The sequence below is a fragment of the Cytobacillus citreus genome, assembly GCF_018343665.1.
GTDB classification, from domain to species: Bacteria; Bacillota; Bacilli; order Bacillales; family Cytobacillaceae; genus Cytobacillus; species Cytobacillus citreus.
The window spans coordinates 508,183-565,853 of the sequence record NZ_JAGYPM010000003.1; the positions used below are offsets into that span (position 1 = coordinate 508,183).

Below are 57,671 nucleotides of genomic sequence, written 5' to 3' on the forward strand. Positions count from 1 at the left end.
ACCAACTCCTGTTAATGCAGGTCCTACTCCGCCCTGATACTGGTCACCGTGGCATCCGATACAGCTTTTTTTATAAATCTCTTCAGGGCTTGCTGCAGCCGTTTCTTCTTGTTTCTCGCCCTTGCCTTCTTTTTCAGCAGCAAGTTGTTCCGCATCACCAAGTCCTTTGAAGGAAATCAGGAACATTGCAACAATACCAAATGCAAAAATTAAGATATACGGCATCACTGGATTTTTCATGTATTAACCTCCCTTATGTAAGAACATATCACTTTTATTAAGTATTTATACAAACAATCTCTATTCTACTTCAAAATAGGAAGAAGGAAAAGCCCTAAAGCAAATTTTGTCAAATCAATTTCGGAAATTAGACAAAAACTCCATCTACGAGGATGGAGTTTTGTTCGCTATTCTTATTAATCAACTCCAATAGGCTCGAGTTCGCAAGCCAATCCTCTCAGAAAGGTAAAAGAACACCTTTCAAAAAGGCTCGTCTTATGCTAGTCGTCCCTGAGCACAAAGGAAAGCTTCCTTGAATAAACTTCGCAGAAACAATTTGATCTGTAATTGTTTCGAAGGCGCTTCCGCTTTTCGATTTGTCTAGCTACAGCGCCTAGAGGCTCGAGGTCATAAGCCAGTCTGCCAAGAAGGTTAAAGAACAACATTCTCGTCAGCCCGTCTTATGCTTGTCGCCTCTGATCAAGGCGCTTCCGCTTTTCGATTTAACAGCCAATTTGACGTGCTATGACCATTCTTTGTATTTCAGATGTTCCTTCTCCGATTTCTGTTAATTTACCATCTCGCATATACCGCTCTACATGGTAATCCTTCATGTAGCCGTATCCTCCATGGACTTGCACTGCTTGATCCGTGATCTCCATGCAAATCTCTGATGCATACAATTTACACATTGATGCTTCCTTTGAAAAAGGTCTGCCTTGGTCTTTTAACCACGCTGCTTTGTACACCATATTTCTTGCAAGCTCTATTTTCATTGCCATATCTGCAAGCTTAAATTGAATAGCCTGAAACTGGGCCAGCGTCCGACCAAATTGCTGTCTTTCCTTTGCATATTGCAATGTTTTTTCATATGCTGCCTGAGCAATTCCAACAGCCATCGCGCCAATTCCAATTCTTCCGCCATCTAGAGTTATTAAAAACTGCTTAAAGCCTTCCCCTTTTTTGCCGAGCAAGTGCTCAGTCGAAACGCGAACGTCTTCCAGTACGAGTTCAGTTGTATTTGATGCATTCAACCCCATTTTTTCGTAATTATCTATTACCTTAAAGCCTTTTGTATCCGTTGGTACTATAATCGCACTTATTTCCTTCTTACCTTCCTTTTCTCCAGTAACGGCCGTTAAAGCTAGATTCTTGGCATAGCTAGCATTTGTAATAAAACACTTATTGCCATTAATAATATATTCTCCATCTTTTTCTACAGCAGTTGTTCTAGTTCCTCCTGCATCTGAACCAGCGCTCGGCTCTGTCAGCCCAAATGCTCCCAGGGATTCACCCCTACAAATAGGCACCAAATATTTTTGTTTTTGTTCTTCTGTTCCGAATAAATAAAGTGGCGCTCCTCCTAGTGAAATATGGGCAGAATAGGTTATTCCCGTTGAGCCACATGCACGGCTTAATTCCTCTGTTACAATAGCAAAGCTGATTGTATCTGCACCTGAACCGCCATATTCTTCAGGAAAAGGCAAACCCATTAATCCAAGATCAGCCATTTTCTTAAATATTTCTTCTGGAAATTTCTTTGTCCTATCTCTTTCAAGCGCTCCAGGAGCTACTTCTTCATCTGCAAATTCCCGTATCGTTTTCAAAATCATTTCCTGCTCATTTGTTAAATTAAAATTCATCTTCATCCCCCTCTTGAAGCTCATTTGTATACGCTTTCATATATATTATAAGAGAGAAGGGGTAATTTTCACAACATTTAAAAATTTTTAAAAATATATTATTATTTAAATATAAAAATAAGTAATAATATTAATCCTGAAATGCCAGAGATGCTAAAGGAAGGAAGTTTTAATTTCCATCCCACAATCATCCAAATAATGCAATTTATTACTAGGTTAGAATACAGTAATAATGGACTATCAGGGTAGACACTTGAAAAAAATTCAACAGAAGCTAATAATATTATTAATGCTGCTACAAAAAGAGGAATTTGCAGTAAGATTCCTTTTCTAGAAAAGTAAAATGTGAATAAAATGGCAGTAAAAACAAATAAAAGTGAAAAGGTCATTTGCAAAATAATAGATAATTCAGTAAAATGGATTAAAAACACGGATAATGGAACAAGAAGTAAAAAAAGGTAATGATTTTTCTGAAAATTTTTTTTAGTTATACCTAAACCTTCCGTTTCCTCCTGTTGGTTTCCTTCCGTGTATAAAGCTAATAAATAGTCACAATATTGTTCAGGAAGCATTCGATTTTTTTTCCAATTGACAATTTCGTTAATGATGATCTTTTTTCTTGTTTCATTCATTTTTGCTTCACGCCCATTCTGGAACTTAAAGATAATATGTAATTTCTAGAAAAAAAATAGTTTACCTCCATTTTAAGAAGTAAACTATTTTCTGACAATCATTTTCTATTCTAAAAAGTCTTTTAGACGCTTGCTTCTGCTTGGATGTCTTAATTTACGAAGTGCTTTCGCTTCAATTTGACGAATACGTTCGCGTGTTACACCAAAGACTTTACCGACTTCCTCCAACGTCCTTGTGCGGCCATCATCAAGTCCAAAACGAAGGCGAAGGACATTTTCTTCCCGATCGGTTAAAGTATCTAAAACATCCTCAAGCTGCTCTTTAAGAAGCTCATATGCGGCATGCTCTGATGGTGAAGTAGCATCTTGATCTTCAATAAAATCACCTAAATGGGAATCATCTTCTTCACCAATTGGTGTTTCTAATGAAACTGGCTCTTGTGCAATTTTTAGTATTTCTCTTACTTTATCTGGTGTTAAATCCATATCTTCCGCGATTTCCTCAGGAGTTGGTTCTCGGCCTAGATCCTGAAGTAATTGACGCTGAACTCGTATCAATTTATTAATTGTCTCTACCATATGAACCGGGATTCTTATCGTTCTTGCTTGGTCAGCTATTGCTCTTGTTATTGCCTGTCGGATCCACCATGTAGCATAGGTACTAAATTTAAAGCCTTTTCTATAATCAAATTTTTCAACTGCTTTTATTAATCCCATGTTCCCTTCCTGAATTAAATCTAGGAAGAGCATACCCCGGCCTACATATCTTTTGGCAATACTGACGACTAAACGAAGGTTTGCTTCGGCTAGGCGCCTTTTTGCTTCTTCGTCACCATCTTCAATACGTTCCGCAAGAGAAATCTCTTCTTCTGCTGAAAGAAGATCGACACGGCCTATTTCTTTTAAATACATACGTACAGGGTCATTTATTTTTACTCCCGGCGGTACACTTAAATCGTTTAAATCAAATTCTTCTTCACCTTTTGCTAATTCCTGTACATTAGGGTCAGCATCTTCATCATTGTCACCAACAAGCTCAACACCTTGATCCCCAAGGAATTCATAAAACTCATCCATTTGATGAGAATCTAGTTCAAAATGAGACAATTTTTCTGCAATATCATCATAGGCTAAGACACCTGTCTTTTTCCCAGTCTCAATTATTTGTTCTTTTACTTGATCTAGGGTCAATTCTGAATCAACTTCTTTTGATCGAGCTGATTTTTCAGCCATATAGCCCCCTCCTTCCAAAGTCACAACAAACCTAATATAATTAACTCTCTATAGAGACTTACGCAATTGAATTATTTCCGTTGCGATTAAGGCTGCCTTCGCATAATCACTTCGGCGCTCCGCTTCTTTCTGTTCAATCATTTTTTCTTTTATCTTTAGCATTTTTGGATAATTAAACACCTGTTTAAGATAATCACTTAATTCTTGCTCGCTAATTTCTTCATTTATACTCATCATTTCAATATCAGCAACAACCCGTTTAAGCCTTTCATCGTTAATATAATTGATAAAAGCACTTGGATCAGGTGAATGACCATTTTCATAATAACCTAATAAGTAAGTAATGATTGCTTGATGTTCATCAATATTAAATGTGTTACCATGTAGCAAATCTTGCACTTTAAAAGCAATATCGCTATTTCTCAGCATGCGTGCAATAAGCCTTTTCTCTGCGGTATAATAAGCAGGATTAAGCTGCTTTGATTGTTTCGTTAGAAGGAGCTTTTTATTTGCCGCATTTCCGCTTTTCCCTTTATTATTCTTCCGTTTTTCCGAAAAATTAATTTGTTTTTCTTGCTCTTTAAGAGCATCTAACGAAAGTGAAAACTCGTCTGCTAGCTGTCGCAAATAATAGTCTTTTTCAACAGCCTTATCCAGCTTGCTAATTTCCGTTACTACTTCTTCGATATAAGAAAGCCGATCTCCTTCATCTTGCAGTTTTTTTCCCCTGCGGTAGTATAAAAACTTAAAAGCCATTAGTGTGACACTTGCATCAATTACCTCATTGCGGAACCTTTCGGGGCCAAATTTTTTAATGTAATCATCGGGATCCAGTCCATCTGGCATTACTGCTATTCTTACAGAGCAATCAGCATTTGATAGCATACTTGCAGCTCTAAAAGCTGCTTCAATTCCAGCATTGTCTGAATCATAGCAAATGGTGATTGACTGCACATTTCGTTTTAATACGGAAATATGATCTTCTGTTAAAGAGGTTCCCATTGTGCCAACACCGTTTTCAACCCCTGCAAGATCTGCAGATATTACATCTGCAAAACCTTCAAAAAGTACTGCATGCTGTAATTTTTTTATTTGAGGTCTTGCTAAATGAAAATTGTATAATATTTTACTTTTATTAAAGATCGGCGTCTCAGGACTGTTTAAATATTTGGGCTGGTCGTCCCCTAGTGATCTTCCTGAAAAGGCAATCGTATTTCCACTTCGGTCAAAAATAGGAAACATAATTCGATTACGAAAGCGATCAAAATAACTGCCATCTTTTTCACGTCTAATGATCAAACCCGCTTTTTCAATAATCTCCGAAGGAAATTTCCTTTTTGTTAAAAATTTGTAAACAAAATCCCATGATTGTAGAGAATATCCGATTTGAAATTTTACAATGGACTCCATTGTAAATCCTCTTCCAAGCAAATATTCTAATGCATGTTCGCCATCTTTTGTATTTACAAGAAGATGATGATAAAATTTACGCAATACTTCATGAGCATCAAGCATGTGTTGAATATTTGGAGAAACTTGCTTTTGTGTTGCTATTGGGTTAAGGTTATCAAGCTCTATATTAGCTCTTTGAGCTAGTTTGACAGCAGCTTCTTGGAATGAATATCCTTCAAGATCCATTAAAAATGAGAAAGCATTTCCACCTGCACCACAACCGAAACAGTGATAGATCTGTTTATCTGGTGAAACAGAAAAAGAGGGTGTGTTCTCTCCATGAAAAGGGCATAGACCAAAATAATTTCGTCCTTGCTTTTTTAATTGTACATAGTCGCTAATAATATCAACAATATCGACAGCTTGCCGAATTTCATTCACTTTCTCTTCGGCGATGCGCTCTGCCATGGGAACAACTCCAGTATCGAAAGCTTTTCATAATAGTATTTCTATAAAAGTCAGCGTTTTCCTTCAAATTTCGACAAAATCTTTGTCAATTCTTTCACAAACCTTAAATGATCTTCCCGACTGTAAGGCTTTGGACCTTTTCCTTATATCCCCCTTCGCCGCGACTATGCAGATAAATATCTCATATCAAGTGCGGTGTGAATTTCCTTTTCCTCGTATAAAATTCCCCTCGGAGAAAGGACATAAACTCCTTTGAGTAAGAGTGTCGATGCTAATCCTATACCTTGTGTAACAACAATATCGGAAGGACTTGCATGATTCATAAAAAATCAACTTCCTCTTTACTTGAGTCATCAAATTTCCACTTAGCCCCAATTAAATCATTTTTCATATGGGCAAAGGAGGCAATAAATATTGCTTCTACAGAATTCTTATTGCCTATTTCGACAATATTCTCTTTTACAGGACATGAATCTGCATCAATCAAAATTAATGGATTGCCTAATGTTCTAATAATTCTACATCACTCCACATAATCCTTCTTTCTATAAACAACTTTTGACTTATGGTGTACAAACATTAAAAAGCTGCAATATGAAGAAGGGAGTTCATGTCGAATTTTTTTCAGGGCGTGCCCTTGACTTCTCACAATAAATAGTTTATTCGTTCATACTGAACTCTAAACCTAATCTATAACATTTTTATCACAATTTTTTATTATAGTATAAAATAATATGAATATCTATTGTTTTTATCATTTTTTATCGTTATACAACCATTTTTCTTAAATAAAAGGAAGGATTCAGAAACTTCTGATACTATCTCTTCAAAAAAGAAAAATGCACATAATTCAAATTATGTGCTAGCTTTTCGGAAAGCTTTTGTGATATTGATTTAATATTAAGTTGGCTGTTTCTTCCACTGCTTTATTTGTAACATCAATAACTGGACAATTAATTTTATTTACGATGCTTTCAAAATAACTGATTTCTTCTTTAATTCTCTCAATATTTGCGTAGCTGGCATTGTCGCTTAATCCTAAAGAAATTAGACGTTCTCTACGAATATTATTAAGCTTCTCTGGGCTTATTTTTAATCCAAAGCATTTTTCAGGACGAACAAGAAATAGTTCTTCTGGAGGATCTACCTCTGGTACTAAAGGAACGTTCGCAACTTTAAGCCTTTTATGTGCTAGATATTGTGAAAGCGGGGTTTTTGATGTTCTTGATACACCGACAAGTACGATATCCGCCTTCAGTATCCCTCTTGGGTCTCGTCCATCATCATATTTTACCGCAAATTCAATCGCTTCGATTTTTTTGAAATAATCCTCATCAAGCTTTCTAACCAGACCTGGTTCAAAAAGAGGGGTTTTTCCGTATAAATGCTGGATTTGATCCATTAACGGACCGATAATATCAAAGACATATATTCCTTCTTTTAAAGCCTTTTCATTGATATATTGACGTATTTCTGGCTTAACGAGTGTATAAGCAATCATACCTTGATCTAATTTCGCCAATGAAATAACTTCGTCAATATGCATTTTGTCTTCGACGTATGGAAATCGTTTTATCGTTACTCCATTGCCATTAAATTGACTAACTGCTGCTTTTGTAACAAGTTCAGCTGTCTCCCCTACAGAGTCAGATACAACATAGATGATTGGCTTATTTGTCATTCCTTAATACCATCTCCTCTGTTCATTTACTTAGTTACCTTCTGCAAGGGCAAGAAATGCCTTTGTTAGATTTGTTTTTGTAATCCTGCCAATAACTTCAAAACCTTTTTCAGTTTCTTTCACAATTGGCAAAGCATCAATTTGTTTCTCGATCAGCTTTTTCGCGACGTCAATTACTAAATCCTCTTTTATACACATCGCGATATTAGGCATCCTCGTCATAATAATATTTACTGGTATGTTCGTCAATTCTTGTTTACCAATGCTTGCACGCAATAGGTCTTTCCTTGACAGAACCCCAACAAGTAATGATGCTTGATCGACAACGAATAATGTCCCTACATCCTCTAAAAACATCGTACAAATCGCATCATAAACAGATACATTTTCATGCACAACGACGGGAATCGATTGATAATCTTTTACGTGCAGCTTATTTAGATTCTCTGTAAGGAGCTGTGTGCCTGATTTCCCCGTGTAAAAATACCCCACTCGAGGTCTAGCATCTAAAAATCCAGCCATTGTAAGAATGGCCAAATCTGGTCTTAGAGTTGCTCTCGTTAAATTCAATCTTTCCGCAATATTCTCACCAGTAATCGGACCGTTCTCTTTTACAATTTCTAGAATTGTTTCCTGCCTTTTATTTAATTCGATCGTCCTCACCACCTTAATAGAAAAGCGTAAGCGCCTTGGTCAGAGGCGACAAGCATAAGACAGGCTGACGAGAAGGTTGTTCTTTAACCTTCTTGGCAGACTGACTTATGACCTCAGACGGACAGGAAGTCCTAGTGCCGATTTTGCTACAGGACGTGGCGTCTTAATCGGCGAGCCTCTAGGCGCTGGAACTAGACAATAGAAAAGCGCAAACGAAAAATGACATACTATTATAGATTTATTATATACTATTTAAAATAAATGAAAAGATTTACTGTATATAAATGAGCCTGTCAATTTTAGGACAGGCTCATTACAATAATACTTTTTTTATATATTTTAAGCAAAAATTAAGCTCACTTCACAATAATCTCGTTAACATTCGCAAATTTCCTAATGATGCGTGCGAGCATAACCATCTGGTTTAACCTGTTTTCACGAACTTCTTTATTGTCAGCCATAACCATTGTATGATCAAAGTAATCATCAATTTCTAGTTTCAAAGAAATAAGCAGTTCATATGAATCGCTTTCTGAAATTTTCTCTTCCATCTTCTCGCTAATCTGCATGTATTTATTATAAAGATTTTTTTCGTATTCATTTTCAAATAAATCTCTATTTATTTCTCCTGCATTCTCTGCTTTTGATGAGATATTTAAAATACGGCTTAAGGCTTCCATATTTTCTTTAAAGCCTTCATCATTTTTCCTTGTTTCAAGAACTTCTGCTCTTTTTACTAGTGATGGTAAAGATCCAATTTCATTACCCAACACCGCTTCAATTAAATCATATCTCACTCGTCTTTCTTGAAGAATATGCTTTATTCTAAGCTTAAAGAATGCAGCAATTTCTTTAGCAATCTCATCTTTAGATTTTTTTGCGATACCCGCTTCTTCAATTTGTTTTAATGCAGATCCAATGAGCCATTCTAATTCAATTTCCCACTCTTTATTTAAGAGGGTTTGGACAATTCCTGTTGCTTGACGTCTTAGCGCATAAGGGTCTTGGGAACCGCTTGGTATGATGCCAATTGCGAAACAGGATGCAATTGTATCCATTTTCTCCGCAATTGATAGCGCCGCTCCTACATGACTGCCAGGAGTGTGATCATCCGCATTCCTTGGCATATAATGTTCGTTGATCGCCTTAGCTACTGCTTCCTTTTCACCTTTTTGCATAGCATATTTTTCTCCCATATAGCCTTGTAATTCAGGGAACTCATATACCATATTGGTAACAAGATCGAATTTAGAAATCTCAGCAGCTCTATCTGCAACAGTTTTATCTTCTTTGCTAAAATCAAGTTTTTCAGCCATTTCATTCGTTAGCTTCCGAACACGGTTAACTTTCTCAGCTAATGTCCCAATTTCTTCATGGTATACAATCGTTTTTAACTTGGCTAGTAAAGATTCTATTTCCGTTTTTTGATCTTCTTTATAAAAGAAATCAGCATCTGATAGTCTTGCTCTTAATACCTTTTCATTTCCTTTTGCTACTTTTTCTAAATGTTCATGTCCTCCATTTCTTACAGTAACAAAGAAGGGTAATAGCTTGCCATCGTAGGATTTTACAGGAAAATAGCGTTGATGCTCTTTCATTGATGTAATAAGAACCTCTTCAGGAAGTGCCAAGAATTCTTCTTCAAAACGGCCGTAGAGAGCAGTTGGATACTCTACAAGATTTGTAACCTCTTCTAGTAACTCCTCATCGATTGGAATAACCCATTTGTTTTCCACTTCGATTTTAACTAACTGGGATCGAATAGCATTCTTTCTTTCTTCTGGGTTAACAATAACATATTGTCCAAGAAGAGCTTTTTCATAGTCCTTTGGCTCTTTTATTTCAATTTTGTTTCCAAGGAAACGATGTCCGATTGTCCAATTGGAGGTTTCCACTGTTGTAATTGAAAATGGTATAACTTCACTGCCATATAAAGCTAGCAGCCATTTGATTGGACGTATAAAGCGAAGATCCTTATCAGCCCATTTCATATTTTTTGGGAATGTCAAACTTGTAATAATTTGTTGTAATTCAGGCAATAAGGATTTCGTTTCATGCCCTTTAATAAATTTTTTCACATGAACATATTCAACACCATTAATCTCTTTAAAAAAGATATCTTCAACGCTTGCTCCTTGACCACGGCAGAATCCAATAGCTGCCTTTGTCCATTCTCCGTTTTCATCGACAGCTATTTTTCTTGCAGGACCTTTTGATTCTTCATGAATGTCTTCTTGAGCTTCAACAACTCCCTCTACTTGTACCGTTAAACGACGAGGAGAGGAGAAAGCTTTAATATTCTCAAATGAAATTTTCTTTTCCATCAACCAAGCTTGGATTTTGTCTGAAAGCTGAATCATTGAATTCGTTACAAATCTTGCAGGCATTTCTTCTAAGCCAATTTCTAAAAGGAGATCTCTTTTAGTCACGGTCCATTTCCTCCTTTGTTTGTAAAATTGGGAATCCCAACTTTTCACGTTCTTCATAGAACGTTTTTGCTATCTTTCGCGCAAGGTTTCGGCAGCGGCCGATATATCCTGTTCTTTCTGTTACTGAAATAGCCCCTCTTGCATCTAAAAGGTTAAATACATGAGAGCATTTCAATACATAGTCATAAGCAGGATGGACTAGTCCTTCCTCCATTTGCCGATGTGCTTCTTTTTCGTAAATATTAAAGAGATTAAATAACATCTCTTGGTCAGACGTTTCAAATGTATATTTTGAATGCTCATATTCTGGCTGCAAGAATATATCTCTCACGGTAAAACCATTTGTCCATTCAAGATCAAAGACATTTTCCTTGTTCTGAATGTACGAAGCAAGTCGTTCAATTCCATAAGTAATTTCAACAGATACAGGCTTACACTCAATGCCGCCAACTTGTTGGAAATAAGTAAACTGAGTAATTTCCATTCCATCCAGCCATACTTCCCATCCTAGTCCTGCACAGCCGAGTGATGGATTTTCCCAGTTATCCTCAACGAAGCGTATATCATGCTCTAACGGATTTATACCAAGTGCACGTAAAGAGTCTAAATACATTTCTTGAATATTATCTGGTGATGGCTTCATAATTACTTGAAATTGATGATGCTGGTATAGACGGTTTGGGTTTTCACCATAACGGCCATCCGCGGGACGACGGGACGGTTCAACATATGCTACATTCCATGGCTCTGGCCCTATTGCCCGAAGAAACGTATAAGGGCTCATCGTTCCCGCTCCTTTTTCCACATCATAGGCCTGCATCAAAATACAACCGTAATCAGACCAATGCTTTTGTAAAGTTAATATCATGTTTTGAATATTCATACGGCACCTCTTTATAGATTTTTTTCTAAAAACAAAAAACTCTCGTCCCTATGCATGAAGCATAGGGACGAGAGTTAACCCGCGGTTCCACCCTATTTGCTGCAATTTGAAAAAGCAGCCACCTTATTTACATGTTGCTCAAGAGCGCCTTCCTTAACAATTAATTCCCTAGCTTACACCGTCCTAGGTTCGCTTTAATTAAGAGAGTTAAGTACTCTTCTCCATCCATGCAACTATTAGATTTAATAATTTGAATCTTAGACGAAACAAAATTAAATGTCAATAATAAAAGCTTTTCTTATTTCGGAATTTTTGATGAGAAAATTCTGTTTAATGAAAATTAGCGTATTTGAGGATTTTTTGTCCTATTAAAGCATATCCCCAAACTTAGCCATTTGATTAAGGAATTTTTTCGTTTTTAAATTCAGGCCTGAATATTCATCATAATAAGCAGTTATCACTCTTTTTAATTCAGCCTTTGTTTCTGCCTTAACAGAGATATTTCCAAGACGTGATAAATCAAAAAAGTAAAAAAGCCTTAAGAGCTTCACTGTAGCCGAAGAAATTTTGAAATGATAAGGATCTTTTTCAAAGCAACGATGGCAAAGGAGTCCTCCTTCACGAATAGAAAAAGAATAATGTCCGTCTGTACTGCCACATATGGCGCATTGATTCAATACGGGATAAAGGCCAAGTGAGTTTAACATTTTCATTTCAAAAATGTTCACAAGAATTTCGGCATCATACCCCTCATTAATTAAATTTAATGTTTGGTGAACTAATTCGAATAAAAAAGGATTGGGTTTCCTATCATCAGTACCTTTATCAGTTAGATCAACAATATAGCTTGCATAGGCTGTAAGAAAAATATCTTCTCGGATCGATCGCATGGATGAAATCATTTCTCCCTGCTGCAAAGTTCCTAAGCCGTTACCTTTCTGAATTAAAAAATAGCCGTATGTAAAAAGCTGGGTGACAGCAGCAAGCCGACTGTTCGGCTTTTTTGCACCGCGCGCCATCACACCAACCTTTCCCCATTCTCGGGTATAAAGAGTGACAATTTTATTAGTTTCACCATAATTTGTTGCTCTAATAATGATGCCTTCACATTTTTCAAGCACCATATCCACCATCCCTATATTAAGACAATCTATGAGATGGGAAAGTCAACTTCTGCTAGTTCTGCGTCCTGATTTCCGGGTATTTCTTGAGTTTCCTTTTCTAGCTCTTTAAAGAGAAGATATGTGTCTATACTACCTGTCTGCGAAAACACTTTCCAGGTAAAATCCATCATCGAAAACCCCACCTTTCAGTTATTCAACGCAATAATCTAATTCCCAAATCCTTACCATATATCATAGCCTGTCTTTCTGATTTCATAAGAGAAAAATATTGTTAATCTTCATTATGCATAATTCTTGAATTCTGGTAATAACTTAGTTAAGGCTGTACAATTTTTTTGGTGACCACTATGGAAAAATTCATCATATAAACATCGCAGGGACAATCAGATCTTAAATCGTTCCACAGGCGGTTATGCTTTTCTAATACTCATCTTCACGAAATCCGAAATCTCTTAGTTGTGACATCTTGTTACGCCAATCTTTTTGAACTTTTACCCATAGCTCTAAAAACACTTTAGATCCGAGTAGATTTTCAATATCGATTCGTGCTCTTTGGCCAATTTCCTTTAGCATTTTTCCTTGCTTACCTATAACGATCCCTTTTTGAGAATCTCGTTCGACAATAATGGTAGCCATTACATGAACTACATCTTTATCATCACGGCGCTCCATTTTATCAATCAACACGGCAAGGGAATGAGGAATTTCTTCCCTTGTTAAATGAAGAGCTTTTTCTCTTATTAATTCTGATACGATAAATCTTTCAGGATGATCTGTTACTTGATCAGCTGGATAGTATTGCGGCCCTTCTGGAATATATTTTTTGATCTGCTCTAATAATGTTTCAATATTATTTCCTTCGAGGGCAGAAATAGGTATGATTTCACTAAAATTATATTTTTCTTTGTAGGATTCAATAATTGTAAGCAGTTCATCTGGATGAACTTGGTCAATTTTATTAATTACAAGGAATATTGGTGTTCGAATGGACTGAAACTTTTCTAGAATAAATTCTTCCCCACGTCCATAGCCTTCTTCAGCATTAACCATAAACAAAATAACATCTACTTCTTTCAATGTATTCTGGGCGACCTTCATCATGAAATCACCTAGTTTGTGCTTTGGCTTGTGAATACCTGGGGTATCAATAAAGATAAATTGAGCATCATTTGTTGTTAAAACACCTTGAACCTTATTCCTTGTCGTTTGAGGTTTATCACTCATAATCGCAATTTTCTGCCCGATTACTCGATTTAAAAAAGTGGATTTTCCAACATTAGGTCTTCCAATGATTGAAATAAACCCAGATTTATGTTCTTGTGCTGTATTATTCATGCAAATCCTCCGGTGAAAAAGCTCCTGGCAGCAATTTTTCTATGGTGATTTCTTGAATATCACCTTTAAGGTTAGTAAGGATAACCTTCATGTCTTTCGGACATAATTCCGCAATAACCTGTCTGCAGGCGCCACAAGGAGAACATGGTCGCTCCGTATCAGCCACAACTGCCATTGCTGTGTATTTCTTATCTCCTTCAGAATATGCTTTAAAAATAGCCGTGCGTTCAGCACAATTACACATGCTATATGCCGCGTTTTCAATATTACATCCATGATACACTTTTCCATCTTCTGTTAAAAGAGCCGCGCCTACTTTGAATTTTGAATATGGGACGTAAGCTTTTTCTCTTGCAATTTTTGCTTCTTCAATTAGTTTTTCAATTTGCACAAATTGTCTTCCTTTCTTGTAAGAAGGGCTACTTCTTTTATTTTACCTCATATCGACTTCAAAATCATCGATTGTAGCAAAATCGTAATATAGAAAATTGAATTTTCTAAAAATATATTTTGTTTATAAATGATGCCAACCCATTTTACCAAAAATTATGGAGCAAATTCAAATGAGTAAAAAGACTGCCCTACTTAAGAGCAGTCCTAACTAATGAAAAAGAACAATTATTTTCGGCAAAAAAATGATTAACCCAATGATTACTGACATTATCGCAAAAATAAGTACGGCACCTGCAGCCATATCCTTTGCAGCTTTTGCTAAAGGGTGAAAATCCGTTGTGACAAGGTCAACAACTCTTTCTATAGCAGAATTGAGCATTTCAAGTGATAGCATTCCTGCAATAGCCAATACAATGATTAGCCACTCGTATACAGAAATAGATAACCAAATTCCCATACATATTACGATTACTGAAAAGAAAAGATGAATTCTAAGGTTCCTTTCACACCTGACAGCTTCTTTGATGCCGGTTAAGGCAAATCCGAAAGATTTGAGTAATCGATTTTTCTTAACGCTGGAGTCCGTATTCATTTAAAATATCCTTTTGGCGGGTAAACATTTCCTTTTCATCCTCAGCTGTTTCGTGATCATATCCAAGAAGATGAAGAAAACCGTGCACGGCTAAAAAACCTATTTCCCGCATATTAGAATGTCCGTATTCTTCAGCCTGCTCCCGTGCTCTTGCAACTGATATGATAATATCGCCAAGTACGCGCGGCATATCAACGCCTATAAGCTCGATCTCACCCTCACCCATTTCTTCCATCGCAAAAGAAATGACATCGGTAACACTGTCTTTATTTCGGTACTCTTTATTTATTTCACGAATTTTTTCATTACTTACAAAAGTTAGCGAAACTTCACTATCTGGTTCAATATTTTCATACTTTGCAGCAAAATTCAGTAGATCTCCTATATATGATATTTGCTCCTCAGTCAACTCATTCGTTTCATCTGAAAAATCAATACTTAAACTCATGCCTGCTTCACCTTCTGTTTTGACATTTCTGGATACTCTATTCGTGAATGGAAAATACCATTTAAAGTTTCACAAAAAGAGTTCTCTATTATAACTAATTCTTTTAAGGTTAAATCACATTCATTAAGCTGTCCGTCTTGAAGGCGATCAGCAATAATATTCCTTACGAGATTTTCTATTTGATCTGAAGTCGGGTGAGACATTGAACGGACAGCAGCCTCTACACTATCAGCAATACCAATTATGGCTGATTCTTTCGTTTGTGCTTTCGGTCCTGGATATCGATAGTCTTCTTCTCTAACTTCAAGCCCATTTTGCTTCGCCTTATGATAAAAATATTTAAGCAGTGTTGTTCCATGATGCTGCTCAGCAATATCAACAATCTCCTTAGGCATTTTATGTTTCCGAAGCATTTCAGCCCCGTCAGTAGCATGGGCAATGATTATATTTTTGCTAGTTTGAGGCGGAAGTTTATCATGCGGATTTTCAATATTCATTTGATTCTCAATAAAAAACTGTGGCCGTTTTATTTTTCCAATATCATGATAATAACAACCAACTCTTGCTAATAACCCATTCGCTCCAATTGCTTCACAGGCTGATTCAGATAAATTTGCTACCATGACACTATGATGATATGTTCCAGGTGCCTCTGTTAGAATTTTTCTTAGCAGCTGATGATTTGGGCTAGTCAATTCAATTAATCTCATCGTGGAAAGAATGCCAAATCCCGCTTCAAAAAACGGAAGCAAGCCTATTGCTAAGACAGCTGACAAAATACCTGAAATAATCCCAATGATAATATAAAATCCATATTCTATTCCATCATATTGTCCATTCCTTAAAAAGACGAGAGAAAAAATAACTATAACATTAACAACAGCTACAAACATACCTGCTTGTAATATTTTCGACCGATGATTTTGCTTTGTTAAAAAAATAATACCAGCAAGTCCGCTGCAGATTATGTATATGCTTGAAGAAACATTAAAAGTTCCAGTTACTCCTTCATTAAAGATAATACTTCCACAAATGGACATTATAATCGTAAAAATGACTGCCATTCGCTCGTTAATTAATATTCTGATTAAGATTGATCCCATTGCTGCTGGGAAAATATAGCTAATCTCTGAATATTTAAACTCAGGAAATAAGCTTATCCCTTTCATTATTAATATGGATAATGTAAAAATTAAACTAAACAGCAATAAATAGTTCTGCTTTAACTCTGACTGCAGCTTTATATCATTAAAATAAAAATAAAGAGCTGCTAGGATAACAAGGGTAATTAATGCAAGTCCCGCAAAAGGTTGTATCGAGTTGTTGCTATCCAACATTCCGATCAGCTTCAATTGCCTATATATATCCCTAGTGATTAATTGCTGTTCCTCAACAATGATTTGCCCTTGAAGAATCTTAACAGGCTCAACACTTTCAACAGCCTGCTGACGCGCCTCTTCAGTTGCGGTCGGATCATAAAATTCATTTTGATAAACGGCATACCTTCCCAGTTCAATAGCTGCCGACTTTAAGCTTGCATTCAGACTAGTATATTTCAATTCTTCCTCAAGACTCTTTTTTGCATTTTCTACACCATCTGCTGGGATTCTCTTGCTCATAACATTATTTATGGCGGTCACTGTCATATCTTTCGCAATTGTAAGTTCACCTTTGGAAGACTGTAATAACGCTAGCAAAGATTGATCTGATATTTCCTTCGTAATATCCTCAGTAAGTTTTTCTTTCATTCGTGCTAATTTATCTGCTGGTGACGGTTCTTGGATATTAAATGAACCTTTTTCAGCCGCTTCTGATTGTTCTGCAGCCTTTTGCTGTTCCTCTAAATCCGTTTTAATCTCATCCTTCACTTCTTTAGCAGAATCAAAAATAGAGGTTATTAAATCAACCCGATTTTGCGCAATTTCCTTTTTAACAACATATATATCTTGAACTTGATCTGCCGCTTCTTTCTTTCTTTTTTCTGTACTCGCCTTATCCTCAATGGTGATAGGGGATCTGATTGTTTGTTCAGCAACTACGAACAAATCTAAGTCCAATTTTTCAGGCTTTACATTACTGAACATAGAAAGAAACATAACGATTCCAAGTAAAATAAATAAAAGGATTCTAAAGAAAGTTAATTCCAATAAATTTTTCATTTTTGTCAAATATTGCTGAAGCTTGTCCAATGTTCTCCCTCCCATCTTAGTTAATGGTTCATTCACACTATAATTATGTAAAATGATAACAGTTTTTCTATCAAGATGCATCTTTTATAATGAAACTTCTATATATCAATAATTTTATAAAAGACAAAACCAAAAGAAAACCGTACGGTAATACCGACGGTTTTTATTAAGGGCTTTCGCTTTTCTATTCTAGCTGCCCATATGCTTGAATAATTTTTGCCACAAGAGGGTGACGCACTACATCACTTTCTTCTAAATGGACAAATGAGATACCCTTTACTCCTTGTAAAATCTCTTCACCAACAATTAATCCAGATTTAGCTCCTTTCGGAAGATCAACCTGGGTTTTATCACCAGTAATAACCATTTTTGAGCCGAATCCAAGACGGGTTAGAAACATTTTCATTTGGGCATGTGTTGTATTCTGTGCTTCGTCTAATATAACAAATGCGTCATCAAGTGTTCTTCCCCTCATATATGCGAGAGGAGCAATTTCAATTGTTCCTCTTTCGATAAGCCTTTGCGTTTGCTCTGCACCTAAAATATCATGTAATGCATCATACAATGGTCTTAAATAAGGATCCACCTTTTCTTTTAAATCTCCAGGTAAAAATCCAAGGCTTTCACCTGCCTCCACAGCAGGGCGAGTTAGAATAATTCTTTTCACATGACCATTCTTCAATGCATTGACACCCATTACGACCGCAAGATATGTTTTACCTGTTCCTGCTGGTCCAATTCCAAATACAAGATCATTTCTTCTTATAGAACGAATGTATTGGCTTTGTCCGATTGTCTTTACTCTGATTATTTTTCCCTTTGCATTTCTAATTATTTCTTCGTCATATAGATCACTAAAGTAATCTAAAGTTCCTTTTTTTGCCATTTGAATCCCGTACATTACATCTCTTTGGTTAATATTGATTCCTTTTCTAATCACTTGCAATAATTCAGCAAGTAAGAGACCAGCCATTTCGACCAATTCTGTTTCTCCAGAAATAAAAACAGTCTCGCCCCTCGTAATGATGGTTACATTTAATTCCTGCTCGATCATTTTTATGTGTGCGTCCGAATTACCAAGTAAAGAAACAGCTTCATTCGGATTTTCAAGTTGAACATTCATTGTTTTCAAGTTTTCTGTCATTCCGTATCTCCTTGAACAATTGGTTGTGCTTCAGCAATATTCTCAATAATTTGGAAATGTATTGATATAGTTACTTTATCATTGTCTACAGACTTGTGTAAAACTTTTTCGCCTTTTATTTTATCATTTTCAGATAGCCCGCTTTTTATTTTGTTTCGAGCCAAAGTTTTTGCAACTTCAAAGGCTTGCTCGTTATCGTAGATTAAAGTTTCCTGTTCACTTTCCCTAATTGTCTTATCTACATACGAGATAGGAAGCTCCCACTTTAAAAAATTAATTTTCTTTTCATTCGACTCCGTCTCAAATTCTTTATATTTCACTTTTCCGAAACCCCAAACTAGAATTTCAACATTTCCTATTTTGATGTAATGTTTCCGCTTTTCATTCCCATTAAATACTTGAAAGGTTTTTTTTAGTGGAAGAGTCACATCTGTTTTATACCATGTTTCTCCATAAATTTCACCCTTAGCAGGAAGTGTTTCAATATTTCCTTCTTTTCCAATTATACCAGAAACAAGCAATTGTCCTGGTTTCACATGATCGTTGACACTAACGACTGGCTGTCCTTCTTCTACGAACATATACACAATAACTGCCTTCTTTTTTGCCACTAAATTTCTTGGACTTAAGTATTCAGGTTTCTTCGGATCGTTTTTCTCCACCACTTGTAGATGGTAGGTTGTCCCTTTTAACTCCACACCAACCCAAGTGATTTCTTCAATTTTATCTGATAGCTTTCTTTGAATTCCTTCAACATTATCTATGAAAAACTGAAGCTTCCCCCTCTTAACACCCATTTCAGTTAATTCTTTACGAATTTTATATTCAGTTGCCGGATTTGCTCCTTTAATTTCAATTCCCCAAACCATATTGGACAATACCAAAATAACGATAATAAATGCTGTCGCACCTAAAACAAAACCAAAGCTTTTTAGCAAGCGCTTAAAAAGAAATGGAAAGCCTGTCCGTTGTAAAAATTCAATTTTGCAATCACTGTTTCTGACAGCGTTTCTAATCTGATTAACATCCTTTAGCTTTATTTTAAATATTACTGCTTCGACGCCATGCCTTTTAACCTGCCAAATATGAATCCCGTTCCGAGTAAGAGTATTAATAAAACGCTCTATTCCTTTCCCTTTGGCTTTTACTGTAACAATACCCCCAATAAATTCAATCCACAGATTCTTCATTTCCTTCCCCCTGATCTATTTTGTCACGTTCGTTTGATTATTTTCTTCATTGCTCTTCTCATTTAGATAAGGAGCTTATACGTAGAAAAATCCTTACAGAAGGTGCTCTCCTTCTGTAAGCATGCCTATTCATTTATATATGTGACCTGATCAATTTTCCCTTCTAGCAGGATCTCCTCTGGTAATATCGTTTTTATTACAAAAGCATTTCCCTTAATCAAAAGCTGCCCCTGCTTAAGAAGAAGCCTTAATTCTTTGTCGGAAAAAGCGATTAAGCCCCGGTGGTTCTCAATATATATATGGATTTGTCCGATCATTGTAATGCGGGGTAAATCCATCATGACATCCTGAGGAAGCTCCATATTTTTTGTTATCCATTTTCGAACGAAATGTCCCCATTTTTTTGCCATAAAAAAAGAACCCCCCTTCATCTCATATGTATGAAATGACGGAAGGTTCTAGCACTTATTTTTCTTCATTTTCATAAGCCTATTTCTTGATTCTCATTGATTTATGGGGATTTAGAGCCCTTGGAGGGCCAATTATTTCTGACCATATAATGCCATCCACAAGCTGTTTTTGGCTCGGTGAAAAGGATGAATTTGTTCCTTTTTGCAAAAATGAATCTGAATGCTCTATCGGCAAAGTTTGAACTATTTGTAATTGTTCTATAAGATCTTCAGCCTGTTTTTTCCGCTCCGAATACTCAGCTTCAATCTTATTAGGAGAGAGTGGCTTCTCCTGTATTTGCGTTTTCTTAGACATCTGATCAAAAGTGTAAGCTGGTATGGGTGTTCTCTTTGAATGAATATTTTTATGTTGCCCTTGGTTATCTTTTTTTCTCTTTTTGAAAATCGAAAAGATATAACCGATTATTGCAATGATAATAATAATTGGAAATTCAAATAAACCTTCCAAGTTGATCCCACTCCCTTCAAAAATAACAATGTATTAGGATCAAGAAATTTACATAAAGGCCTTAGAGCAATTTCAGCAGTGACTTGCCGTTTACTTAATTATTTTTTACCGCCATCTTTGTGCTCATCGTTTATTCTGCCAATAGAATCTCTCATGTCCGTATCGGCAGAAATGTTTTTAATATTCATATAATCCATTACACCAATATTCCCTGTTCGAAGGGCTTCAGCCATTGCAAGTGGTACCTGAGCCTCTGCCTCAACAACTTTTGCTTTCATTTCCTCTACTTTTGATTTCATTTCCTGCTCTGTGGCTACGGCCATAGCACGGCGTTCTTCAGCTTTCGCTTGTGCAATCTTTTTGTCTGCTTCAGCTTGTTCAGTTTGCAAATGAGCACCGATATTTTTGCCGATATCAACATCTGCAATATCAATAGAGAGAATTTCAAAAGCTGTTCCTGAATCTAACCCTTTTGCCAGGACAGTACGAGATATCATATCGGGATTTTCAAGAACTTTTTTATGACTCTCTGATGAACCAATTGTAGAAACAATCCCTTCACCTACACGCGCGACAACCGTTTCCTCACCTGCTCCACCAACTAGACGGTCTATATTAGCTCTAACTGTAATTCTAGCCTTTGCTTTTACTTCAATCCCATCCATTGCAACACCCGCAATAAATGGTGTTTCAATAACATTTGGGTTAACACTCATTTGAACTGCTTCAAGAACATCACGTCCTGCTAGATCAATAGCGGCACTTCGTTCAAACTTTAAATCTATGTTTGCGCGATGTGCAGCAATTAATGCATTAACAACACGATCAACATTCCCGCCAGCTAAATAATGACTCTCCAACTGATTTGTCGTTACATCAATTCCAGCCTTATGCGCTTTAATTAAAGGGTTAATGACACGACTTGGAATGACACGACGAAGCCGCATACCAATTAGTGTAAAGATACTCACTTTAACACCTGCAGCGAGTGCAGATATCCACAGCATGACTGGAACAAAGGTAAGCAACACACCTAAAAGAATGATAGCAAGAACAACAAGAACTATTACGAGTACCGAGCCTGCTCCTAAGTCTAACATACTACATCCTCCTCTTTTTATTTATCTAAATTAGGTATTTCTCTTACAACAATACGGGAACCTTCTGCTTTCACAACACGAACTCTCGCATCTTTTAAAATAAATTCACCTTCACTTACAACATCAATCCGTTCATCTTCAATGACAACAGTTCCAGATGGACGGAGTGCTGTCAATGTATAACCTTCCAATCCAATGAGCTCAAGCCTGCTTTTATTTGATACATAGCCTTCTTCCGTTTTCGTTGCGTCTGTTAGGATTATTTTCTTAAATATACTCATCTTTTTACCAAACACCTTTACCATTAGTATCAATGCCAAGATAGCAACACCAATTGCAATTAATATAGAAATCCCCATATGAATGACATTTTCCGATGCTAAAAATAAACTGCCTAAGACAGCAGCCACGCCAAGTACCCCTGCTACAGCCCCTGGGAGGAAAAACTCTGCAATGATCAGTCCAATTCCAATGATAAATAGGATTAGCGTTTCATAGCCTGCCAGTCCAGCAACTAAATGCCCATAAAAGAACAATAACAATGCTGTTAATCCCATAAATCCAGGTACTCCAAAGCCAGGTGAGTAAAGTTCAATAACTAGACCAAGACTTGCAATTGACAGCAAGATCGGTATCACAACAGGATGAGTAATAAATCGGGCAATTTTTTCTGCAAAGCTCTCTTCTACTTTATGAACTTCGGCATTTTCATACCCTAGATATTTTAATAATTCATCGATATTGTTAAATGTTCCTTTTGAATAACCGACCTTCTCTGCTTGGTCTGCTCCTAAAGTTAAGAGCTTTCCTTTAGGTGCTCCAACTTCAGGCAAATGAACAGATTCATCCGCCATGGCGAGTGCATAAATAGGATCTCTTTTAGTTTGTTTTGCTGCCTCTTCCATTGCTGCAAACCAATATGATTCAGCTTTCTTCCCAGCTGTATTACCTTGTTGATCAATAATAGCTGCAGACCCAATAGTTGATCCTGGAACCATATAAATTTCATCTGTATTTAAAGAAATATAAGCACCTGCAGATAAAGCCTGATTATTCACAAAAGAAATCGTTTTCAAATTTGTAGAGGTTAAAAGTTTTCCTATTTTTCCAGCAGCATCTACAGTCCCGCCTGGAGTATTTATATCAAAAATGATAGCAGATGCTTGATCTTCCTCAGCCATCTGAACTGCTCTGTTTAAAAAGGCATATAGCCCATTTTCTACCGTTTCGTGAATAGGCACAATATAAATGATTTCATTATCCGTATTTCCTTTAGATGGGGCACCTACCATTAAAATACACGCAAAAAGAAATGAAAAAATGATTAATATCCTTCTAAATCTCAATCCTTCCCCCTCCCCCATTCTTTTCTCTCTTTCTTATACGTATGTCTGTAAAAAAGGTTTCAATGATCTACAGCTATTTTTCTAACTAACTTAAAAAAGACCGTTAGCAAGAGCTCACGGTCTTTTATAATAGGTTTGTTTTTATGAAAGGTGTTGTTGTACAAGTTTATTTACAAGTGCTCCATCTGCTTTGCCTTTAACTTTCGGCATAATGGCAGCCATTACTTTACCCATATCGGCTTTAGATTTTGCACCTGTTTCAGCAACAGTTTCTTGAACGATTTTTGAAACCTCATCTTCAGAAAGCTGTTTAGGCATATATAATTCGACGAACTGAAGTTCGGTACGAATTTTTTCAACAAGATCTTCACGACCTGCTTTATCAAATTCATGGAGGGAATCCTTGCGTTGTTTAACTTCGCGAGAAAGGACAGTAAGCTCTTGCTCTTCGGATAAATCTGCTCCTTGCTTAATAGCTTCATTTTGCATCGAAGCTTTAATCATCCGAATAACAGTAAGCTTATCTTTTTCTTTGTTCCTCATCGCTTGTTTCATATCCTCATTTAAACGTTCGAGAAGACTCATTCAAACACCCTCTCTTACCACTTACGTTTTCTTGCAGCCTCAGACTTTTTCTTACGTTTAATACTAGGCTTTTCGTAGAATTCGCGCTTTCTTGCTTCTTGCAAAGTACCAGTTTTAGAAACTGTACGTTTAAAGCGACGAAGAGCATCTTCAAGCGATTCGTTTTTACGAACGACGGTTTTAGACATTCTCTTTCCCTCCCTCCGAGCACAACACACTTACACCAACATGGTTTTTCCATGTACTTTGCAATTATAATATAACAGCGATTAGAGGTCAACAGTTATTAGCCTTTAACAGCAGTGTTTTTCAAGCTAATAGTAGTAAAATCCCAGATAAACGTGAATGCAAATTTTTTTACTTTTAAAGGCATGTCCTTCCACTCGTTTCCATACAAATAGAGTAGGGGGTGAAAGCTTGACCCAGCTAATCCTATTTGTTGTATTTATTGGGTTATTTATTTATGGAATGACTTTACTAAGGTTAGGTTTATTCAATTTATCTGCTGATTCATTAAAAATTTGGCTGACAAAATTAACTGATACACCATGGAAAGGCTTATTAGCTGGGATTGTCATCACTTGCATTCTACAGAGCAGTTCTGCCGTTATGGTCATTACGATAGGACTTATTTCTACAAGATTGCTTTCATTTCCTCAATCTATTGGAATAATATTAGGTACGAATATTGGCACAACATTAACTACAGAATTAATTACATTTGATATTGAATCATTGCTTGCACCCATTGCTATTATTGGAGCTGCTTTTCTTTTACTTGGTAAGAAAAACCTTCGAAGTATTGGGCTGATCCTTCTCGGTATTGCGTCAGTATTTGCAGCCATGGGTGGTTTTGAATATTTAGCAGGTCCCCTAAGATCAATTGAATTCATTGATGAGTTGCTTATTACATTAGATAATAGTCATATATATAGTATCCTTGCAGGAACATTTATTACTGCAATCATTCAGTCCAGTACAGCTACAACCGGTATCATAATGGGTTTCCTCACAAATGGAGCAATTGAATTAAATACTGGAATAGCCATTATGCTAGGTTCGAATATTGGCACATGTGTAACAGCTTTTCTAGCCTCTATTGGAGCTGGAAAAGAAGCTAGGCTGTCGGCTTACGCTCATATTTGGCTAAATATTCTTGGAGTGTTTGCATTCTATCCATTCATCGGCATACTTACAATAGCTGGAAATCATCTAGCTAATAATCCTGATGTACAGCTGGCACATATAAGTGTCATATTTAATGTCATTTCTTCTCTTATTGTACTTCCTTTTGCAGCGCCATTTGGGAGGCTAATCATTCGAATCCATGATCGCTAATCTATCCACTTATGGTGGCAGGCACCGTAAAAAGGACACTTTTACTCGCTTGCCTATGACTGGTGCCTGATACCCTAAAACATAAGAAAAGCACTCCAATTGTTACTAACAATAAGAGTGCTTATAGTATCCGACATTTTTTTAGTAATCAGAATCGCTTGTTAAACCATTCACGATGGCTGCACCAGAGCTTGCTCCAATTCTTGTAGCCCCAGCTTCAATCATCTTAGCAGCGTCTTCTGCACTTCTTACACCACCAGAAGCCTTAACACCAATTTGGGGACCTACCGTTTTTCTCATAAGGGCGATATCTTCAACCGTCGCTCCGCCAGTGGAAAAGCCTGTTGATGTTTTAACAAAATCTGCTCCAGCTTTAACCGATATTTCGCACGCTTGGACTTTTTCCTCTTCAGAAAGCAAGCAAGTTTCAATGATAACTTTAGTTAAAGCTTTTCCTTTTGCCTCATCTACAACAGCTTGAATATCTCTTTCAACTAATTCAATATCTCCGCCTTTTAATGCTCCGATATTAATGACCATATCAACTTCTGTAGCACCATTTTCAATCGCATTTTTCGTTTCAAATGCCTTTGTTTCAGGCGTAGATGCACCTAAAGGAAAACCGATAACTGTACAAACTTTTACTTCTGTTCCAGCCAGTAATTCACTTGAAAGCTTTACCCATGTCGGATTTACACATACTGATGCAAAATTATATTCCTTTGCTTCTGCACAAATTTTTTCAATTTGATTTTTTGTTGCTTCTGCTTTTAACAATGTATGATCGATCATTTTCGCTATTGATTGTGTCATTTTTTTAATCTCCCTTCAAACAAACTAGTTGTCCGTACCTCTCACATCATATCATGTCAACATAAAAATAGCGAGCAGGAAAACAGCATTTTTCAGTACAACAGAAGCTTTATCTAGCTTATTTTTACCATAAAAAAAGGAATTACTCTAATGTAATTCCTTCTTCATAATCATATTATACAGCCGTTTCTTCGCAATTAGCTATTTCATCTAATACGCGTACAAACTGTCCTTCGTTATATGGATAACCCGCTTTATTAATTTTCACTTTTACAATTTGTCCGACCATTTCCTCCATTGCTGGAAAAACGACTTTTAAATAATTATCGGAATACCCAACATACAGGCCGCTTTTTGCTTCATCCTTGTATTCTTCCTCTGGAATTACTTCGAGAACCTCTCCTTCAAATTGGGAAGCATATTCTTTAGCAAGCTGATCAGATAATGATATTAATCGATGTACACGATCATTTTTTACTTCTTCATCAATTTGGTCTTCCATTCTTTCAGCTGGTGTACCTGTACGTTTTGAATATGGGAAAACATGCAGCTCTGAGAATTTATGCTTTTTAATAAAATTGTATGTTTCCATAAATTCTTCTTCTGTTTCGCCCGGAAAGCCTACAATTACATCTGAAGTAACAGCTAATCCCGGAAGCGCCTCTTTTAAACGATCTAATCGTTCAGCAAAGTATTCCATCGTGTATTTTCTACGCATTCTTTTTAATACTGTATTTGAGCCAGATTGAAGTGGGATATGAAGATGTCTAACAACCATATTGGATTGATTAATTACTTCTATCACTTCGTCAGTAATTTGACTCGCTTCTATTGAAGAGATTCTTATACGCTTCAATCCCTTCACCTGCGCTTCTAAATCTCTTAGTAACATGGCAAGATTGTAATCCTTCATATCTTCTCCATAGCCGCCCGTATGAATCCCTGTTAAGACAATTTCTTTATAGCCGGAATCTACGAGCTGCTGGGCCTGACGGATAACCTCTTTTGGATCTCTGGATCTCATTAATCCACGTGCCCAAGGAATGATGCAGAACGTACAGAAGTTATTACAACCCTCTTGGATTTTTAACGAAGCACGAGTACGATCAGTAAAGGCAGGCACATCAAGCTCCTCGTATACCCGATTCTTCATGATATTTCCTACTCCATTAATCGGCTGACGCTCCTCTTTATATTGCTCAATGTATTCAAGCATCTTTACTCGATCTTGTGTTCCAACGACTATATCTACACCTGGAATTGCCATAATCTCAGCAGGTGATGTTTGTGCATAGCAGCCAGTTACACAAATAACAGCATTTGGATTTTTTCTAATCGCCCTGCGAATCACTTGACGGCTTTTCTTATCACCTGTATTTGTAACAGTACAAGTATTAATAACATAAACATCTGACATAGACTCAAATTCTACTCGTTCATAGCCTGTGTCTTTAAACAATTGCCAAATGGCTTCTGTTTCGTAATGGTTGACCTTGCAACCAAGTGTATGAAATGCAACAGTAGGCATATTATTTCACTCCATTAATTCAAAATGATAGGAAACAGCTGATAAAGCATACAGAGGTGCTGTTTCAGTTCTTAATATGCGAGGACCTAACCCGCATGAATGAAAACCGTGTTCACTAAATAGTGTAACCTCTTGATCAGTTAGCCCGCCTTCAGGTCCGAATACAATCATAAGTGACTGACCATGTTTTATTTCTGTCAAGGTTTTCCCCAAGACAGACTTTTCCCCTCGCTTAGCATCCTCCTCAAAAGCAATTAATCTATAGTCATAGCCCTCACTTACTTTTATCAATGATTTCATATTTTGTGGGCTCATTACTTCAGGAAGAATCATACGATGAGACTGTTCTGCAGCTTCTTTGGCGATTTTTTGCCAGCGTTCTATTTTTTTTGCACCCTTTTTCTCATCCCATTTTACTACTGAGCGTGCTGAAATAAAAGGGATAAACCGATAAGCGCCTAGTTCAGTACCCTTTTGAATAATCCATTCCAACTTATCCCCTTTAGGCAGTCCACTCACAATCGTAATATTAATGGGCAGTTCTGAGGATTCTTCTTCCCATTTTACAACTTCTGCAATCACTTTTTCATCGGTAATTTCTACAATTGAACAAACAGCACTTGATTTCACGGGATCAACACAGATAAGCTGATCACCTTTCTTCATTCTCATTACACGAACGATGTGATGGTAATCATCATTTGAAATGGTAAAACGATTTTCATTTGCAGATTGATTGACAAAATAACGCTGCAAAATCAGCACCTACTTTTCAAAAAAAATAACTTATTAGAAAAACTTAGCATTCGCCAAGTTCAAAAGGCAAATGCTAAGTTTTTTATGCGGTCTTCTTAGCAGTGATTTTATCGACATTCAAATTCACTTTAGTATGCTAATAAACTTATATTAGCTAATTAACTAAAAAGAGGGAACATGTTCTTGGCCCCCCTTTTTTATTAATTAGTACTCTTGTCTTTTTCCAATAATGGCTACCCAATCTTCCATTTGAATCATTTCTTCAATGATAAAACCTGCCCCAGTCATTGCATCCTTAACTTCCTGCTTTTTCTGTTGAATAATACCTGAAGCGATAAAGTAACCGGATTTTTTAACTACTGAAGCAACATCATCCGTAAACTTAAGGATTACTTCTGCTAAAATATTTGCAACAACTATCTCTACTTCATCTTTTACGCCATCTAGCAAATTATTTTGTGCCACGCTGACGACATGATGAACTTTATTCAATTCAATGTTTTCCCGTGCAGAGTTAACAGCCACCTCATCAAGGTCAAGAGCAGTTACTTTTTCAGCACCAAGCATAGCAGCTGCAATACTCAAAACGCCTGAACCAGTACCAACATCAATGATATTATCGCCCTTTTTCACTGTTCTTTCTAATGCTTGAATACACATAACGGTTGTTGGATGGGTTCCAGTTCCAAAAGCCATACCAGGGTCAAGCTCTATGATTAATTCATCACTTGATACAGGTGTATACTCTTCCCATGTAGGTACTATTGTAAACTTTTCAGAAATTTTTACTGGGTGATAATATTTTTTCCAAGCTGTTGCCCATTCTTCTTCATTTACTTCACTAATGCTAATATCATTTTTGCCAATATCAATATTATATAGGAGAAGATTATTGATCTCTTCCTTAATTTCATCGACTGTTTCAGCAAGGAAGCTATTTACAGGCAAATAAGCTTTGACGATTACCCCTTCTTCGGGATAGTCTAATGGATTGAGCTGGTAAATTTCACCGAATTGATCTTTTCTTTCTTTTACAAGTTCAAATGGATCCTCAATAACAACTCCGCTTGCTCCGGCTTCATGCAAAATATTCGAAATCGGTTCGACTGCCTCATTTGTCGTATGGATACTGATTTCTGACCATTTCACTGCTCCCCAACTCCATTTCCATTATTCGCCCTTAAATGCACGTTTCACTTTATCAAAAAAACTTCCTTCTTGTTCGCCTTGAGGTGCTTTACCACTAACCTCTGCGAATTCATGAAGCAATTGCTTTTGTTTTTCTGTTAACTTTGTAGGTGTTACAATTCGAACGATGATATGCTGATCACCTTTTCCGTATCCCCTTACATTTGGGATGCCTTTTTCCTTTAAACGGAATTTCGTACCAGTTTGTGTACCTGCAGGAACCTTTAATTTTATCTTTCCATAAAGGGTAGGGACTTCGATTTCATCCCCTAAAGCAGCTTGAACGAATGTAATTGGCATTTCGCAGTAAACATCATCTCCATCACGTTCAAAAAACTCATGAGATCGTACATGGAAAACGACATAAAGGTCTCCTGAAGGACCACCATTTACTCCTGGCTCCCCCTGCCCAGCTACACGCAGCTGCTGGCCATCATCAATCCCTGCAGGAATTTTCACAGAAATTTTCCGGCGTTTCTTCACTTTACCTGCACCATGACATGTAGAACATTTATGCTTAATTTGCTTTCCTGTTCCTCCGCAATGATTACATGTTCTGCGATTAACAATTTTACCGAATGGCGTATTTTGCTCAACATTAATTTGACCAGAACCATGGCAGTGGCCGCATGTATCTGGTTTTGTTCCAGGTTTTGCACCTGATCCGTTACAGGTTTCACATGTTTCTTCACGCGGTATTTCAACGTCTGTTTCTTTACCAAAAACTGCATCCTCAAAAGATAAGGTCAATGTGTATTGCAAATCAGATCCTTGTCTTGGTGCATTTGGATCTCGTCTTCGTGAACCACCACCACCAAAGAAGGTACTAAAGATGTCTTCAAAGCCGCCAAAACCTTCAAAACCACCGCCGCCAAAGCCTTGATTAGGATCTGTATGGCCAAACTGGTCGTAATGAGCCTTTTTTTGATCATCACTTAATACTTCATAGGCTTCCTTCACTTCTTTAAATTTTTCATCTGCACCCGGTTCTTTATTAATGTCTGGGTGATATTGCTTTGACAGCTTTCGATAAGCCTTTTTTATTTCATCCTTCGATGCACTTTTACTGACACCAAGGACTTCATAGTAATCCCTTTTACTCATGATTACCACTCCCCGATCTTTTCACATGAAAATTATTTTAACACTCTCTATTTGTTTTGTACAATAGGAAAAGCGGAGGCACCTTGACCAGGGGCAACAAGCATAAGACGAGACAGCGAAAAGGTTGTTCTTTAACCTTCTTGATGGATCGGCTTAGACCTCCGACGTAAAGGATGTACTAGTGCCGACGTTGCCACAGGACGTGGCGTATTTAGTCGGCAAGCCCATAGGCGCAGGAGCTAGACAATAAGAACAGCGGAGGCGCCTTGATCACTTTTAATTTATTAAAACTTTGCGTTCGCCAAAACCTTTTTTTAGCCAAAATAAAAGCCAAAGCCAAGAATTCCCTGACTTTGACTTTTACTAGAGAGAAATTGACTTATTTATCGTCTTTAACCTCTTCAAATTCTGCGTCAACTACATTGTCATCATTGCCTTTTCCACTATCTTGTCCTTCTGCTCCTTGAGCAGATTGAGCTTGCTTAGCTGCTTCTTCGTAAAGCTTCATTGTTAAAGCTTGAACGATTTCTTGAAGTGCATCCTTCTTTGCTTTGATTTCTTCTAAATCATTCTTTTCAATCGCAGCTTTTAAAGCATCCTTCGCTTCATTTGCTTTAGCAACTTCAGCTTCGTCCACTTTGCCTTCAAGGTCCTTTAACGTCTTTTCAGTCGTAAAGACTAGCTGATCTGCTTCATTTCGAAGCTCTACTTCTTCCTTAAGCTTCTTATCTGCTTCAGCGTTTTCTTCTGCTTCTCTTACCATTTTATCAATTTCTTCATCAGATAAGCCTGTTGAAGATTTAATTGTAATGGCTTGCTCTTTATTTGTCCCAAGGTCTTTCGCACGTACATTCACAATACCGTTTTTATCGATATCGAAAGAAACTTCGATTTGCGGAATTCCTCTTGGTGCTGGAGGAATATCGCCTAATTGGAAGCGGCCTAAAGTTTTATTGTCCGATGCCATTGGACGTTCTCCTTGTAACACGTGAATATCTACTGCTGATTGATTATCAGCTGCTGTAGAGAATACTTGTGATTTAGAAGTTGGGATTGTCGTATTTCGGTCAATTAGCTTTGTAAATACCCCGCCCATTGTTTCAATACCAAGTGAAAGTGGTGTAACGTCCAGTAGAACGACATCTTTAACGTCACCAGAGATAACTCCGCCTTGGATCGCAGCTCCCATCGCAACTACTTCATCAGGGTTAACGCCTCTATGAGGCTCTTTGCCTGTTTCTTTCTTAATTGCCTCTTGTACAGCAGGGATACGTGTAGATCCTCCTACAAGAATTACTTTATCGATCTCTGAAGGAGATAGTCCCGCATCCTTTAATGCTTGACGAGTTGGTCCCATCGTACCTTCAACTAAGTCACTTGAAAGTTCTTCAAATTTCGCTCTTGATAAAGTTACTTCAAGATGAAGAGGACCTGATGGACCCGCAGTGATAAACGGCAAGGAAATTTGGGTAGATGTTACACCTGAAAGATCCTTTTTCGCCTTTTCTGCTGCATCTTTTAAACGCTGAGCAGCCATTTTATCTTTGGATAGATCAATGCCATTTTCCTTTTTAAATTCTTCAACTAAATAGTCTATAATAACTTGGTCGAAGTCGTCTCCACCAAGACGGTTATCACCCGCAGTTGATTTTACTTCGAATACTCCGTCTCCAAGCTCTAGAATGGAAACGTCAAATGTTCCGCCCCCAAGGTCATATACAAGAATTGTTTGATCTTCATCTGTTTTATCCATTCCATAAGCTAATGCAGCAGCTGTAGGCTCGTTTATAATACGCTCAACTTCTAACCCTGCGATCTTACCTGCATCCTTTGTAGCTTGACGTTCAGCATCATTAAAGTAAGCTGGTACTGTAATAACAGCTTTTGTTACATTTTCTCCAAGATAATCTTCTGCATACGATTTTAAATATTGAAGAATAATCGCTGAAATCTCTTGTGGCGTATATTCTTTACCTTCTGCTTCAACTTTATGAGCTGTACCCATATGGCGTTTAACAGACATAATCGTATTTGGATTTGTAATAGATTGGCGTTTTGCTACTTCGCCGACCTGGCGTTCACCATTTTTAAAAGCAACAACAGAAGGTGTTGTACGGTTACCTTCTGGATTTGGAATAACTTTTGCTTCTCCGCCTTCTAATACGGAAACACATGAGTTTGTAGTACCTAAATCGATTCCAATAATTTTGCTCATGTTTTTTTACCTCCCCAATTTATGTAATTATTGATTAACTTTCACCATTGCTGGACGAATCACTCTGTCCTTTAAGATATAGCCCTTTTGAAATTCTTCTACAACAGTATTTGATTCAAAGCCTTCAACCTCCACTTGCATAACTGCCTGGTGGATATGAGGGTCAAATTCTTTCCCAACTGATTCTATTTGCTCTGCCCCTTCATTTTTAAGAGCTTCTAATAGGCTGCGGTAAACCATTTCCATCCCTTGAAGGACAGATTTAACTTGTTCGTTATCAGTCTCCATTTGAAGTGCTCTTTCAAAGTTGTCAATAGCAGGTAATAAATCAGAAATTAACTTTTGTGCTCTATATTTTTCAGACGCTTCTATATCTAATCTTGCTCTACGTCTAGAGTTATCAAAATCAGCCTGAAGACGGATATATCGATTTTCAGCATCTGCTAGTTTAGCTTCCAATTCAGCTGATTTATTTAATACTGCCTTTAGCTGATTTTCATGAGAAGCTTCTGCTTCCTCAGAACCTACAGCATCAGCTGCTTCCAACTCTTCATGTTCCATTGTTTTTTCGGCTTGGTTATACTCTTGAGTTGTCTCTTCGTTTAAAATGGTTTTTTCATCTGCCAACTTTTTTCACCTCCCCATAAGAATATTTAAACTCCTGATAAAGTGAAACTTCCATCAGTGGGGGTTTTTCGACGCACAGGACGTGCTAGTGCCGACGTTGCCACAGGACTTGGCGTTCTTAGTCGGCTTTCATCCCCCACTGATGGCTAGTTGAACCAATCGGGCCTTTACGGGCAGTTGATCCCCCACTTAGATTTCTTTGATTCTCTCGCAACCTTGAAGTGGGGGGCTTACTGCCCGTTAATCTGCGATAAATCTATAACAGACATAGGGAAAGGGATGGAGATCAATCGTATTGCCCCATCCTTATACAATTTTTTAAAGCGTCAATTCCTTTGATACAGTTTGGTTAATACCGATGACAAGTCTGAACTAATATAATTTAATAGACTAATGACTCGTGAATATTCCATTCTTGTCGGACCTAATATTGCGATCGTTCCTAGCTGTTCTGTTCCAATAGAGTAGGTGGCTGTAATGAGACTGCAATTTTCCATTGCAGAATTATTATTTTCTTTACCTATTTTAATATTGATCCCAGTCTTATTTTTTCGTATGAGATCATAAATACTATCTTCTTGTTCAATCATTTCCATCAAGCTTTTAATCTTATCTAAATCGTGAAATTCCGGCTGGCTCAGCATATTAGATTTCCCGCCAAAGAATAATTTTTCATGTACAGGAATTTTGAGCGAATCGGCAATTGAATGGAGAATGTAATCGTAATTATTAATATGCTGCCTTAAAAGAATTGCAACCTCTTTATACATTTTGTCATTCAAGCTTTCAATTGGTACACCTGATAGGCGATCATTTAAAATATTTACTAATTTTTCAAGCTCGTTAGCATCCATGGATTCTGGTATTTGAAACATGCGATTTTCTACTAGACCTGAATCCGTTATGATAATTGCAATTGCCGTCTGATTATTTAATGGGACAATTTGAATTTTCTTCAATTTGTTTTCCTTAACAGCCGGCCCCAAAACAATTGAAGTATAATTTGTAAGCTCAGATAAAATCTTTGCGGATTTTTGCACAATCTTTTCCAATTCAAAAATTCTCTCCGCGAAAACCGATTTTAACTTGTGGACATCATGGTGATTTAGTTGTTGAGGAGAAAGCAAATGATCCACATAATATCGATATCCTCTTTCCGAAGGAATTCTTCCTGATGAGGTGTGTGTTTTTTCAATAAACCCCAGCTCTTCTAAATCAGCCATTTCATTACGGATAGTCGCAGAGCTAAATGCTATTTTGTCCTTTTTCGACAAACTTCTTGAACCGACTGGCTGCGCAGATTGAATAAAATCATCAACAATTACTTGAAATATCAATAATTGACGATCAGTCAACACAGTTATCACCTCTGTTAGCACTCCCTACATGTGAGTGCTAATTCTACTAATAAATTATCAAATCAAGAGTTTTGTGTCAATAAAAAACGATTTTACTTTAAAAAAGATTGAAACACTTCATTTCCTAGGAAACGACCTTTTTTCGTTAACTTAATAAAATTGTCTGATACCCTAATTAATTCACGATCACTAAGCTCTCGCAATTCCTTACTAAATAAATCAAGCGGATTTTCAGCAAATTTCCCTATAAATCGAGATATGGATACTCCATCTGTTTTTCTTAAACCTAAAAACATTTCCTCTTCTATTTGCTCTTTTACTGTCACATGATGCTTATCAATAATCGGCATTATTCCTTGACTTAGAGCTTCCATATATTTTTTTAGTGGACCATGATTAGAAATACGATTGCCATTCACATATCCATGAGCACCTGCACCAAAACCGTAATACCATTCATTATTCCAATAGGTTAAATTATGCCTGCTTTCATAGCCAGGTTTGGAAAAGTTGCTAATCTCATATTGCCTGAATCCGTGCTTATCCATCTCTTCCATTAATAATTCGTACATCTCAGCTTCAATATCTTCTCCAGGTGTTGGCAGCTGACCTTTTCTCATTAAATTATAAAAAACAGTTTTCGGCTCTATGATTAAAGAATACCCAGAATAGTGCATTATATTTAAGCTAAATGAAGTTTCGAGTGTTTCCTTAAAATCCTCTAAGGTTTGCCCTGGCAGACTATAGATAAGATCAATGCTAATATTTTCAAAGCCAGTACGTTTTGCCGATTCTACTGAGTGAAAGACATCTTTTGCACGATGAGCTCGTCCAATTTTCTTTAATAATTCATCATTAAACGTTTGCACACCGAAGCTAATTCTATTAACACCAGCATCATATAAAATCTTTAGCTTTTCTTCAGACAAGTCCCCTGGATTAGCTTCAAAAGTAAACTCTGATCTTTCGTTATACGGCAAATGCTCCCTAATCATGCTGCACAACTTTTCTAGCTGTCGTTCATTTAACGCTGTTGGAGTTCCGCCACCAATAAAAATCGAATGTAAGTGATGAGTCGGTGTTTCATGTAAGGTTAGCTCCATCTCTTTTCCTAGTAAGTCAAGGTATTCATCTACTGGCTGTCCTTTTAAATAGAATTTATTAAAATCACAGTAATGACAAATATGCTCACAAAACGGAATATGAATATATGCTGCTTTAATCAAATTCTCACAACCTTTTATTAAAAACTAATAAAGTGAAACTTCCATCAGTGGGGGTTTTCCGAAGAACAGGATGTGCTAGTGCAGACGTTACGACAGGACGTCGTGTCTTTAGTCTGCGTTCATCCCCCACTGATGGTTAGTTGCGGCCCACAGGAAGTGGGTCACGCAGACGTTGCCACACGATGTAGCGCTTTTAGTCTGTGTTCATTTTATGGGCCTTTACGGGAAGTTGATCCCCCACTTAGGTTTCTTTGATTCTCTCGCAAACTTGAAGTGGGGGTCTTACTGCCCGTTAATCTGCGATAAAGTAAAAAGAGGCTAGACTTGCTTTTACTAAAAAAGCATATCCAACCTCCCCATACAAATCAATTTTATTGTTTCTTCGACCCAGTATCATCCATTTTCAACACAGCCATAAATGCTTCCTGTGGTACTTCAACAGACCCAACTTGCTTCATACGCTTTTTACCTTCTTTTTGCTTTTCTAAAAGTTTTCGTTTTCGGGAAATGTCACCGCCATAGCATTTAGCTAATACGTTTTTCCCCATTGATTTAATCGTAGAACGCGCAATAATCTTCTGACCTATTGCTGCTTGAACAGGAACCTCGAATTGTTGACGAGGGATTAGTTCCTTCAGTTTTTCTACGATTACTTTTCCACGGTCATATGCAAAATCATTATGGACAATAAAGCTTAAGGCATCCACTTTTTCCGCATTTAAAAGAATATCCATTTTCACAAGTTTGGAAGGCTTATAGCCAATTAATTCATAGTCAAAGGAAGCATATCCTTTTGTATTTGATTTAAGCTGATCAAAGAAATCATACACAATTTCAGATAATGGTATTTCATACGTAATATTTACACGCGTCTCATCCATATATTGCATATCAATAAAGATGCCGCGCTTTTCCTGGCAAAGCTCCATGATCGCCCCAACATAGTCATTTGGTGCCATCATTGTTGCTTTTACATACGGCTCCTCAATACGATCAATTTTTTGTGGATCAGGCATTTTGGATGGGTTATCAATTTTAATATTTGACCCATCTGTCATTATCACATCGTATATTACACTTGGTGCTGTAGTAATTAAGTCAATTTTGAATTCACGTTCAATCCGCTCTTGAATAATTTCCATATGAAGCAGACCTAAAAATCCGCAGCGGAAACCGAATCCGAGTGCTTGAGACGTTTCAGGCTCAAACTGAAGGGCCGAATCATTTAATTCTAGCTTTTCAAGCGCATCGCGCAGATCGTTAAACTTTGCACTGTCAATTGGATATAATCCGCAATACACCATTGGATTTAATTTACGGTATCCAGGAAGTGGCTCAGTTGCCCCATTTTTTGCATTTGTAATGGTATCCCCAACCCGAGTATCGCCAACATTTTTGATTGAAGCAGTTAAGAACCCAACATCTCCAACAGTCAGTTCATCAAGGACTTGTGCTTTAGGTGAAAAGACACCTACTTCAACAACTTCAAATTCCTTACCAGTTGCCATCATTCTAATTTTATCCCCGGCTTTTACTGTTCCATCAACCACCCTAATATAGGCGATAACACCGCGATAAGCGTCGAATAATGAGTCGAAAATGAGGGCCTTTAAAGGAGCGTCTGGATCCCCAGTTGGAGCATGCACTTTCTCAACTACCTGTTCTAAAATTTCCTCGATCCCAATTCCTGCCTTTGCAGAAGCAAGGACTGCTTCTGAAGCATCAAGACCGATCACTTCTTCAATTTCATTTCGAACACGTTCTGGATCTGCACTCGGAAGGTCAATTTTATTAATAATCGGTAAGATTTCAAGATCATTATCAAGCGCTAAATATACATTCGCCAGTGTTTGCGCTTCAATTCCCTGTGCTGCATCTACGACAAGAATCGCCCCTTCACAGGCAGCAAGGCTACGAGACACCTCATAGGTAAAATCGACATGCCCAGGTGTATCAATGAGATGGAATGTATAAACTTCGCCATCTTTTGCTTTATATTTTAATTGAACGGAATTTAATTTTATCGTAATCCCACGTTCTCTTTCTAAATCCATGGAATCTAGAAGTTGATTTTTCATTTCCCTTGAAGTTAAAGCATTTGTTTTTTCCAAAATACGGTCAGCTAATGTTGACTTTCCATGATCGATATGTGCGATGATGGAAAAATTTCGAATTTTGGATTGTCTTTTAAGTCTTTCTTCTCTATTCATCATTTCACTCCTACTAAGAAAAGCGCAAGCGCCTTGATCACCCCCGACAAGCATAAGACAAGCCTCTCGGAAAGGTGTTCTTTACCTTTCTGGGAGGATTGGCTTATGACCTCGAGGGGGTAGGCGCTGGAGCTAGACATTTCTCAAACTCATGAAAACTTATACTTTCTTATCTTTTAAGAAAAGCGCAAGCGCCTTCATTACCCTGACAAGAGGGGGCCTAAATTTGTCAACATGCACTATTTTTTGATTATAGCAGTCCGTTTATGAAGATTCAATGCTAGTCCTAGAGAAAGAGTTCGGTTTTTTTCAAAAATAAAAAACGACTACATGAAGCAGCCGCTAATTACCGGTAATGAGATCGGTTATGAAAGTAATCGTGGATTCTGATAGATTCGAAATACCTTCTGAGAGCTTTTTACCCACTGTGGAAAAGAAATTAAAAGATTTCATCTCTTCAAGTTTTTCCTTTTTTTGCTGAAGATCATGACTAGATACATCCTTTCCAAGAATGGATGCTTGCACCTGTCCATCCTTTCCTTCTTGAAAAGTGAATGCCCCTTTAAGATTAGAATCATGGTAACCCTTCATATTTTGAATGCCTTCATTTGCCTGCTGCATACCGAATAGAACGGCCATGAACATGAGTGACACAAGGATAAAACTTTTTAGCATGAACCATTTCAAAACCGATCACCTTTTCTTAATTATTTCTTATCATTCTGTTCATTTACCGGCTTATTAACCTCTTCAGCCTGCCAATAGAATTCACTGAATACATCTGCTAAAGCCTCTGCCGAACGATTTAATTCTTCAAATGTATTATCTACACCGCCAAATTCAATTAGCATGGCGTTTTCTGATAAATCCTGATTGTAGATTCCATTGTTATCCGGACCTTGCTGTGGCAAAATCCCCCTACTTAAACCCTTATATTTTTTTTCAAGTCTTTTATGCAATTCATTAGCGAGACGAACATTTTTTTCATAGTTTGGATGTTCTGTTCCAATTACAAAAGCTAGCTTTGCATATGATTTCCCATTGATCTCCAGCGTTGTATGCTCTTTTCTTCTGGCATCTCGATGGATATCGATAAAATAAGTTAAATTTCTATCACCAGCTGTAGCTGCTTGTACAACTGATCTTGATTCCTTATAGGATCGCGGATATTTCCAACCCTTTTTAACAAGATTTCCTTGAACATCCGTTTTATCAACCGTTGTCCCAATACCTTTGCTTTCTAGCGCTTCTTTTAGCTTATCGCCAATTTTCGTGACGTTTACTTTAGAATGTTGCGCATCATTTGGATTAGTCACTCCTTTTAAATACGGAAGAAAGGATTCTCTGTTATGTGTAAAATAAACATATACTACCTTTCGATCCCCAGTCGTATTTAATGGCTTTCCTGAAGATTCCTCTCCTGACGATTTATCTAAATCCTCGATATTTTGCAATGTTGCTTCTTGCTCTGCCATTAAAATCTCAAGGGGGGGAGCAGATTCAAAGGGCATATTTGTATAGTTTGTCCCCTCACCTGCGACAATTATTTTCTTATCATAAAGTGAAAAATACGGTAATTCATTTCCAAGCAGGCTTCTTGGATCATCCAAGTTAATATTGGTTGAAAGCTTTAAAAAAATATTCGTCAAGGTTGGTGAATTAGATGAATCATCTATTCCCTTCGTAAAATGATGATTCTCCCAACCTAGAAAATGATAGAGCATTTCTCCTGTTATTTTATTGGCCGCAGTATTCACAGAAGAAGAACTAATTCTGTATTCAGGTTTTAACGATGTTATAACGCCGCTTATTGAAAAAATCATCAGTAGGAACAAAAGGAAACCGCCTATTATTTTTATCAAGGTTGTCCCTTGTATAAAAACAATGTATCCATTTGTTTTTAAAGGTTTCATCTTTCCACCCCTCTTTGCAAGTCTAGTAATTCATATGACTTTGCTAGGAAAGATAGAACAGAAAAAAATTATCTTGTGTAAAATCCAGCGTTTTTTTGATTAACATTATGATGAAGTGCTGCGTTTAACCCATTTGCTAAGAGATTTGCCATATCCTCAATAAATACATCGACTTCTTTCGGTGTCACCATCAGATTGTGACCAAGGGGAGATAAAACCTCGTATATTAATTTTCTTTTTTCTTCTTCTGGCAATGTTCCAATCATGCCAAGAAATGTCTTTTTATGATGTTCCTCAGGTAAATCTTCATCAGTGAGCTTTCTTCGTTCCCCAAAGCTCATTCCCGCCGGTGCTAATGCTCTTGATGGCCTGTCTCCCTCTCGTATTTCTTTCCCGAAATGTTTTAAAATATAGTCAATCGTATCACTCGTAATCGAAACAGCATCCACAACTGTCGGCACTCCAATCGCAATCACGGGAATTCCAAGCGTTTCCTTGCTAATTTCTTTTCTTTTATTCCCTACACCTGAACCAGGATGAATGCCGGTATCCGAAATTTGAATAGTAGAATTCACCCTTTCAATTGAACGAGATGCAAGTGCATCAATGGCAATGACGAAGTCTGGTTTTATTTTTTCAACTATACCAAGTATAATATCGCTTGTTTCTATTCCTGTAAGCCCCATAACTCCAGGTGCAACGGCACTGACCGGTCGATATCCTTCTTCTACACTTTCGGGCTGCAGTTGATAGAGGTGGCGTGTGACAAGCAGGTTCTCACATACTTGAGGCCCTAATGCATCTGGTGTCACATTCCAATTACCTAAACCAACAACTAAACAGGAGGCGTCGTCTGTAATTCCAAGATGCTTCAAAAACTGAGAAAGCTCCATCGATAATAATTCAACAACCTTTTTTTGCATCACTGTATCTTGCTGCCGAATCCCAATGGCTTCTATTGTTAAATATTTTCCTTCCTTTTTTCCTATAGATTGCGCTCCCTCTTTTGTTACCTCAACGTATGATACTTTCATATCATCCTCTTCTTTTTCCTTTATAATAACCCCTTCTAATTGTGAAAGGTTTTCCTGCTCCTGGACATGTTTCTTACGATCATCTATGACCATTTCACGAGCTTCAATGGCTAAATCTGTTCTAATCGAGTATTTACTTAAATCCAATGATTCTTCCATATAGAACCCCTCGCCTTTTGATTAATAATATGTTTTGCATTCATTCTTGCAATTCGAATATGAATAACCAAACAAGTTTCTATGATCTATCCTTTCCTTTTTCTAGCAGAATCATTCCTAATCATTTGGCATTGAGATTTTCTTAGCTTCATTGAAAGGGTGAGCAATCCTTATGCAATTTAAAAGCTGAGTATTGCAATATAACCAAGTGTTTGATAAAATATCACTTGTTCTTAATAATTGATTGTTAATGAATGTGAAAGTCGAGTTTATATAATCTCGATGCTGTTTGCGGGAGGTGAATGGAATGCCAAATATTAAATCTGCTATTAAGCGTGTTAAAACAAACGAAGCAAAAAACGCTCAAAACACTATCGCTAAGTCTGCAATGCGTACAGCTGTTAAAAAGGTTGATGCTGCTATCGTAAATAACGATGCTGCTGCTGCAAAGGAAACTTTCGCTGCTGCTGCTAGTAAACTAGACAAAGCTGCTGCTAAAGGTCTTATCCACAAAAATGCTGTTGCTCGTAAAAAGTCTCGTTTAATGAAAAAAATGAACACTTTAAACGCTTAAGTTTTAAGATGATGGCTATCTTAAATAGATAGCCTTTTTATATTGAAAAAAACGACCTGATATGGTCGTTTTTTCATTCATATTATTGGTGATGTAAACGGAATAAAAACATTTCAATGAGCAATTCCTTATTCATTCCACCCGTTTTCATTTGATAATCTGTTTCAGCTAAGCTTTTCATAATATGTGTGAGTTCTTTATCTCCGAAGACATTAGCTTGTCCCGCAGCTAGCTTAATACGAAATGGATGAACTTTTAAATGTCCCGCAATCTGCTGCTGCCCGTATCCTCTTCTGGCGAGTTCCTTTACTTGATAAATAAGCCTAAATTGTCCAGTAATAATCGATAGAATTTTTATCGGTTCTTCATTCTGTTTTAGTAAATCATAATAAATCCTTAATGCCTCTTCAATTTTGCGGTTTACAATTTTATCAATTAGCGTAAATATATTCTGTTCTAACGAGCGAGAAACTAAATTTTCTACTATATGTACATTAATTCGATTACCAGAACCAGAATATAAAGCAAGTTTATCAATTTCACTCGTTAGCATAAATAAATTTGTCCCAGCTAGAGACAGTATTAATTCAACAGCATCCTCTTCTATTTCCACATGATTTAATGCTGCACGCTCTTTAATCCAAGATTTTAACTCTACTTCGTTCAACTTTTTTGCTTCTAGGATTGAAGCATTTCTTTTTAATTCTTTTGTAATCTTTTTTCGTTCATCCAATTTCTCATAAGGTGCAATGAAAACAAGTACAGTGAAAGGAGAGGGTTCTTTAATATACGCCCCCAATTTAGACAAATTATGCTCGACTTTTTCTTTCGTTTTTTCAGAGGTTAAGAAAGCAGGGTTTTGTAAAAAAATTAGTTTTCTTTCTCCCATAAAAGGAAAAGTTTCAGCATCTTCAAGTGCAATATCAATAGGCGTTTCCTCTAAATCATAAGAAAAAAGATTAAAATCCATTTCTTCCTCATCCAGCAAATGATTGATTAAATGCTGCCTTGTTTCATTAATAAGAAATGATTCTACTCCGTATAATAAATAAATAGGAGCAAACTTTTTAGCTTTTATTTGTTTCCATAAATCAAAAACCACTGAATTTCGCTCCGTTCACATTAGGATACTTTACCTTTTATCCTAAAGAAGCTTGGACGTTTTGACAAGTACAAAGGGAATTGACACGTATCCATTAGCCATAGTGCCAATTCCCCCATCTATAATGAACGTCGTAAATTGAGGCCTAGGATACTCAAATCACGACGGTGCATCACCGTATGAATTATTGTTGCCTTACATTTGTAACTTATTTGTGACAACTCTTGTCATCTAAGGAAAAGCCACGAGGAAAGCTAGATTTTTTTTTATGAATCGCTTATACTAAAAGGCGAGCCTTCCATCAATTAACACATTGATGATTAGTTAGTTCGGAATGTTATGGGCAGTTATCCCTACTAGCTATTTGATATCCATCACTTTGGTGTTGGGATACTGCTGCCCATTAATGTAGGAAATAGGAGGGGTAGACTGTGAACGAATTTGAAAAGAATGTCCAAAGTAAAAGAAATGATGCTGTCGACTCTGGAGTAGGCTTTATCGTATCTTTCGGATTCTTTGCAACATTATTTATTATTGCAACAGTCGTTAAAGTTGTAGGATCGTAAATCTACATAGAAATGCGGAAGCGCCTTGCTTACCCCCGACAAGCACAAGACGAGCCTCACGGAAAGGTGTTCTTTATCTTTCTGGGAGGATTGGCTTGTGACCTCGAGGGGGTAGGCGCTGGAGCTAGACATTTCACAAACTCGAAAAAGCTAGACTTTCTATTTATGGAATGTACGGAGGCTGCATACAATGCAGCCTCTTTTCATTTACTGATTAATATATCTTATGGGAGCTGCTTGTAAAAAGTTCCAGCATTTCCTTTAAAAATATAAGAAATCGATCCATGCTCATCTGTACGTAAAATTTTAATATTTCTTTCATTTAGATTGTTTAGCACTTCGCGATTTGGATGGCCATATCGATTATCTTTACCTGCTGATATCACCGCAAGATTAGGCTGAATATGATCTAAAAACATAGGGGAGGTTGATGTTTTACTGCCGTGATGACCAACCTTTAACACATCAATATTCAAGTTATGATAGCGAGTCATTAATTTTTCCTCTCCATTCTCTTCTAAATCACCAGTAAATAACCAATTTAATCCTCCTATATTTGCCAACAAAACGATTGATCCGTTATTTTTATCTGCCTCCAATCCAGGGTGTGGAGATATTATTTTAAATTCATTTTTTCCTTTCTTCCAGCCTTGCCCTGCTTTAACAAAATAAAATGGAATATTTTTCTTTTTGGCTGACAGTAATAAATTTTTTTCTAATTCAGATAACTCATCCGTTTTTGGAAGAAGGATTTCCTTAATTTTTAGCTCTTTAACAACTTCTTCTGCACCTCCTATATGATCGGCATCTCCGTGTGTCATAATAAGCTTATCTATTGTTTTGATCCCCTTACTCTTTAAAAAAGGAACAACAACATCTTTTCCAACTTCATATTTTTTCTTTCTTACTTTCCATTCATCCGTATTAAATCTCACGGTACCTCCAGTATCAATTAAATAATTTCCTTTCCCATGTGGAAGTTTTATCAGTATACTGTCTCCTTGCCCTACATCAATAAAGGTTATTTCCCCATATGGAGAGAGTATAGGAACTAACGCATGCAATAAAATAATAGAAATGGGAAAAATTTGAATTTTTAATAATCTCTTTATATTGGAAACCCGCTCCCATAAAGAAAAATACAATGGGATGATTAGTATGTAGAAGATTAATATTAGTAATGCTGGTCTCCCAAGAATAACTGTTGCAAACGGGAGCTGCGCAAACCATTTAGCAGCAAAATCCATCCAATAAATGATGTAGTTCATTAGGGAAATGAGGAAATAAATATTTGCACCGAATAATAAATGTAAAAGAAAGAGAATAAAAATAGCAGGTAATATGAGAAAGGAAAATAGCGGAACAAAAAGCACATTAGCAAAAATGGAGATTAATGAGACTTCATAAAAGTAAAAAAACAAAATAGGGGTTGCTGCTAATTGGCATATAAATGATGTTACAAAGATTAATGTAAATGAATGTGTACACCTTTTTAATATGATTGGAGCAGAAAGAATAAGTGAAAAGCTAACACTAAAAGACAGCTGAAACCCTACATTATAAATGACGAGAGGCGAAAAGAAAGTATACACCATAAAGACGATGCCGATGATATCAATTGTTAAAAGTGAAAAATGATTGCCCCACTTTTTTAGCATAAAAAAAATTATCATCATACAGACTGCACGGATTACAGAAGGAGTAGCACCCGTTATTAAGGCATAGCATGGCAAAAACAATAATAAAGCCGAAATCATTTTTTCCCTCGAGATACCAATTCGCATGCCTAGATAATAAATCATCCCAGTAAGCATGCCGACATGGAGACCAGAAATTGCCAATAAATGAACAATTCCAAGCTTTTGATAAGAGGCCAACACATCTTCATCCATTAAATTTCGATCACCAAAGAGCAGAGCTACTGCTAAAGGGGCACTTTCCTTCGGGAAGTTATTTTGTACGTATTCAATTCCTTTTTGCCTAATAGAACGAAAGAATGAAAGAGGGGTCTTCTTTTGGGGACTACAATTTGAGAGGGTTAGATGCTCAACTTTTAATATCCAATACATTTTATTTCTTTTTAAATATTCCTTATAGTTAAAGGCATTTTCATTTGTAGATGTTATTGGTTCTTCTAATGTGCCACTTAATTGACAAGCAATTCCTGTTTTCAAATGTTTCGAAATAGCTTCCTTTTCTTTTTCCGTTTTTATTTTATATGAGAGGATAAGCTTTTCTTTATATACAAGCTCCTTTACAGTTGCAGAAAAACGATCCCCATCCACTTTCAAATTTTCTTCAAAACGAACAATAAAATTAGTTTCTTGCGGCGGTAATCGTGTCTTATTCCCCTTTTCAACCATTTCACTTCGGATAAAAAACACAAAAAAAATAAAACTTATTAAAATAATCATCCTTTGAGAAAAGCCTTTCTTTTTATAGAGAAAAAGAATAATCAGGATAAAAACAATTACAAAAATAAGCACATTTACAAAAGCAGCTAATATTCCTATTAAAGAAATAAATGTAAAATAAATCCATCTCCCTTTCATTATTAGGTTCTCCTTCAATAAAATTCTGTTCTTTACTTTTATTAATCGCCATTCATTCCCACCCTTCGGCTAGTAATGAATGGAATTCTATAAAAAGGCATAGAGAACACCTTACTCTATGCCTTCGTTAATTATTGGCAAGTGAATCACTTCAATATCCTTCAAAAAATATTTATTCAACTTATTTGGATATGCGTTTCTAAAAACAACCCTAGTTATGCCTGACTGCGCTAACGTTTTTGAACAGTTTTCACATGGTTCGTGGGTTACGTACGCTGTTGACCCCAACAGCAACCCTCTATCAGCATGCAAGACGGCATTATTTTCAGCATGTACAGTCCTGTAACACCTGCCGTCCTCACCAGTCAAACATCCCACATCGTCACAATGGTCATGCCCATGAATGCTTCCATTGTAACCTGTCGAAACAATATGTTTGTCTTTTACGATGACACAACCTACATGTAATCTTGGACACGTTGAACGTGTGGCTACTTGTTCTGCTATATCTAAAAAGTATTCATCCCAATTTTTTCTCGACATATTCTATTCTCCTCTAATTATAGTTCCTATAGCCATTAGTTTAAGCTTCCGAAATGAATGGGTCAATGGAAGATATCCTATTTGACTTTAATACTGTCTTTTAATTTTTCAAAGGTTTTATCGCCAATGCCACTAATGGATTTTAAATCTTCTATCACTTTAAAAGGACCATTCGTTTCACGGAACTCAATAATTGCTGATGCTTTGGCAGGACCAATTCCTGGCAAGGTTTGTAACTCGGTCTCATTCGCTGTATTCAAATTTACTTTGCCATCATTTTTTGCTTGACCTGAAGCTGCTGGAGCGCCTAGTAACAAATCTGTACCCGATTCTTCCACTTCCTCCCCAACTTTTGGAACATAAATGACCATTTCATCCTCGACTCTCATGGCAAAATTTATTTTCGCTTCATCAGCAGTTTCATTTAATCCACCAGCCATATTTATTAAGTCAATCACTCGATCATTCTGCTCAGCTTCATAGACTCCTGGTTTCATTACAGCTCCCTTAACATCTACAATAACTGTTTCATCTCTGATTTCAACTTCTGCAGTCTCAACTACATTCGCCTCCTCATTTTTTAGAAAATCTTCTTGTTCTTCAAAAGGGATCCCTTGGTCTTCAAATGGTTGATATACGAAATAAATCACAATTATAAGAACCCCTATTCCTAACGAAAAGTAAAGTTTATGTTCTTTTATAAAGTTAATCATCTATATCATCCTTTCAAATAAGCATATTCTATTATGGTATTTCATATTGTATAGGAGATATCTTGCTTGTGAGGGAGGGAAGGGACATTGAAAATTGGAATTATAGGAACAGGAAATATGGGGAGGATTCTGACAGAGTCATTAATTGAAGGAAAAGCCGTTTCTCCTTCGTCGATGACTATTACGAATCGAACGATTGCGAAGGCATTGGAAATAAAAGAGAATTATGAAGAAATAAATATTGGGGAAAATGGAAAAGAAGTAGCCAAACTATCTACACTTATCTTTATTTGTGTTAAGCCGCATGACATTCATAACGTCATTCATGACATTTCTCCTTTTTTAACGAAAGATAAGTGCATCGTTTCGATTACGAGTCCGATAAATGTAGACCAATTAGAATGCATTACCTCTTGTTCAGTCGCAAGAGTGATTCCTAGTATTACGAATCGAGCGCTCTCAGGAGTTTCATTATTATCATTTGGAAAAAGATGTGATGAAAATTGGAAGGAGAGTATTCGAAAATTAATTGAAGCCATATCCACTCCAGTTGAAATAGAGGAAAATATTACAAGAGTAGCATCAGATATTGTAAGCTGCGGACCTGCATTTTTTAGCTATTTGACGCAAAGATTCATTCTTGCAGCTGTGAAAGAAACTGCTATCGACCAGGAAACAGCAACCATTTTAGCAGAGAATATGTTGATCGGGATGGGAGAATTATTGAAAAAGGGCTTATATACATTGCCGACTTTACAGGAAAAAGTATGTGTCAAAGGAGGTATAACTGGAGAGGGAATCAAGGTGCTTGAAACCGGTTTAGATGAGGTGTTTGAGCACGTATTTCAGGCAACTCATGCTAAATTTGATGAAGATATAAAACAAGTGAAAAAGCACTATACGTTACACTCTAATTAATTCTTCATAAAAAAACAAATTCCTTCCTGTATCAAATAAAATTTTTTATAAAGAAAACTCGCCGATTGGCGAGCCTTGAAAAGGCGAAGACAGAAGCGTAGTTGCGCTTATCGTGCTCATACATGCCACGTCCTCCCAAAAGCTTCTCTTTTGGGAGGACGATGTATCTCTGACGAAGCTTTCCTTATCCTGTGGCATTCGCCCGACTATGACATCCTCGTAATAGCTATCGCTTTTCCTTCGTGCGATGTGAATGCTATCGATGCCCTCCTTGTCCTGTCCGTTGTACTTAATTCCTAAAATTGGCAACTACGTCGAATGACCTTCTACGCTGACAATTTATGCTTTCTTAACGTATAAAAAAATGGGCCAGCTTTTTCAGCTGGCCTTTCTCTAACATTAATCATGCACTAGCTTTCCGACAAATAAAAAATATCCTTTCAGAATGGGTTTGTGGAGGAACATCCTCAAAATCAGATGTTATTTCAAGTAATTCAAAACCTGCCTTTTTTAACCATCCTTCATATACATCAATTGGAAATGTGCGCTGAAAATGAAGTTCATTATACCGTTCATATAAGTCAGATTCTTCATCAAGAACAAAAAAACTCAAATCATGCTCAACACTGTTCGGGAATTCCCCTTGATAACAATGCCAAATATAACTAATTTCATCATCATTGACGGCAAAGGTTTGATTCATAAAAATCTGCATGATTTTATATATGGAATGAACATCAAACAGGAAGAGACCATTCTCAGCCAAATGGTGATGGACGCTATGAAATGTATCCAATACATCCTTTTCTGATTGTAAATAATTTAAAGAATCACAGAAAATGCAAATGATATCAAAATGGCCTAATCCTTCTAGCTCAGCCATGTTTTGCTGATAAAATTTAATATCTAGCCCTTTCTCGATCGCCTTTGCTTGAGCAACTGTCAACATATCCTCTGAAAGATCTACCCCAACTACATTAAAGCTCTTTTCTGCTAATTGAACAGACAGCTCAGCAGTGCCACATGCAAGATCAAGAAGATTATTTCCGTTCAAATTATATTTCTTTGTCTTATTAACGACTACTTCAACCCATTTATTGTAAGGGACATCTTTCATTAACTCATCGTAAAGATAAGCAAACTTCCCGTAACTCATTGATTAAGCTCACTTTGCACATTTTCAATCGGTGCATCTCCCCATAAGCGTTCGAGATTATAATAGCTTCTTTCATCACGATGGAATATATGAGCAACGACATCGCCTAGGTCAACAAGAATCCATCTAGCTTCATCAAAACCCTCGATTCTTTTTACAGAATACCCCTTTTCCTCCGCCTTCTCTTTCATTTCACGTGCAATCGCCTGAACCTGCTTATCAGAATTCCCATGGCAAATAAGAAAATAGTCAGCAATAAGAGAGATCCCTTTCATATTCAATGCAATAATTTCTTCAGCTCGTTTATCATCTGCAGCTTTAACAGCAGTTAATAGTAATTCTTTTTCACTCATTCAATCAATCCTCCTGATACATCACTAAGTTATTATACGTATAAAAGGTAGCAGGAAAAACTGGCTGACCCTTTTTCATTAAAAATTGGATTGTATTTTGCATCGCTTTGATTAAAGCTTGATTTAAGTTTACCTTAGCGAGATCCCGCACTTCTTCCACTCCAGGAAAGTGTCTTCCTGGTTCAATATAATCCGCCAAATATATGACCTTATCTAGCAAAGTCATATTCACTCTGCCAGATGTATGATACCTTATTGCATCTAATATTTCTTCATCATCCAATCCAGCTTCTTTTTGAACAAGAAAAGCCCCCACTGGAGCATGCCAAAGTTCACTATTGAATTGTAAAAGTTCACTAGGCATTCCTTGCTCTAGTATGATATTTTTCATCTCTTCTTTCGGTCGAAACTTGGCATAATCGTGAAAAATGGCAGCAAGTTCTGCTTTTTTTTCTTTTGCACCATATTGATTAGCAAGAATAATGGCTGTTTCCATAACACCTAGTGTATGGTTATAACGATGGTCAGTCAATTGTTCTTTTACTAATCGTAATGCATCATTGCGATCCATAGTAATTCTTCTCCTTTATATAATTCCTAACAGATTCAGGAACCATATATTGAATCGTTTTACCTTCCTTTAGTCTGCTTCGAATAAGGCTTGAGGAAATCTCGATATTCGGAACTTCAGCATAAAGTATAGGATAAGAGCTTTTTTGATTGTAAGTTGATCTATTGACACCAATAAATTGAACGATTTCAACCAATTGATCAATATTTCTCCATTTTGGCAAATATTCAATCATGTCTGCACCAATAATAAAATAAAATTGTTTATCAGGATGCCTTTCCTTAAGAATTTTCATTGTCTCATAAGTAAAGGATGGTCCTGATCTTTTAAGCTCAATTAATTCAAGTTTAAAGTTAGGATGCTCACTTATCGAAAGCTTTAATAATTTTACCCTGTCTTCATCCTTGATTGCATTTAATTTTTTCTTATGTGGAGGTTCTTGATTCGGCATAAACCAAATTTCATTTAAATCAAAGCTATTTAATACTTCATTTGCAATTATTAAGTGTCCAAGATGCGGCGGATCAAAGGTGCCTCCCAGTATGCCGATTTTGATCAAGTAATTTCCTCCTAGCTTATTCTAAGCTGATATTTCTTTTCACAAACCTATGGTAAATTAATTTGCTTATTTTCTTTTGATTCTTTATACAGCACGATTGTGTTCCCGATAATTTGAACTAGCTCTGCGTTTGTTCCTTCAACTAATTGTTCTGCTACTGTGTTTTTATCTTCATCACAATTTTGCAAAATCGTTATTTTCATCAATTCACGTGCTTCTAGTGCATCATTTACTTGTTTGATCATATTATCATTTACACCGCCCTTACCAACTTGAAAAATTGGATTTAGGTGATGAGCTTTTGAACGTAAGAATCGTTTTTGCTTTCCTGTAAGCATTATTGTTATCCTCCTAGTTGTGTTAGAACATTCTCTTTCATTCGGCTTGTTTCTGGAAAAATACCTGTCCATTTTTCAAAGGCTAAAGCACCTTGGAAAACAAACATATTTAAGCCATTTTGAATTCTCGCACCCTTTTTTTTCGCTTCCCCCAAAAACTTCGTTTCTAGAGGATTGTATATTATATCACTTACGAATGCATCCTGGTTTAGATTATGTAAAGAAAGAGGCAGCTCGAAAGTTTCAGGCTCCATCCCTTTTGGAGTCGTTTGGATAATTAAATCGTATTCACCTAAAATATTTTCGGCTTCATTCATCCCATAAACATTGGAGTTAGCAGCATAAGGACATTCTTCCACAATCACTTCAGCCTTTGATACTGTTCGATTACAAATATCTACTCTTCGTACACCAGCTTCCGCCATAGTAAAATAAATTGCTCTAGCTGCTCCACCGGCCCCAATTATCAAAACATTTTTATCATTTATTAATGGAAATTCCTCTATTAATCCTTTTAAATACCCACTGCCATCTGTATTATAGCCTATTAATTTTCCATTCACATTCACCACTGTATTTACCGCTCCAATTGATTTTGCAAGTGGATCGATTTCATCCAATAGCGGAATAATTGTTTCTTTATGCGGAACAGTTATATTAAAACCTGCGATTCCGATTGCCTTTAGTCCCTTAATAGCCTCTTCTAAGCTGCCCCTTTTCACATGAAAAGGATGATAATGCGCATCCATTCCATAAATTGAAAAAAGATCATTATGCATGGCAGGTGACATGGAGTGGGCAATTGGGTCTCCTAATACAGCAAATAGCTTTTTCAAAATAGCTTCCCCCCATATAATATTTCGAAGTAAGCCTATTGTTAGACGTCAACCTGCTTTAATAAACTTATTATATTAATGATTTTCTTAATAAGACATGAACACCTTTTGGAACATATGCAGCCACTTTTGCTCCTGGATCATTTATCGTTATCCAGCCAAGTCCTGAAAAAACTACATCCATTTTTCCTTCTTTAATCATAAATTCGTGCCTAATTAATTCAGGAAAAACTACGATTTGCTCTATTCTTGGCGGAGTTAATAGTTCTCCAAGATGATTTTTATACAATTCATCTGCATTTTCCAATTTTGTACGATGAATATTTATTTCGTTAGAAAAATGGCACACAAAAGACCTTCGTCCACCAGCAATATAATCAAACCTAGCTAAGCCGCCCATGAAAAGGGTTTGTTCTTCATTTAACTGAAAAACAGTTGGTTTTATTTCTTTTTTCGGTGTAATTATTTTTAAATCCCTTTTATCCACATAATGTGCCATCTGATGATGATTAATAATTCCTGGTGTATCTACCAGTGCTTTTCCATCGGCTAGCGGAATTTCGATGATATCAAGAGTTGTACCAGGAAAATGCGAGGTTGTAATGACATCGCCTTCACCAGTTACCTCTTTTAATATTCGGTTGATAAAGGTTGATTTTCCAACATTCGTACATCCGACTACATAGACATTCTTGCCTTTTCGATGTTCATCGATTGCAGCAGCTACCTCTTTAATATTCTTCCCTTTAGCAGCACTGACGAGATAAACATCTTCTGGCTTCAAGCCAAGCTCCTTCGCTTCTTGCTTCATCCAATTAATTAACTTATTGTGTTTAACTGATTTTGGAAGTAAATCAACTTTATTCCCAACAAGAAGAATTTTATTATTACCTACAAATCTATGAAGCCCAGGAAGCCAGCTTCCATTAAAGTCAAAAATATCAACTATTTTTACAATTAGAGAATCACTTTTTCCAATCTCATTTAAAATTTTCAGAAAATCATCATCGGTTAAATTGACATCCTGTACTTCATTATAATGCTTTAATCGAAAACATCGTTGACATATAATATCATCCTTAAGCAATGCAGATTGCGGTGCATAACCGATTAGAGCAGGATCCTCTGTTTGAATTTTCACACCGCATCCTATACAAATATATTGTTCACTCACGAATTAATCCTCCCACTGAATCATACCTTTTTTTCTAAACCAATTTAATATTCTTCTTTCTACTTTTCGATTAAAACGGGTTATTAATCCATCTGTTTGTGCAACCGGAACAACAAGAATCGTACGGAAACCACTGCGATTGCCTCCCAAAACATCTGTCAGTAATTGATCGCCGATAACAACTGTTTCTTCTTTCCTAAGACCCATTTCATGTAAAGCCTTATTAAATGCTCGTCCTAAAGGCTTTCTTGCTACAGAAATGAATGGTATATTTAAAGGCTCAGAAAAAGACTTCACACGACTTTCATTGTTATTAGAAACAATCGTAATTTTTACATTGCTGTTTTTCATTTCTTCAAACCATTTTATTAATCTGGGAGTTGCATGTGGGCGATCCCATTCGACTAACGTATTATCTAAATCGGTAATAATCCCTTTTACTCCATTTTCCTTTAAGCTTTCAGGAGTAATTTCAAATATGCTTTTCGCATGCTGATCTGGTAAAAAATGTTTTAACACTTTATTAAACACCTCAGTTAGTTTCTAATGTGATTTGTATATAAAAGTATAATTCCATTAATTTGTACTCATCATTTTAACTAATTTTATATACTGTTTCAAACTTAGGTCAATTTGATTAGATCAATAAATTTTTCGACATTTTTTGATATATATAAATCTGTGGATAACCTTATACACATTAACCACACTCATATACCTACTTTTCCCTCTTTTATTAACAACTTAACCACAGGTTTTCCACTGTTAGCTGTGGATAAGAGAACGATTGTTCTAACTGTTGAATTTTGCTAGAGTTAAGATACATTATTAAAACTTACAGTATATGCTCGTTAACGCTTAATTAGAATCGTGACATTTCAGTAATGGAGGTGAATAGACATGCGCAAGCTGTCAGACGAATTATTAATCGAATCCTATTATAAAGCCATCGAGCTTAAATTAAGTCTAGACTTTATCAGACTTATTGAAACTGAAATTCACCGACGTTCATTATCTCACAAATTAAAGGTTTCATCTTAATTAAATTCTTCTATAAGTGGGGGCTTATTACAAGCAATGCATTGACAGCAGGCTTTATATGAATTTTATAGAATCGCCTGTTTATCCTACAGACCATATCCCCCACCTATCCTTTCTTTCTCAGAATCCTTGTTTCCATTAAGATTAACCTTTCATTTCTTCCTTTTTCCTAGTCAAATATCCTATTTTTTCCCCAACTTTAATATGGAATGGTGTCTTTAATGTCGTTAGTGGTTGAAAACTATTCTTTTCGAATAAAAGAACAACTGTTGATCCAAAAGAAAAGTAGGCCATTTCAGTTCCCTTTATCAATTGGTCTCCTTCATGAATGACCTCAATAGAATTCACAAACATAGCTCCAACTTTCACAATGGAGAGCAGACCGGTTTTATGCTCCACCTCTGTAATGGTACGGTAATTTTTAGAAAGAGTGTTCTTCCCATATTTTAGACCATATTTGTTTACCGGATAAGACTTTGATCCTAATGTCCATTGATCAATGACACAACCTGTAACCGGACTATGTATCCGATGGTAATGGCTAGGACTCAGATAGAAAATCATATAACATCCATCTGCATACTTTTCTATTTTTTCATCTTTACCTAGCATTTCTCTAATCGAATAATCCTTCCCTTTTACTGTTATTATATGCCCGGGCTTAATAACGCCAATATCCTCAATTACAGCATCAACAGGACTAATAATAGAATCCTGATCAATGTCTGGCTTTCGCGCCCCTTCTTTGAGCCTTCTTGTGAAAAATTCATGCAAGGTCAGAAACTCTTCTAATGTTTGCTCCATTTCATCTTGATTTATTTGGTAAACCTTAGAGAAAGAAGGAATAAACATTCGACTTGCTTTTGAGCAAGCAAATCTTCTTATCAAACCTGATGTAATTTTGCCATTTGTTAGTTCAATAAACAGCCGATAAATAGACTGAATCAACGGTACCCCTCCATTTGGTGTATTAATACTCTTTACGGATAGTACTAAAAAGCTTAAAATTAAATATTATTATAGAAAGCACAAGCGCCTTCGGAACATCAAAATTCAGATTGTTCCTGCGATGATTTTCAAAGCAGCTTTCCTTGATCGTTACCATTCGGCAAATCATAAGACAGGCTAACTTGATAGTTGATCATTAACCTTCTTGGCGGACTGGCCTATAGGTGGACAAAATTTAATCCTCTAATATTAAAGGAGTGTGGTGAATGTTTTTATTAGATATATTTGATCAAACCATAAAGAAATTAAAAGCTCAGATAGCAAATGTATTAACAATAACTAATTTATTCCTAGGTGGCTTTGCCATATTATTTTCCATAAATGGTTATTTAGACTTGAGTTTATTACTTATTTTTATTGCGGCACTTGCTGACCGATTTGATGGCATGGTTGCTAGAAAGCTTAATATCGAATCAGAGCTTGGCAAGCAATTAGATTCCATGAGTGATATTATATCATTTGGAGTCGCACCTGCACTATTAATATATCAAGGAATTTTATTTGAATTTGGTGCTCCTGGTTCATTTTTCACCATTTTTTACATAGGCTGCGGCGCCTTCAGACTTGCAAGATTTAATATCAGTGAAAATAATGGCTATTTTACTGGCCTTCCGATTACTGCTGCAGGCTGCCTTGCAACTCTAAGTTTTCTTACTATACCATATTTGCCTTCCCAATTCTTCTTATTTATCATGATTATTCTTTCATTCCTAATGGTTAGCCCATTTAAATTAAAAAAGGTATAAAATTGTAAAAGCCGCACCTGTTAGAATGGGTGCGGCTTTTATTAAAGAATAGCTTGTTTTCATTACTTTCCTTCGGTCAAGGCTAAAAATTCCTCAATATCATCAATGCATAATTGAACTGCCCTTTCCCAAAACTCATGTCTCGTTAAATCAACATTCAAATGCTTTTGTGCTAATTCCTCCACTTTCATTGATGCTGTATCCTTTAATAAATCTATATACTTTTGTTCATAGCCCTTTCCTTCCTCGATTGCTCTAGCATAAATTCCAAGTGAGAAAAGATATCCAAAAGTATAAGGGAAATTATAGAATGGAACCCCGGTAATATAGAAATGAAGCTTAGAGGCCCAGAATGAAGGATGATATTCCTCAAGTGCATGACCATATGCTTCTTTTTGGGCTTCTTCCATTAGTTGATTTAACCTATCTGTACTTACCGTACCTTTCTTTCGTTCTGAATAAAAGCGGGTCTCAAATAAGAATCGAGCATGAATGTTCATCAATAATGCAACAGTTCTCTGAATTTTATCCCCAAGGAGCGCAATTTTTTCCTCCCCAGATTGAGCGCTTTTAACTGAAGCGTCCGCTACAATCATTTCTGCAAGAGTAGATGCCGTTTCTGCCACATTCATCGCATAATTGCGATTCAATAAATGCAGATCCCTCATCGCATAGGTATGGAATCCATGTCCAAGCTCATGTGCTAAAGTAGAAATATTTGAAGGCGTACCAGAATAAGTCATAAAAATTCTCGACTGACTGCTTTCTGGAAAATACGTATGGAAACCTCCAGGTGATTTCCCAGGTCTATCCTCCGCTTCGATCCATTTATCTTCAAAAGCCATTTTGGCAAATGAAGTCATTTCCTCACCAAACTTTGAAAAGTTCTCCAAAATAAACTCTGTGCCTTCTTGATAAGAAACTTTTGATTCAGTTTTATTAATTGGGGCATCAAGATCATACCAACTCAATTTTTCTACTCCTAGCAGTTTTGCCTTCCTATCTAGAAACTGTACGAGAGGCTGTTTATTCTTGGAAATAACCTCCCACATTGCATCTAAGGTTTCTTGACTCATTCTATTGATTGCTAATGGCTCTTTTAATACATCCTCCCAGCCGCGCTGTTTATACACATTAAGTCTAAATCCGGATAAATGATTTATGACTCTAGATAAATAATCTGACTGTTCCTTCCATGCATTTTCCCACTTTTCAAACATATCTTTACGAACCTTTCGGTCTGGACTGGAGAATTTATTAGCAGCTTGCCCAACTGAGAGAATTGTTTCCTCACCGTTCTCATGAAATGGAATCTTAATTTTTCCAACAACCAAATCATAGAACTGGCCCCAGCTATGGTAGCCATCCACTCCTAGGGCATTTATTAAGCTTTCTTCTTCTTTCGATAATTTTTCTGCAGCAGTTTGACGTCTTTCTGTTAGGACAAAGGCCAATTCCCTAAGCTCTTCGGTTTTTAACATCTCCTCCCAAATTGAAGTATCATAGCTTGTTAGTTTTTCATCAAATTCGGTCAAAGCAGTTTGAAAGCTCGCACTGAGTTGAGTAATTGCAGCACGATGCTCGCTTGCCTTTTTATCACCTGTATTTTGAGCCTGGAGACAGCTTACAAATGCACCTGCTTCTCGCAGTTTTTTCGTTGCTTCTTGAAAACGATCAATTAAATGATTTAATGCTGATTTATCAGATATAGAATTCGTTGTTTCCCAGTTATGTACCTGTAATGTAAATTCTTTAATTTCCTCTTCTGTGGTCATTAAATGCTTAGCAAATGCTTCTGAAGAACTGCCGCCATTAAAAAATACATCTAAATCCCAAACTGTTGAATATGTTTTT

Annotated in this window: 59 protein-coding genes and 1 other annotated feature (2 of these 60 only partly in view); of the genes, 6 read left to right on the forward strand and 53 right to left on the reverse strand. The window is 36.6% G+C overall.

Annotated elements, in window-relative coordinates; translation table 11 throughout:
- The 26 genes from cccA to rpsU all read right to left on the reverse strand — a co-directional run.
- Positions 1 to 240, reverse strand: partial view of a cytochrome c550 gene (gene cccA / locus KHA94_RS14130; RefSeq protein WP_213102770.1) — the 5' portion only. The gene continues 123 nt to the left of window position 1, outside the view; 240 of the gene's 363 nt are visible here — the first part of the coding sequence; it begins with the start codon at positions 238 to 240; its stop codon lies off the left edge, out of view.
- 482 nt (positions 241 to 722) lie between these two features.
- A complete protein-coding gene (locus KHA94_RS14135; protein ID WP_213102771.1) occupies positions 723 to 1,862 on the reverse strand; it encodes an acyl-CoA dehydrogenase family protein in 1,140 nt (379 codons plus the stop codon).
- A 101-nt stretch (positions 1,863 to 1,963) separates the two neighbouring features.
- Positions 1,964 to 2,494 (reverse strand): hypothetical protein, encoded by a 531-nt coding sequence (locus KHA94_RS14140; protein ID WP_213102772.1) that lies wholly within the window; start codon positions 2,492 to 2,494, stop codon positions 1,964 to 1,966.
- A gap of 105 nt (positions 2,495 to 2,599) precedes the next feature.
- Entirely contained in the window at positions 2,600 to 3,727 is a 1,128-nt protein-coding gene (rpoD, locus tag KHA94_RS14145; RefSeq protein WP_213102773.1) for an RNA polymerase sigma factor RpoD, read from the reverse strand.
- A gap of 48 nt (positions 3,728 to 3,775) precedes the next feature.
- Positions 3,776 to 5,587, reverse strand: a complete 1,812-nt coding sequence (dnaG, locus tag KHA94_RS14150; RefSeq protein WP_213102774.1) for a DNA primase — start codon at positions 5,585 to 5,587, stop codon at positions 3,776 to 3,778.
- A gap of 164 nt (positions 5,588 to 5,751) precedes the next feature.
- Positions 5,752 to 5,910: a DUF188 domain-containing protein gene (locus KHA94_RS26525; RefSeq protein WP_338030780.1), complete on the reverse strand. Its 159-nt coding sequence runs from the start codon at positions 5,908 to 5,910 to the stop codon at positions 5,752 to 5,754.
- Positions 5,907 to 6,074, reverse strand: coding sequence for a PIN domain-containing protein (locus KHA94_RS26530; protein WP_338030781.1), 168 nt, complete (start codon positions 6,072 to 6,074; stop codon positions 5,907 to 5,909). The genes KHA94_RS26525 and KHA94_RS26530 overlap by 4 nt, the downstream gene beginning before the upstream one ends.
- 375 nt (positions 6,075 to 6,449) lie before the next feature.
- Complete coding sequence (locus KHA94_RS14160; protein ID WP_213102775.1) at positions 6,450 to 7,268, reverse strand: pyruvate, water dikinase regulatory protein; 819 nt, start codon at positions 7,266 to 7,268, stop codon at positions 6,450 to 6,452.
- Positions 7,269 to 7,298: 30 nt separating this feature from the next.
- Positions 7,299 to 7,934 (reverse strand): transcriptional regulator CcpN, encoded by a 636-nt coding sequence (gene ccpN / locus KHA94_RS14165; RefSeq protein ID WP_338030782.1) that lies wholly within the window; start codon positions 7,932 to 7,934, stop codon positions 7,299 to 7,301.
- A 344-nt stretch (positions 7,935 to 8,278) separates the two neighbouring features.
- Positions 8,279 to 10,351, reverse strand: a complete 2,073-nt coding sequence (gene glyS, locus KHA94_RS14170; RefSeq protein ID WP_213102777.1) for a glycine--tRNA ligase subunit beta — start codon at positions 10,349 to 10,351, stop codon at positions 8,279 to 8,281.
- Entirely contained in the window at positions 10,344 to 11,234 is an 891-nt protein-coding gene (gene glyQ, locus KHA94_RS14175; protein ID WP_213102778.1) for a glycine--tRNA ligase subunit alpha, read from the reverse strand. The genes glyS and glyQ overlap by 8 nt, the downstream gene beginning before the upstream one ends.
- A 60-nt stretch (positions 11,235 to 11,294) precedes the next feature.
- Positions 11,295 to 11,471, reverse strand: a binding site (T-box leader).
- A gap of 131 nt (positions 11,472 to 11,602) precedes the next feature.
- Positions 11,603 to 12,355, reverse strand: a complete 753-nt coding sequence (recO, locus tag KHA94_RS14180) for a DNA repair protein RecO (RefSeq protein ID WP_213103257.1) — start codon at positions 12,353 to 12,355, stop codon at positions 11,603 to 11,605.
- Positions 12,356 to 12,384: 29 nt separating this feature from the next.
- Positions 12,385 to 12,528, reverse strand: coding sequence for a YqzL family protein (locus tag KHA94_RS14185; RefSeq protein ID WP_213102779.1), 144 nt, complete (start codon positions 12,526 to 12,528; stop codon positions 12,385 to 12,387).
- A 250-nt stretch (positions 12,529 to 12,778) separates the two neighbouring features.
- The gene (gene era, locus KHA94_RS14190) at positions 12,779 to 13,693 is read right to left on the reverse strand and encodes a GTPase Era (protein ID WP_213102780.1); all 915 of its coding nucleotides are present in this window, start codon (positions 13,691 to 13,693) and stop codon (positions 12,779 to 12,781) included.
- The gene (locus KHA94_RS14195; protein WP_213102781.1) at positions 13,686 to 14,084 is read right to left on the reverse strand and encodes a cytidine deaminase; all 399 of its coding nucleotides are present in this window, start codon (positions 14,082 to 14,084) and stop codon (positions 13,686 to 13,688) included. Before KHA94_RS14195 ends, era begins: the two co-directional genes overlap by 8 nt.
- Before the next feature lie 210 nt (positions 14,085 to 14,294).
- A complete protein-coding gene (locus KHA94_RS14200) occupies positions 14,295 to 14,678 on the reverse strand; it encodes a diacylglycerol kinase family protein (protein WP_213102782.1) in 384 nt (127 codons plus the stop codon).
- Positions 14,656 to 15,126 (reverse strand): rRNA maturation RNase YbeY, encoded by a 471-nt coding sequence (gene ybeY / locus KHA94_RS14205; RefSeq protein ID WP_213102783.1) that lies wholly within the window; start codon positions 15,124 to 15,126, stop codon positions 14,656 to 14,658. The genes KHA94_RS14200 and ybeY overlap by 23 nt, the downstream gene beginning before the upstream one ends.
- Entirely contained in the window at positions 15,123 to 17,315 is a 2,193-nt protein-coding gene (locus KHA94_RS14210) for an HD family phosphohydrolase (protein ID WP_213102784.1), read from the reverse strand. Before KHA94_RS14210 ends, ybeY begins: the two co-directional genes overlap by 4 nt.
- 184 nt (positions 17,316 to 17,499) lie before the next feature.
- On the reverse strand, positions 17,500 to 18,459 hold the full coding sequence (locus KHA94_RS14215) for a PhoH family protein (RefSeq protein WP_213102785.1): 960 nt from the start codon (positions 18,457 to 18,459) through the stop codon (positions 17,500 to 17,502).
- On the reverse strand, positions 18,456 to 19,649 hold the full coding sequence (yqfD, locus tag KHA94_RS14220) for a sporulation protein YqfD (RefSeq protein WP_213102786.1): 1,194 nt from the start codon (positions 19,647 to 19,649) through the stop codon (positions 18,456 to 18,458). The genes KHA94_RS14215 and yqfD overlap by 4 nt, the downstream gene beginning before the upstream one ends.
- A gap of 125 nt (positions 19,650 to 19,774) precedes the next feature.
- A complete protein-coding gene (yqfC, locus tag KHA94_RS14225) occupies positions 19,775 to 20,059 on the reverse strand; it encodes a sporulation protein YqfC (protein WP_213102787.1) in 285 nt (94 codons plus the stop codon).
- A 79-nt stretch (positions 20,060 to 20,138) separates the two neighbouring features.
- The gene (locus tag KHA94_RS14230) at positions 20,139 to 20,567 is read right to left on the reverse strand and encodes a hypothetical protein (protein WP_213102788.1); all 429 of its coding nucleotides are present in this window, start codon (positions 20,565 to 20,567) and stop codon (positions 20,139 to 20,141) included.
- A gap of 98 nt (positions 20,568 to 20,665) precedes the next feature.
- Complete coding sequence (gene floA, locus KHA94_RS14235) at positions 20,666 to 21,667, reverse strand: flotillin-like protein FloA (RefSeq protein ID WP_213102789.1); 1,002 nt, start codon at positions 21,665 to 21,667, stop codon at positions 20,666 to 20,668.
- 17 nt (positions 21,668 to 21,684) lie between these two features.
- Entirely contained in the window at positions 21,685 to 23,031 is a 1,347-nt protein-coding gene (locus tag KHA94_RS14240; RefSeq protein WP_213102790.1) for an NfeD family protein, read from the reverse strand.
- Between the two features lie 123 nt (positions 23,032 to 23,154).
- Positions 23,155 to 23,598 carry a GatB/YqeY domain-containing protein gene (locus KHA94_RS14245; protein ID WP_213102791.1) on the reverse strand — a complete coding sequence of 148 codons (444 nt, stop codon included), beginning with the start codon at positions 23,596 to 23,598 and terminating at the stop codon, positions 23,155 to 23,157.
- Positions 23,599 to 23,612: 14 nt separating this feature from the next.
- Positions 23,613 to 23,786, reverse strand: coding sequence for a 30S ribosomal protein S21 (gene rpsU / locus KHA94_RS14250; RefSeq protein ID WP_057771617.1), 174 nt, complete (start codon positions 23,784 to 23,786; stop codon positions 23,613 to 23,615).
- A gap of 229 nt (positions 23,787 to 24,015) precedes the next feature.
- Here rpsU and KHA94_RS14255 point away from each other — a divergent pair, with 229 nt between their 5' ends.
- Positions 24,016 to 24,936, forward strand: a complete 921-nt coding sequence (locus KHA94_RS14255; RefSeq protein WP_213102792.1) for a Na/Pi symporter — start codon at positions 24,016 to 24,018, stop codon at positions 24,934 to 24,936.
- Positions 24,937 to 25,077: 141 nt separating this feature from the next.
- On the opposite strand, the gene deoC is transcribed toward KHA94_RS14255, so the two are convergent.
- The 13 genes from deoC to gpr form a co-directional block, all read right to left on the reverse strand.
- Positions 25,078 to 25,749 carry a deoxyribose-phosphate aldolase gene (gene deoC / locus KHA94_RS14260; protein ID WP_213102793.1) on the reverse strand — a complete coding sequence of 224 codons (672 nt, stop codon included), beginning with the start codon at positions 25,747 to 25,749 and terminating at the stop codon, positions 25,078 to 25,080.
- Positions 25,750 to 25,924: 175 nt separating this feature from the next.
- Positions 25,925 to 27,277, reverse strand: coding sequence for a tRNA (N(6)-L-threonylcarbamoyladenosine(37)-C(2))-methylthiotransferase MtaB (mtaB, locus tag KHA94_RS14265; protein WP_213102794.1), 1,353 nt, complete (start codon positions 27,275 to 27,277; stop codon positions 25,925 to 25,927).
- Between the two features lie 6 nt (positions 27,278 to 27,283).
- Positions 27,284 to 28,033: a 16S rRNA (uracil(1498)-N(3))-methyltransferase gene (locus KHA94_RS14270; protein WP_213102795.1), complete on the reverse strand. Its 750-nt coding sequence runs from the start codon at positions 28,031 to 28,033 to the stop codon at positions 27,284 to 27,286.
- A 204-nt stretch (positions 28,034 to 28,237) separates the two neighbouring features.
- The gene (prmA, locus tag KHA94_RS14275) at positions 28,238 to 29,182 is read right to left on the reverse strand and encodes a 50S ribosomal protein L11 methyltransferase (protein WP_213102796.1); all 945 of its coding nucleotides are present in this window, start codon (positions 29,180 to 29,182) and stop codon (positions 28,238 to 28,240) included.
- Positions 29,183 to 29,203: 21 nt separating this feature from the next.
- A complete protein-coding gene (gene dnaJ, locus KHA94_RS14280; protein ID WP_213102797.1) occupies positions 29,204 to 30,325 on the reverse strand; it encodes a molecular chaperone DnaJ in 1,122 nt (373 codons plus the stop codon).
- Between the two features lie 379 nt (positions 30,326 to 30,704).
- Positions 30,705 to 32,540, reverse strand: a complete 1,836-nt coding sequence (dnaK, locus tag KHA94_RS14285; RefSeq protein ID WP_213102798.1) for a molecular chaperone DnaK — start codon at positions 32,538 to 32,540, stop codon at positions 30,705 to 30,707.
- Between the two features lie 27 nt (positions 32,541 to 32,567).
- Entirely contained in the window at positions 32,568 to 33,167 is a 600-nt protein-coding gene (gene grpE / locus KHA94_RS14290; RefSeq protein ID WP_213102799.1) for a nucleotide exchange factor GrpE, read from the reverse strand.
- Positions 33,168 to 33,493: 326 nt separating this feature from the next.
- A complete protein-coding gene (gene hrcA / locus KHA94_RS14295) occupies positions 33,494 to 34,525 on the reverse strand; it encodes a heat-inducible transcriptional repressor HrcA (RefSeq protein WP_213102800.1) in 1,032 nt (343 codons plus the stop codon).
- Positions 34,526 to 34,617: 92 nt separating this feature from the next.
- The gene (hemW, locus tag KHA94_RS14300; protein ID WP_213102801.1) at positions 34,618 to 35,751 is read right to left on the reverse strand and encodes a radical SAM family heme chaperone HemW; all 1,134 of its coding nucleotides are present in this window, start codon (positions 35,749 to 35,751) and stop codon (positions 34,618 to 34,620) included.
- A 371-nt stretch (positions 35,752 to 36,122) separates the two neighbouring features.
- Complete coding sequence (gene lepA, locus KHA94_RS14305) at positions 36,123 to 37,961, reverse strand: translation elongation factor 4 (protein WP_275950904.1); 1,839 nt, start codon at positions 37,959 to 37,961, stop codon at positions 36,123 to 36,125.
- Positions 37,962 to 38,303: 342 nt separating this feature from the next.
- Positions 38,304 to 38,636 (reverse strand): YqxA family protein, encoded by a 333-nt coding sequence (locus tag KHA94_RS14310; RefSeq protein WP_420828171.1) that lies wholly within the window; start codon positions 38,634 to 38,636, stop codon positions 38,304 to 38,306.
- Between the two features lie 32 nt (positions 38,637 to 38,668).
- Positions 38,669 to 39,874 (reverse strand): stage II sporulation protein P, encoded by a 1,206-nt coding sequence (gene spoIIP / locus KHA94_RS14315; protein ID WP_213102804.1) that lies wholly within the window; start codon positions 39,872 to 39,874, stop codon positions 38,669 to 38,671.
- 68 nt (positions 39,875 to 39,942) lie between these two features.
- Positions 39,943 to 41,067 carry a GPR endopeptidase gene (gene gpr, locus KHA94_RS14320; protein WP_213102805.1) on the reverse strand — a complete coding sequence of 375 codons (1,125 nt, stop codon included), beginning with the start codon at positions 41,065 to 41,067 and terminating at the stop codon, positions 39,943 to 39,945.
- A gap of 307 nt (positions 41,068 to 41,374) precedes the next feature.
- Between gpr and rpsT the strand changes: the two genes are divergently transcribed.
- On the forward strand, positions 41,375 to 41,641 hold the full coding sequence (rpsT, locus tag KHA94_RS14325) for a 30S ribosomal protein S20 (protein WP_213102806.1): 267 nt from the start codon (positions 41,375 to 41,377) through the stop codon (positions 41,639 to 41,641).
- An 82-nt stretch (positions 41,642 to 41,723) separates the two neighbouring features.
- On the opposite strand, the gene holA is transcribed toward rpsT, so the two are convergent.
- Positions 41,724 to 42,743: a DNA polymerase III subunit delta gene (holA, locus tag KHA94_RS14330; protein ID WP_213102807.1), complete on the reverse strand. Its 1,020-nt coding sequence runs from the start codon at positions 42,741 to 42,743 to the stop codon at positions 41,724 to 41,726.
- Positions 42,744 to 43,174: 431 nt separating this feature from the next.
- On the opposite strand from holA, the gene KHA94_RS14335 reads away from it, so the two are divergent.
- On the forward strand, positions 43,175 to 43,309 hold the full coding sequence (locus KHA94_RS14335) for a YqzM family protein (RefSeq protein WP_213102808.1): 135 nt from the start codon (positions 43,175 to 43,177) through the stop codon (positions 43,307 to 43,309).
- Positions 43,310 to 43,533: 224 nt separating this feature from the next.
- Here KHA94_RS14335 and KHA94_RS14340 read toward each other — a convergent pair whose 3' ends face one another.
- From KHA94_RS14340 to KHA94_RS14350, 3 genes are all read right to left on the reverse strand, one after another.
- Positions 43,534 to 45,861, reverse strand: a complete 2,328-nt coding sequence (locus KHA94_RS14340; RefSeq protein WP_213102809.1) for a DNA internalization-related competence protein ComEC/Rec2 — start codon at positions 45,859 to 45,861, stop codon at positions 43,534 to 43,536.
- A 111-nt stretch (positions 45,862 to 45,972) separates the two neighbouring features.
- Positions 45,973 to 46,404 carry a deoxycytidylate deaminase gene (locus KHA94_RS14345; RefSeq protein WP_213102810.1) on the reverse strand — a complete coding sequence of 144 codons (432 nt, stop codon included), beginning with the start codon at positions 46,402 to 46,404 and terminating at the stop codon, positions 45,973 to 45,975.
- Between the two features lie 77 nt (positions 46,405 to 46,481).
- Entirely contained in the window at positions 46,482 to 47,117 is a 636-nt protein-coding gene (locus KHA94_RS14350) for a helix-hairpin-helix domain-containing protein (protein ID WP_213102811.1), read from the reverse strand.
- Between the two features lie 87 nt (positions 47,118 to 47,204).
- Here KHA94_RS14350 and comER point away from each other — a divergent pair, with 87 nt between their 5' ends.
- Positions 47,205 to 48,035: a late competence protein ComER gene (comER, locus tag KHA94_RS14355; protein ID WP_213102812.1), complete on the forward strand. Its 831-nt coding sequence runs from the start codon at positions 47,205 to 47,207 to the stop codon at positions 48,033 to 48,035.
- A 403-nt stretch (positions 48,036 to 48,438) separates the two neighbouring features.
- Here comER and KHA94_RS14360 read toward each other — a convergent pair whose 3' ends face one another.
- The 8 genes from KHA94_RS14360 to KHA94_RS14395 form a co-directional block, all read right to left on the reverse strand.
- Positions 48,439 to 49,191 carry a class I SAM-dependent DNA methyltransferase gene (locus KHA94_RS14360; protein ID WP_213102813.1) on the reverse strand — a complete coding sequence of 251 codons (753 nt, stop codon included), beginning with the start codon at positions 49,189 to 49,191 and terminating at the stop codon, positions 48,439 to 48,441.
- Complete coding sequence (gene rsfS / locus KHA94_RS14365; protein WP_213102814.1) at positions 49,188 to 49,544, reverse strand: ribosome silencing factor; 357 nt, start codon at positions 49,542 to 49,544, stop codon at positions 49,188 to 49,190. Before rsfS ends, KHA94_RS14360 begins: the two co-directional genes overlap by 4 nt.
- Positions 49,545 to 49,548: 4 nt before the next feature.
- The gene (yqeK, locus tag KHA94_RS14370) at positions 49,549 to 50,115 is read right to left on the reverse strand and encodes a bis(5'-nucleosyl)-tetraphosphatase (symmetrical) YqeK (RefSeq protein ID WP_213102815.1); all 567 of its coding nucleotides are present in this window, start codon (positions 50,113 to 50,115) and stop codon (positions 49,549 to 49,551) included.
- Entirely contained in the window at positions 50,102 to 50,674 is a 573-nt protein-coding gene (locus KHA94_RS14375; protein ID WP_213102816.1) for a nicotinate-nucleotide adenylyltransferase, read from the reverse strand. The genes yqeK and KHA94_RS14375 overlap by 14 nt, the downstream gene beginning before the upstream one ends.
- A 47-nt stretch (positions 50,675 to 50,721) precedes the next feature.
- A complete protein-coding gene (yhbY, locus tag KHA94_RS14380; RefSeq protein ID WP_213102817.1) occupies positions 50,722 to 51,012 on the reverse strand; it encodes a ribosome assembly RNA-binding protein YhbY in 291 nt (96 codons plus the stop codon).
- Positions 51,013 to 51,017: 5 nt separating this feature from the next.
- On the reverse strand, positions 51,018 to 51,848 hold the full coding sequence (gene aroE / locus KHA94_RS14385; protein WP_213102818.1) for a shikimate dehydrogenase: 831 nt from the start codon (positions 51,846 to 51,848) through the stop codon (positions 51,018 to 51,020).
- A 70-nt stretch (positions 51,849 to 51,918) separates the two neighbouring features.
- Positions 51,919 to 53,022 (reverse strand): ribosome biogenesis GTPase YqeH, encoded by a 1,104-nt coding sequence (gene yqeH, locus KHA94_RS14390; protein ID WP_213102819.1) that lies wholly within the window; start codon positions 53,020 to 53,022, stop codon positions 51,919 to 51,921.
- A 3-nt stretch (positions 53,023 to 53,025) separates the two neighbouring features.
- Positions 53,026 to 53,541 (reverse strand): YqeG family HAD IIIA-type phosphatase, encoded by a 516-nt coding sequence (locus KHA94_RS14395; RefSeq protein ID WP_213102820.1) that lies wholly within the window; start codon positions 53,539 to 53,541, stop codon positions 53,026 to 53,028.
- 381 nt (positions 53,542 to 53,922) lie between these two features.
- Between KHA94_RS14395 and KHA94_RS14400 the strand changes: the two genes are divergently transcribed.
- Positions 53,923 to 54,063, forward strand: coding sequence for a sporulation histidine kinase inhibitor Sda (locus KHA94_RS14400; RefSeq protein ID WP_213102821.1), 141 nt, complete (start codon positions 53,923 to 53,925; stop codon positions 54,061 to 54,063).
- A gap of 144 nt (positions 54,064 to 54,207) precedes the next feature.
- On the opposite strand, the gene KHA94_RS14405 is transcribed toward KHA94_RS14400, so the two are convergent.
- Positions 54,208 to 55,011 (reverse strand): phosphatidylserine decarboxylase, encoded by an 804-nt coding sequence (locus KHA94_RS14405; RefSeq protein ID WP_213102822.1) that lies wholly within the window; start codon positions 55,009 to 55,011, stop codon positions 54,208 to 54,210.
- 266 nt (positions 55,012 to 55,277) lie between these two features.
- On the opposite strand from KHA94_RS14405, the gene pssA reads away from it, so the two are divergent.
- A complete protein-coding gene (pssA, locus tag KHA94_RS14410) occupies positions 55,278 to 55,817 on the forward strand; it encodes a CDP-diacylglycerol--serine O-phosphatidyltransferase (RefSeq protein WP_213102823.1) in 540 nt (179 codons plus the stop codon).
- Between the two features lie 62 nt (positions 55,818 to 55,879).
- Here pssA and KHA94_RS14415 read toward each other — a convergent pair whose 3' ends face one another.
- A protein-coding gene (locus tag KHA94_RS14415) for a M3 family oligoendopeptidase (protein WP_213102824.1) crosses the window boundary here: on the reverse strand, positions 55,880 to 57,671 show its 3' portion. Its footprint extends 8 nt past the window's final position; the window shows 1,792 of its 1,800 coding nt (coding positions 9–1,800); its start codon lies off the right edge, out of view — the gene reads right to left on this strand; its stop codon occupies positions 55,880 to 55,882.

Bases quoted from the DNA above. Each gene is read 5' to 3' on its own strand.
- yqfC (WP_213102787.1), bottom strand. From the start codon at position 20,059: ATGGCAAAAAAATGGGGACATTTCGTTCGAAAATGGATAACAAAAAAT.
- deoC (WP_213102793.1), bottom strand. From the start codon at position 25,749: ATGACACAATCAATAGCGAAAATGATCGATCATACATTGTTAAAAGCA.
- KHA94_RS14245 (WP_213102791.1), bottom strand. From the start codon at position 23,598: ATGAGTCTTCTCGAACGTTTAAATGAGGATATGAAACAAGCGATGAGG.
- KHA94_RS14240 (WP_213102790.1), bottom strand. From the start codon at position 23,031: ATGGGGGAGGGGGAAGGATTGAGATTTAGAAGGATATTAATCATTTTT.
- era (WP_213102780.1), bottom strand. From the start codon at position 13,693: ATGAATAATACAGCACAAGAACATAAATCTGGGTTTATTTCAATCATT.
- KHA94_RS14215 (WP_213102785.1), bottom strand. From the start codon at position 18,459: ATGACAGAAAACTTGAAAACAATGAATGTTCAACTTGAAAATCCGAAT.
- KHA94_RS14140 (WP_213102772.1), bottom strand. From the start codon at position 2,494: ATGAATGAAACAAGAAAAAAGATCATCATTAACGAAATTGTCAATTGG.
- KHA94_RS14400 (WP_213102821.1), top strand. From the start codon at position 53,923: ATGCGCAAGCTGTCAGACGAATTATTAATCGAATCCTATTATAAAGCC.
- lepA (WP_275950904.1), bottom strand. From the start codon at position 37,961: ATGAATAGAGAAGAAAGACTTAAAAGACAATCCAAAATTCGAAATTTT.
- KHA94_RS14350 (WP_213102811.1), bottom strand. From the start codon at position 47,117: ATGATTAACTTTATAAAAGAACATAAACTTTACTTTTCGTTAGGAATA.
- spoIIP (WP_213102804.1), bottom strand. From the start codon at position 39,874: ATGAAACCTTTAAAAACAAATGGATACATTGTTTTTATACAAGGGACA.
- yqfD (WP_213102786.1), bottom strand. From the start codon at position 19,649: ATGAAGAATCTGTGGATTGAATTTATTGGGGGTATTGTTACAGTAAAA.
- yhbY (WP_213102817.1), bottom strand. From the start codon at position 51,012: ATGCTTACAGGAAAGCAAAAACGATTCTTACGTTCAAAAGCTCATCAC.
- KHA94_RS14345 (WP_213102810.1), bottom strand. From the start codon at position 46,404: ATGTCGAGAAAAAATTGGGATGAATACTTTTTAGATATAGCAGAACAA.
- KHA94_RS14340 (WP_213102809.1), bottom strand. From the start codon at position 45,861: ATGAAAGGGAGATGGATTTATTTTACATTTATTTCTTTAATAGGAATA.
- gpr (WP_213102805.1), bottom strand. From the start codon at position 41,067: ATGGAAGAATCATTGGATTTAAGTAAATACTCGATTAGAACAGATTTA.
- ybeY (WP_213102783.1), bottom strand. From the start codon at position 15,126: ATGAGTTTAAGTATTGATTTTTCAGATGAAACGAATGAGTTGACTGAG.
- KHA94_RS26525 (WP_338030780.1), bottom strand. From the start codon at position 5,910: ATGAATCATGCAAGTCCTTCCGATATTGTTGTTACACAAGGTATAGGA.
- glyQ (WP_213102778.1), bottom strand. From the start codon at position 11,234: ATGAATATTCAAAACATGATATTAACTTTACAAAAGCATTGGTCTGAT.
- rpoD (WP_213102773.1), bottom strand. From the start codon at position 3,727: ATGGCTGAAAAATCAGCTCGATCAAAAGAAGTTGATTCAGAATTGACC.
- KHA94_RS14360 (WP_213102813.1), bottom strand. From the start codon at position 49,191: ATGAGTTACGGGAAGTTTGCTTATCTTTACGATGAGTTAATGAAAGAT.
- KHA94_RS14200 (WP_213102782.1), bottom strand. From the start codon at position 14,678: ATGAATACGGACTCCAGCGTTAAGAAAAATCGATTACTCAAATCTTTC.
- mtaB (WP_213102794.1), bottom strand. From the start codon at position 27,277: ATGCCTACTGTTGCATTTCATACACTTGGTTGCAAGGTCAACCATTAC.
- rpsU (WP_057771617.1), bottom strand. From the start codon at position 23,786: ATGTCTAAAACCGTCGTTCGTAAAAACGAATCGCTTGAAGATGCTCTT.
- KHA94_RS14310 (WP_420828171.1), bottom strand. From the start codon at position 38,636: ATGCTAAAAAGTTTTATCCTTGTGTCACTCATGTTCATGGCCGTTCTA.
- floA (WP_213102789.1), bottom strand. From the start codon at position 21,667: ATGTTAGACTTAGGAGCAGGCTCGGTACTCGTAATAGTTCTTGTTGTT.
- KHA94_RS14185 (WP_213102779.1), bottom strand. From the start codon at position 12,528: ATGATGGATTTTACCTGGAAAGTGTTTTCGCAGACAGGTAGTATAGAC.
- KHA94_RS14160 (WP_213102775.1), bottom strand. From the start codon at position 7,268: ATGACAAATAAGCCAATCATCTATGTTGTATCTGACTCTGTAGGGGAG.
- yqeK (WP_213102815.1), bottom strand. From the start codon at position 50,115: ATGGATCGCAATGATGCATTACGATTAGTAAAAGAACAATTGACTGAC.
- dnaG (WP_213102774.1), bottom strand. From the start codon at position 5,587: ATGGCAGAGCGCATCGCCGAAGAGAAAGTGAATGAAATTCGGCAAGCT.
- pssA (WP_213102823.1), top strand. From the start codon at position 55,278: ATGTTTTTATTAGATATATTTGATCAAACCATAAAGAAATTAAAAGCT.
- KHA94_RS14135 (WP_213102771.1), bottom strand. From the start codon at position 1,862: ATGAATTTTAATTTAACAAATGAGCAGGAAATGATTTTGAAAACGATA.
- rpsT (WP_213102806.1), top strand. From the start codon at position 41,375: ATGCCAAATATTAAATCTGCTATTAAGCGTGTTAAAACAAACGAAGCA.
- dnaJ (WP_213102797.1), bottom strand. From the start codon at position 30,325: ATGAGTAAAAGGGATTACTATGAAGTCCTTGGTGTCAGTAAAAGTGCA.
- dnaK (WP_213102798.1), bottom strand. From the start codon at position 32,540: ATGAGCAAAATTATTGGAATCGATTTAGGTACTACAAACTCATGTGTT.
- rsfS (WP_213102814.1), bottom strand. From the start codon at position 49,544: ATGAGTGAAAAAGAATTACTATTAACTGCTGTTAAAGCTGCAGATGAT.